44 protein-coding genes and 5 pseudogenes (2 of these 49 cut by a window edge) are annotated in these 57,671 nt (G+C 41.3%); 15 read left to right on the top strand and 34 right to left on the bottom strand.

The features are described from left to right. The 6 genes from NSS70_RS11475 to NSS70_RS11500 all read right to left on the bottom strand — a co-directional run. Positions 1-2,216: the 5' portion of a hypothetical protein gene (locus tag NSS70_RS11475; protein ID WP_339196419.1), read on the bottom strand. Its footprint begins 2,197 nt before the window's first position; the window shows 2,216 of its 4,413 coding nt (coding positions 1-2,216); it begins with the start codon at positions 2,214-2,216; its stop codon lies beyond the left edge, outside the window. Continuing rightward, positions 2,200-2,946: a DUF6063 family protein gene (locus tag NSS70_RS11480; RefSeq protein ID WP_339196421.1), complete on the bottom strand. Its 747-nt coding sequence runs from the start codon at positions 2,944-2,946 to the stop codon at positions 2,200-2,202. Before NSS70_RS11480 ends, NSS70_RS11475 begins: the two co-directional genes overlap by 17 nt. Then, the gene (locus NSS70_RS11485; protein ID WP_340881616.1) at positions 2,943-4,448 is read right to left on the bottom strand and encodes a replicative DNA helicase; all 1,506 of its coding nucleotides are present in this window, start codon (positions 4,446-4,448) and stop codon (positions 2,943-2,945) included. The genes NSS70_RS11480 and NSS70_RS11485 overlap by 4 nt, the downstream gene beginning before the upstream one ends. Then, positions 4,430-5,446, bottom strand: a complete 1,017-nt coding sequence (locus tag NSS70_RS11490) for a Wadjet anti-phage system protein JetD domain-containing protein (RefSeq protein ID WP_340881618.1) — start codon at positions 5,444-5,446, stop codon at positions 4,430-4,432. The genes NSS70_RS11485 and NSS70_RS11490 overlap by 19 nt, the downstream gene beginning before the upstream one ends. A gap of 555 nt (positions 5,447-6,001) precedes the next feature. Beyond that, the gene (locus NSS70_RS11495) at positions 6,002-6,298 is read right to left on the bottom strand and encodes a nucleotidyltransferase domain-containing protein (protein WP_003397908.1); all 297 of its coding nucleotides are present in this window, start codon (positions 6,296-6,298) and stop codon (positions 6,002-6,004) included. Continuing rightward, positions 6,285-6,740, bottom strand: a complete 456-nt coding sequence (locus NSS70_RS11500) for an HI0074 family nucleotidyltransferase substrate-binding subunit (protein WP_094245930.1) — start codon at positions 6,738-6,740, stop codon at positions 6,285-6,287. Before NSS70_RS11500 ends, NSS70_RS11495 begins: the two co-directional genes overlap by 14 nt. Positions 6,741-7,628: 888 nt before the next feature. Between NSS70_RS11500 and NSS70_RS11505 the strand changes: the two are divergent. From NSS70_RS11505 to NSS70_RS11515, 3 genes and pseudogenes are all read left to right on the top strand, one after another. Further along, positions 7,629-8,990, top strand: a pseudogene (locus NSS70_RS11505) (IS4 family transposase). 117 nt (positions 8,991-9,107) lie between these two features. Beyond that, positions 9,108-10,749 (top strand): annotated as a pseudogene (locus NSS70_RS11510) (DUF262 domain-containing protein). Between the two features lie 711 nt (positions 10,750-11,460). Continuing rightward, positions 11,461-12,642: an IS701 family transposase gene (locus tag NSS70_RS11515; protein WP_063388773.1), complete on the top strand. Its 1,182-nt coding sequence runs from the start codon at positions 11,461-11,463 to the stop codon at positions 12,640-12,642. Between the two features lie 309 nt (positions 12,643-12,951). Here NSS70_RS11515 and NSS70_RS11520 read toward each other — a convergent pair whose 3' ends face one another. The 4 genes from NSS70_RS11520 to NSS70_RS11535 form a co-directional block, all read right to left on the bottom strand. Next, a complete protein-coding gene (locus tag NSS70_RS11520; RefSeq protein WP_063388730.1) occupies positions 12,952-13,206 on the bottom strand; it encodes a hypothetical protein in 255 nt (84 codons plus the stop codon). A gap of 1,633 nt (positions 13,207-14,839) precedes the next feature. Beyond that, positions 14,840-16,189 carry a GntP family permease gene (locus NSS70_RS11525; protein WP_130157838.1) on the bottom strand — a complete coding sequence of 450 codons (1,350 nt, stop codon included), beginning with the start codon at positions 16,187-16,189 and terminating at the stop codon, positions 14,840-14,842. A gap of 49 nt (positions 16,190-16,238) precedes the next feature. Continuing rightward, positions 16,239-17,783 (bottom strand): gluconokinase, encoded by a 1,545-nt coding sequence (gene gntK, locus NSS70_RS11530; protein WP_340881620.1) that lies wholly within the window; start codon positions 17,781-17,783, stop codon positions 16,239-16,241. A gap of 15 nt (positions 17,784-17,798) precedes the next feature. After that, positions 17,799-18,815 carry a LacI family DNA-binding transcriptional regulator gene (locus NSS70_RS11535; protein WP_339196436.1) on the bottom strand — a complete coding sequence of 339 codons (1,017 nt, stop codon included), beginning with the start codon at positions 18,813-18,815 and terminating at the stop codon, positions 17,799-17,801. Positions 18,816-19,455: 640 nt separating this feature from the next. Between NSS70_RS11535 and NSS70_RS11540 the strand changes: the two genes are divergently transcribed. The 8 genes from NSS70_RS11540 to NSS70_RS11575 all read left to right on the top strand — a co-directional run bounded on the left by NSS70_RS11540 (position 19,456) and on the right by NSS70_RS11575 (position 26,559). Then, positions 19,456-20,502, top strand: coding sequence for an energy-coupling factor ABC transporter permease (locus NSS70_RS11540; RefSeq protein ID WP_339196438.1), 1,047 nt, complete (start codon positions 19,456-19,458; stop codon positions 20,500-20,502). A 60-nt stretch (positions 20,503-20,562) separates the two neighbouring features. After that, complete coding sequence (gene cbiQ, locus NSS70_RS11545; RefSeq protein ID WP_339196440.1) at positions 20,563-21,369, top strand: cobalt ECF transporter T component CbiQ; 807 nt, start codon at positions 20,563-20,565, stop codon at positions 21,367-21,369. Between the two features lie 4 nt (positions 21,370-21,373). Further along, positions 21,374-22,204 (top strand): energy-coupling factor ABC transporter ATP-binding protein, encoded by an 831-nt coding sequence (locus NSS70_RS11550; RefSeq protein WP_339196442.1) that lies wholly within the window; start codon positions 21,374-21,376, stop codon positions 22,202-22,204. An 808-nt stretch (positions 22,205-23,012) separates the two neighbouring features. Then, positions 23,013-23,198, top strand: coding sequence for a hypothetical protein (locus NSS70_RS11555; protein ID WP_339196444.1), 186 nt, complete (start codon positions 23,013-23,015; stop codon positions 23,196-23,198). 277 nt (positions 23,199-23,475) lie between these two features. Beyond that, positions 23,476-24,492 (top strand): FtsX-like permease family protein, encoded by a 1,017-nt coding sequence (locus NSS70_RS11560; RefSeq protein WP_327848659.1) that lies wholly within the window; start codon positions 23,476-23,478, stop codon positions 24,490-24,492. Beyond that, on the top strand, positions 24,485-25,570 hold the full coding sequence (locus NSS70_RS11565) for a hypothetical protein (RefSeq protein WP_339192903.1): 1,086 nt from the start codon (positions 24,485-24,487) through the stop codon (positions 25,568-25,570). Before NSS70_RS11560 ends, NSS70_RS11565 begins: the two co-directional genes overlap by 8 nt. Before the next feature lie 2 nt (positions 25,571-25,572). Then, entirely contained in the window at positions 25,573-26,268 is a 696-nt protein-coding gene (locus NSS70_RS11570) for an ABC transporter ATP-binding protein (RefSeq protein ID WP_340881627.1), read from the top strand. A 120-nt stretch (positions 26,269-26,388) separates the two neighbouring features. Next, positions 26,389-26,559, top strand: a complete 171-nt coding sequence (locus tag NSS70_RS11575; protein ID WP_340881628.1) for a hypothetical protein — start codon at positions 26,389-26,391, stop codon at positions 26,557-26,559. A gap of 1,297 nt (positions 26,560-27,856) precedes the next feature. Here the strand turns inward: NSS70_RS11575 and NSS70_RS11580 are convergent. The 8 genes and pseudogenes from NSS70_RS11580 to NSS70_RS11615 form a co-directional block, all read right to left on the bottom strand. Then, complete coding sequence (locus NSS70_RS11580; RefSeq protein ID WP_340882521.1) at positions 27,857-28,555, bottom strand: response regulator; 699 nt, start codon at positions 28,553-28,555, stop codon at positions 27,857-27,859. Next, on the bottom strand, positions 28,555-30,144 hold the full coding sequence (locus NSS70_RS11585) for an ATP-binding protein (protein WP_094245974.1): 1,590 nt from the start codon (positions 30,142-30,144) through the stop codon (positions 28,555-28,557). Before NSS70_RS11585 ends, NSS70_RS11580 begins: the two co-directional genes overlap by 1 nt. Before the next feature lie 65 nt (positions 30,145-30,209). Beyond that, positions 30,210-31,736 carry a tripartite tricarboxylate transporter permease gene (locus NSS70_RS11590; protein ID WP_063388192.1) on the bottom strand — a complete coding sequence of 509 codons (1,527 nt, stop codon included), beginning with the start codon at positions 31,734-31,736 and terminating at the stop codon, positions 30,210-30,212. Positions 31,737-31,751: 15 nt separating this feature from the next. Continuing rightward, positions 31,752-32,207, bottom strand: coding sequence for a tripartite tricarboxylate transporter TctB family protein (locus NSS70_RS11595; protein ID WP_063388193.1), 456 nt, complete (start codon positions 32,205-32,207; stop codon positions 31,752-31,754). 54 nt (positions 32,208-32,261) lie between these two features. Then, positions 32,262-33,230, bottom strand: coding sequence for a Bug family tripartite tricarboxylate transporter substrate binding protein (locus tag NSS70_RS11600; protein ID WP_445290599.1), 969 nt, complete (start codon positions 33,228-33,230; stop codon positions 32,262-32,264). Between the two features lie 1,538 nt (positions 33,231-34,768). After that, positions 34,769-35,127, bottom strand: a pseudogene (locus NSS70_RS11605) (IS3 family transposase); the annotation flags it as partial. Positions 35,128-35,292: 165 nt separating this feature from the next. After that, positions 35,293-36,627 carry a type I glutamate--ammonia ligase gene (gene glnA, locus NSS70_RS11610; RefSeq protein ID WP_063386744.1) on the bottom strand — a complete coding sequence of 445 codons (1,335 nt, stop codon included), beginning with the start codon at positions 36,625-36,627 and terminating at the stop codon, positions 35,293-35,295. Positions 36,628-36,675: 48 nt separating this feature from the next. Beyond that, positions 36,676-37,083 carry a MerR family transcriptional regulator gene (locus NSS70_RS11615; RefSeq protein WP_063386743.1) on the bottom strand — a complete coding sequence of 136 codons (408 nt, stop codon included), beginning with the start codon at positions 37,081-37,083 and terminating at the stop codon, positions 36,676-36,678. A 97-nt stretch (positions 37,084-37,180) separates the two neighbouring features. Between NSS70_RS11615 and NSS70_RS11620 the strand changes: the two are divergent. After that, a pseudogene (locus NSS70_RS11620) lies at positions 37,181-37,285 on the top strand (helix-turn-helix domain-containing protein); the annotation flags it as partial. Positions 37,286-37,292: 7 nt separating this feature from the next. Here the strand turns inward: NSS70_RS11620 and NSS70_RS11625 are convergent. The 10 genes from NSS70_RS11625 to miaB all read right to left on the bottom strand — a co-directional run bounded on the left by NSS70_RS11625 (position 37,293) and on the right by miaB (position 51,232). Then, positions 37,293-38,561: a methionine gamma-lyase family protein gene (locus NSS70_RS11625; RefSeq protein ID WP_063386742.1), complete on the bottom strand. Its 1,269-nt coding sequence runs from the start codon at positions 38,559-38,561 to the stop codon at positions 37,293-37,295. Positions 38,562-38,575: 14 nt separating this feature from the next. Next, the gene (gene hflX, locus NSS70_RS11630) at positions 38,576-39,823 is read right to left on the bottom strand and encodes a GTPase HflX (protein WP_340881634.1); all 1,248 of its coding nucleotides are present in this window, start codon (positions 39,821-39,823) and stop codon (positions 38,576-38,578) included. Positions 39,824-40,614: 791 nt separating this feature from the next. Beyond that, positions 40,615-41,529 carry a stage V sporulation protein K gene (spoVK, locus tag NSS70_RS11635; protein WP_340882523.1) on the bottom strand — a complete coding sequence of 305 codons (915 nt, stop codon included), beginning with the start codon at positions 41,527-41,529 and terminating at the stop codon, positions 40,615-40,617. 418 nt (positions 41,530-41,947) lie between these two features. Continuing rightward, complete coding sequence (hfq, locus tag NSS70_RS11640; protein ID WP_066246428.1) at positions 41,948-42,175, bottom strand: RNA chaperone Hfq; 228 nt, start codon at positions 42,173-42,175, stop codon at positions 41,948-41,950. 31 nt (positions 42,176-42,206) lie between these two features. After that, positions 42,207-43,163, bottom strand: coding sequence for a tRNA (adenosine(37)-N6)-dimethylallyltransferase MiaA (gene miaA / locus NSS70_RS11645; protein ID WP_340881636.1), 957 nt, complete (start codon positions 43,161-43,163; stop codon positions 42,207-42,209). A 226-nt stretch (positions 43,164-43,389) separates the two neighbouring features. Further along, on the bottom strand, positions 43,390-45,288 hold the full coding sequence (gene mutL, locus NSS70_RS11650; RefSeq protein ID WP_340881638.1) for a DNA mismatch repair endonuclease MutL: 1,899 nt from the start codon (positions 45,286-45,288) through the stop codon (positions 43,390-43,392). Positions 45,289-45,297: 9 nt separating this feature from the next. Next, the gene (gene mutS, locus NSS70_RS11655) at positions 45,298-47,916 is read right to left on the bottom strand and encodes a DNA mismatch repair protein MutS (protein ID WP_311066214.1); all 2,619 of its coding nucleotides are present in this window, start codon (positions 47,914-47,916) and stop codon (positions 45,298-45,300) included. Positions 47,917-48,477: 561 nt separating this feature from the next. Continuing rightward, positions 48,478-49,032, bottom strand: a complete 555-nt coding sequence (cotE, locus tag NSS70_RS11660; protein ID WP_063386736.1) for an outer spore coat protein CotE — start codon at positions 49,030-49,032, stop codon at positions 48,478-48,480. Between the two features lie 242 nt (positions 49,033-49,274). After that, on the bottom strand, positions 49,275-49,700 hold the full coding sequence (locus NSS70_RS11665) for a RicAFT regulatory complex protein RicA family protein (RefSeq protein WP_063386735.1): 426 nt from the start codon (positions 49,698-49,700) through the stop codon (positions 49,275-49,277). Next, positions 49,700-51,232, bottom strand: coding sequence for a tRNA (N6-isopentenyl adenosine(37)-C2)-methylthiotransferase MiaB (gene miaB / locus NSS70_RS11670; RefSeq protein WP_094246007.1), 1,533 nt, complete (start codon positions 51,230-51,232; stop codon positions 49,700-49,702). Before miaB ends, NSS70_RS11665 begins: the two co-directional genes overlap by 1 nt. Before the next feature lie 433 nt (positions 51,233-51,665). Between miaB and NSS70_RS11675 the strand changes: the two genes are divergently transcribed. Then, entirely contained in the window at positions 51,666-51,839 is a 174-nt protein-coding gene (locus NSS70_RS11675) for a hypothetical protein (RefSeq protein ID WP_340881640.1), read from the top strand. A gap of 90 nt (positions 51,840-51,929) precedes the next feature. Here the strand turns inward: NSS70_RS11675 and NSS70_RS11680 are convergent, their stop codons facing one another. The 6 genes and pseudogenes from NSS70_RS11680 to NSS70_RS11705 all read right to left on the bottom strand — a co-directional run bounded on the left by NSS70_RS11680 (position 51,930) and on the right by NSS70_RS11705 (position 56,934). Next, a complete protein-coding gene (locus tag NSS70_RS11680) occupies positions 51,930-52,781 on the bottom strand; it encodes a Cof-type HAD-IIB family hydrolase (RefSeq protein ID WP_340881642.1) in 852 nt (283 codons plus the stop codon). Positions 52,782-52,801: 20 nt separating this feature from the next. Then, positions 52,802-53,084 (bottom strand): annotated as a pseudogene (locus NSS70_RS11685) (nucleotidyltransferase family protein). After that, a complete protein-coding gene (locus NSS70_RS11690; RefSeq protein ID WP_340881644.1) occupies positions 53,068-53,460 on the bottom strand; it encodes an HI0074 family nucleotidyltransferase substrate-binding subunit in 393 nt (130 codons plus the stop codon). Before NSS70_RS11690 ends, NSS70_RS11685 begins: the two are co-directional and overlap by 17 nt. 121 nt (positions 53,461-53,581) lie before the next feature. Then, complete coding sequence (locus NSS70_RS11695) at positions 53,582-55,150, bottom strand: plasmid pRiA4b ORF-3 family protein (protein WP_340881646.1); 1,569 nt, start codon at positions 55,148-55,150, stop codon at positions 53,582-53,584. Positions 55,151-55,563: 413 nt separating this feature from the next. Further along, complete coding sequence (locus tag NSS70_RS11700; protein WP_340881647.1) at positions 55,564-56,001, bottom strand: DUF4275 family protein; 438 nt, start codon at positions 55,999-56,001, stop codon at positions 55,564-55,566. Positions 56,002-56,010: 9 nt separating this feature from the next. Further along, on the bottom strand, positions 56,011-56,934 hold the full coding sequence (locus tag NSS70_RS11705; protein WP_340881648.1) for a tetratricopeptide repeat protein: 924 nt from the start codon (positions 56,932-56,934) through the stop codon (positions 56,011-56,013). Between the two features lie 87 nt (positions 56,935-57,021). Here NSS70_RS11705 and NSS70_RS11710 point away from each other — a divergent pair, with 87 nt between their 5' ends. Further along, the gene (locus NSS70_RS11710) at positions 57,022-57,468 is read left to right on the top strand and encodes a hypothetical protein (RefSeq protein ID WP_340881650.1); all 447 of its coding nucleotides are present in this window, start codon (positions 57,022-57,024) and stop codon (positions 57,466-57,468) included. 41 nt (positions 57,469-57,509) lie between these two features. Further along, positions 57,510-57,671: the 5' portion of a M20/M25/M40 family metallo-hydrolase gene (locus tag NSS70_RS11715; RefSeq protein WP_340881651.1), read on the top strand. It continues 669 nt past the right edge of the window; the window shows 162 of its 831 coding nt (coding positions 1-162); the start codon lies at positions 57,510-57,512; its stop codon lies beyond the right edge, outside the window.

Raw genomic sequence — 57,671 nt, forward strand, 5'->3', positions numbered from 1 at the left:
TTGATTCGTTCTTTCCATGCGCGGAACAACTCTGGATCGCTCGCTTCCTCCCAATAGCGCGGCGCGATCCATTCGTATGAAAACGCTTCGTCTTCGATGCGCGCCGCTTCGTCCGCTGCAAACACGACAATCGGCAGCTGCAAGCGGTCATTTAAGTACTGCACTTTTTGCGAGAGCCGCTCCTTCGATTTTGCTGTTGTAATCAACGTCATCGGCCAGAGCGGAAACACCCGTTTCTTCGCGCGGTCTTCTTCCTCAAGCGACTGTAAGTATTCGACGCCCGTCTCTACGTAATCAAATTGGTTTTTCCACGAGGCGAGCTGCTGCGCTAAAAACGGATCGGCGAAAAAGATGTCTTGTGCGCCGTACGCATCCGCGAGCCGCGAAACGATGCGTTCACGCACTAAGAGCGCCTCCCGCTCTTTCGTTCTCTTCTCGATTTCTTCGAGGAGTCTCATTCCGATCGTCGCTTCATGGGAGTAGACGCTATCAAGTGCGACCCATTGCGGACGGAGCGATGCGAGCTTCTTGATGAGCGCTTGCTCCTCGTTTTCGAACGCTTTGAGTCGTTGCGCCAGTGCCTCGCATTCCGCACGCTTTGCCGCCCATTCTTGCTGGAGCACTTCTTTTTTCGCTTCCGCTTCTTGTTCCGCTTGGCTGAATTGCTTCACATCTTGGCGCAAGCGGACAATTTCTTCATCAAGCCACCGTTCGCGCTCAAGCCATTTCTCCCTTTCTACTTCTACCGATTGTTGGGACGGGTTTGCTAAAATGTGCTGTTTAATTTGCTCCATGTCCCTCTCTCTCGCCTCGATGCGGCTTTGAACGGCAGCGCGCTCTTCGCGGGTGTTCTGCTTTTTCTGATCAAGCGCTTCTTTTTCCTTCGTCCATTGTTCAATCTGCATCTGAATCGGATTCAGCTCATAGTGAAGGCTTTGTTGTTCTTTGTCAATCGTCTCAAGCTTCTCGATGAAGCAGCCGAGCAGCAAGCGGCGCGCTCTTTCCAATTCCTCTTCGCAGTTCGCAAGTTCCTCAGCGTCCTTCAGCTTGGCCAACTCCCGTTCGATGTATGCAAGCGCCTCTTCATGCTGTTTTCGCCGCTCTTTTCGCTCCGCCAGCTGCAGCGAATAATAATCTCGTTTGTGCCGGGCAAACGCCTCTTCCTTTTCTTTCTGCCGCGCGAGGGCGAGTTCAAATTCGCGTTGAAGCTTTTGCCATCGCGCTTCTTCGACTAAAATGTCATATGACGCACGCTTTTTGTTGTGCGCTGCGTAGTTCAGTTTCCAATACTCAAGCTTGTCCGCGATGTCTTTCTGCTCGTCAAGACACGCTTGCTTTTGCTTCAACGTTTCGAGCCATACTCCTTTGGCGCGCTGCTTCGCTTTTAAATACGCGAGTTCTTCACGATGGAGTTGTTCGTACGTTTCGACGTATCTCTCCAACTCCCGCTGAATGAGCTTGTTTTCTTCGATCGTCTCTTTCAGCTTTTTGTAATGCTTGAAGCTTGAGTGCTGTTTTTCAAACATATCGGCGAACAGCTTCTCGTCATGGCCGACGATGGCGCTTTCGACAATCGGAATGAGCAGGCGATCAAACAGCTGGTTCGTGCTTTTGCATTCGTCGAAAAACGCTTCAACGCCGCCTTCCGAACTATTAATCTTCACCACGCTTTCCCATTCGCTTGAAATAATATGATATTGCTCTTCGATAAACGCCTTGTATTCTTTAATCGTCGAAAACGTGCGCGCCAAGAACGATTTCTCTTTCATATGACTATAGTAGTCTTGCATTTCCCCGCGTTCCGCCGGGCGCTTTCCATCTTTCCCTTCACGCACGAACGGAAGACCTTCGATGCCATGCGGGTCGTTCGCGTTGTATTCATAGACGTAGCGGAGTGAATCGAGTCCGTTGTTCGTCATGAACAGCGAGACCGTGGTCACGACATACCGTCTCGGTTCGTCGTTCAACATCCATTCGATCGCAATATGGGCTGGGGCGTTTTCGAGCTGCAGCGTGTTTTTAATTTTCCGGTCTGCCACATCGACATGAGGCAAAATCGCTTGCAGCACCGTTTGAATAAACACCGTTTTTCCTCCGCCATTTTCAAGCAAAATCGCCCCATTATGCCCGTCAAAGCGGAAGATTTCATCGTTGTACCGTTTGCGCCCTTCTTCATACACAACATTCGTGAGCCGAATTTTACTGATCGCTGGCATCGTCCTTCTCCCTTTCAAATCCGTAAATAAATTCAAAAATCCCGCGGTTGTATTCGACTTCCATGAAAAAGCGTTGAACAATTGTTTTTGCTTTTTCCGTCAACGCGACTTCATGGTTGCCGATATCGACAATAAGATCTTGGTCGATTAAAAAGCGCCGCGTCGTGTCGATGAAGCTTAAACGGCTGATCGTATTGCCGCTTTGCTTTTTCGCTGTTTCTTTAATATCGTCCATCGCATCCCATTTTTCAATAATGAGTCTCCAATTGTACGAAAACTCTTGTTCTAAATGTTTCAATTCATCCGGATTGTGCTGTTTCAATTGATCGATACGCTCTTGGACAAGGTGCACCCATTCATCCATGCCTAAAAATTGCCGCGTTGGTTCTTGACTTTGATACGTATCGTAAAAGCTGCCAAACAAAACGAGCACCGTAAAATAAAGCAAGTACAAATCGCCGTTCGTGGCACCTGAGCGAAGATAATGGCGCTTAATCCAGTCGTTGCTGACATGGAACGGAGACAGCTTCGTGCGCGGCACGAGAAACATTTGCTCGCTCGTCAAAATGATCACGCAATCGACTTCGCGACTGAATATATCCAATAGCCCGCGTATATCATCGTCGCTTTTATAAAGCTGCACCGCCTGCTCGCCTGCGACGCCATGGCTCGCTAGCACCGTATACAATTGAAACGCTTGAATGACTTTTTGCTCTGGATAATTTCTCATTGTTCCCTCACCGTTATCATCATGTCTTGAATTGAAAAACGTTCAAATTTTCGAATAATACGATCCCCTTCTTGGACATCCAGCACATTTCCGCCAAGCAAAACGAGCGCATCCCCTAAAAGTGTGTTTCCTTCCTCCCCTTTCATATCGCCGTGTTGAACCGGGGAGTGTTGATGCATAATGAGCCAAAAATCGTAAAAATAACGCTGCTCATACAAACGCGACTGTCCGATGTCGTCCAAGTAACTGAAAAACTCTGAAAGCGTTTGGGCGCGCCCAAGCTGGTACGCCTCTAAAAACAGCTGCATCAATTCTTTATATTTTGCCATAAGCCATGTGCGATACGGATCGTCGCACACCGCATCGTCCGCTTCGATAAAGCGCAGCCCAACTTTTTCTTCCCTCTCTTCCGTAATGTTTTGCTCCGCAAAAATCGCAAGCGGCGACCAAAATTGATTTTCTTCGACTTTTAAAAACGGGTGGAGCAATCCTTTCATCGCTTCGAGGGGGAGCGGGGTGGAAACGATGTATGACACGATGTCTTGGTCGAAATTGAACGAATGAAGACCCGTATAATAAAGCGACTCCTGCGCCGTGACGAGCGTTGTATTTTTTAACGAAAGAGCCTTGTCGAGCAAAGCAGAATGCGCATAATGCACCGACTCTAATTCCCGGGCGATTTTTAAGACAAGTTCATACGTCTTCGCTTCTTTTTGATGAACATCGCGCGCGTACAGGCGTTCCCTTGTTTCATTGACGAATTCGCGCAGTTCCTTGAACTCCTCATCCTCTCGCGAAAGCCGACTGTAGATGTCGTCGAGCAGCTGTTTATACCGTTCAAACGTCTCTTCGGAAATAATGCTGCGCTGAATTTCATGCTTCAGCCGAGTCATGCGTTCTTCCAATGTTTCGACGTCAATTCGCATTTCGTTGATTTGCTTGAGTGCCGCGGCAAATTCGCCTTTTTCCAACTGTTTCCGCAACATCAACTGGTTAATCGATAACTGGAATTCGCTATAAAACTCCTTCGTCGCAAAGACGAGCTCAAGCCCATCTTCATCGAGCGTGTAATATTGCGTATTCGTTTTCACATCGAAATCGTTCGCTTTTAAAAGGGAATATTCAATCGCGCTCTCTTCCCGTTTTTCCCAATCGTAAAACGAATAACTCCGTTTTTTCCCCGTCGTCGGGCGAAACGTTTGAATAATCGTCCGCGCCAAGTCTTCGTACATCTCGTCATCTAACACGTACACATTTTCCGTTAGCTTTTTTAAAAAAGACGCGAGCTGTTTTACCCCAGTTTTATACTGCCGCATCAGCTTTTGCTCAAAGAAAAACAAAAGCGCCAATAGCCCGAGCCCTTTCATATCAATCGGCTGCCCATTGAGGTCAGTTGAACGCTTCCGCTCAAGATCAAAAAGCGGATCAAACAGCGCAAGCCTTCTGATACGCTCGCGATAGCCGTCCGTCACCCCTGCCAATTCTAGCTTGTCCACTGCCATTCCCTCCAAATTTGTTGCAGTTCCCTCGTTTTCAACATTTCTTGCGGATAGTACTGGCCGGAAGCCAACAGCTCTTGAAGCTGCTTTTTTTCATCCGCTGAAAAATAAGCGAGAAACGCGTCAAGCGCGTCCGCCCGCACCATCTGATAGTCCTTGCCGCTGGCCGGATCTTTCTGCAAACATGCCCGATAAAACGGAAGCGCCGGCGAAACGGGCTGCTTTTTCGCAAGCGAATGCCAAATCGCAATACCTTCGCGGTCAATGTCGCCAAAGTAATAAAAACGATGGTCCGCTTTCACCGGATATTGCAGCGAAAATTGTTCGATGCTGCTAATTATGGCTTTGCCTTCCCCGTAAATCAGCGTCGAAAATGCGGTGTCTGGAAGCGCGGGAAGCAGCGCTTGATACGTCGTTTTATTTTCAACAATGAGGTGGAACTGGACCACTTCCGCTATTTTTGCCGGATGGACGGCTAACATTAACGGTTCGGACACGGGGATGATGCGAAGGCGGTCAAAAAGACCGATTCGCTCAAGCAGCTTTTTCCCGTCGCCTTCGGTGATCCATTTCTCATCGCCGACCAACTCCATGCTGCGCTCCGGTGCGGGAACGGGTTCGCTCGGTAACGAATGCGTCTTTAAATATTCGTCAATTTTTAAAATGAACGGCACATCGTTGTTCCAAACGGACGGATCTATGCCGTAATAGGCATCGAGCTGAATCGCCGGATGAAGCCGATTTTGATAGCGCTGCAGCTCATGATGATAGTCTTCTATAAATCTGCTTTTATAAATGCGATATTGAAAAGCGAGAGACGGTGTTCTCGTTGTCCGCCCTTTCGACTTCACCATGTCAAGCACCCGCTCCGCCTCCAGACGCAAAATTATTTCGGAAAACTCATCATACGTACGTACAAAAGGCTGAATGAGCTGTTCCAGCTCCCCTAACGAAATCGTCCGCTTCGGAAAAACGGCTAGCAATCTTTCAATTGGTTCCAATCTCGCTCCACTCCTACAAACTGGATTTTCTCTTATTATATAAGAAAACAAGAGAAGAGGGTATGAATGATTGTTCCCAAACTTGAGGGGGATTGCAAAACAAGGGAAGATGATGAAACACCGGGCTAAGCTGCTTTCACTTTTAAGCTAAAAAACTTGAGGAGAATTTTTCATTAAACTATAGTTTTACGCAAAGTTTGAGGCAGGAAATAAAGATGAATAAATGAACTGATTTAACAACATAGCAACCTCATGCGGACGCTCCTCAGCATACTTCACTAATCATACAAAACTTCCAGAGGAAGGATTCTCTTTCTGCAGCTTTTTTACAATATTGACAAACAATGCCTGTCACTGTTCGCCAAGAACGTCTTTCAAAACTGTTTGCGTTCATCATCCATTATGGGAAGGAGTAGTTGATTTTCATGTATGGGTGGGGAGTAAAATTTACTCATGGATGTTTTTTGCGGAAAAAGGGAGGGCACCCGAAAAGAGAACGCCTAGCGAACACTTTTGGGTCCCATCATGTTCGACAGATACTCTCGAACACTGAGCTCACGACAGAGGCTTTGCATAAATGACCTTTCCATCACGCATAATTTGCCGTTTTATTTCCTCATTCAGCGAGTCAAAAAACAGCACATCACACGAATAAATGCCGACAATCTCGTCAATGTCGTCCATTATTTTCCCCTTTTTATTTCCGGTATAATCAAGACACAAATCAATATCAGAATTATAGCGTGCCGTGTTTTTTGCGCGTGATCCAAACAAAATAACTTTTTGAATCTCTTTGTCACCTTCAAAATACGTAAGCAACCGCTCAAATACATTTTTATTAATTCCATACATCGCTATCAATCACTTCTTCTTTTATTTTTTGAAGCAACGCTTCGATTTGGTGAACATATTCATTTACGATTTTATTTTTTATTCGCTCATAATCTTCTTCGTTATACACATGGGCAGTTGCGTTTCGCGAACTCAGTATATCGTTCCATACATCAATATTTTCAATCCATCCTTCCTTAAAAGCTTGACGATAACATGCCCGCGGACTGTTTAGTTCAAGCCCGGATGACTTAAAAATTTTTGATAAAAGCTTCCAAAGTTGATCTTCTAAAATCTCATATTTTTTCACAATCGAATCTCTATACACTTCTTTCATCAATTCGTCTTCATTTGTTATTTGTTGCGATGCTGAAATCACATTTTTTAAGTGCAACAATAAACGAAATGCATATTGATACGACAACATGATCGATTCTTTGTATTTGTCAAACAAATCGTCCATTCCCAATCTACCGCCTTTCTCTTACATAATAACACAAAAAGGCTAAAACTATGTATGGCTTCTTCTGATGACTTTCAAACAAACAAGACATAAGTTCAACAACTTGATATGGTTGCTAATATAATGAATACATCTTCCATGGACATACTCAAATTCCAAAATGTATAAATTTAAAACATTCGACAAAATAGATTTTCACTCTTGTAATAATGATGCATTTTTTGCGTCATGAGTATCAATCTCGAAAACATAATTAAGAAAAAAAGCCTCCTCCTAGCCTTTAAAGCATTTTTTCAAAAAGTTGAAATTGACATATATTTCATCCTCGAAAAATTCACTGAGCATGTTGAGATACGTAGCTTGGTAAAAAATGACGCGAATATGAATTTTCATTCTTTGCGACTTCTTTGTTTTTCTCCTACTTATACTTACTCATTCGGCATCGTTCAAAAAAATCCTACTTTTTCGGAATCAAAGATTACGAAATGTGGAGTGAACGGTTTTTTAGAGTACATTGAACATCGTCTGGAAGAAGTTCTACAACGCTTAAGACGTTTCTTGAGAAGTCGAAATATTGAATTACAGTTACATTTATATATAACAGAAATGCTCTTTTTTCATTGTTTATTTGACAGGGTTAATTGTAGGGAGTTTTTATCTGGATTCAAAAGCTCTTCAATATATTTTAGAACACTTTTACACAAAATAAATTACTCAACTTTCGCAGTGAAAAATTTATGAATAATCCTTGATTTGATAGGTTTCTTTGGGTATCTCATATTCACTTGACACTGAAAAAATTCGTCTAAAAAACAAAAAGACACCTCTTTCTTTTGGTAAACTATTGGTGACCAAACCAAAAACCAAAGAAAGAAAGGTGTCACCATTATGATAACGAAAAAAGAGTATTTTGCGCAATTACCAAAAGAAATAAAAGACGGATTTTCTGAATGACAAATTGGTAATCATTTAAGAAAAGCAGGAATTATCAAGGCTTGTGGTTATTCTTGTTTATCGATTTTTCAACTATTATTTCTTCTTGTTTTTCAATACAGAAACTGGTACCACGCCTTACAAAGCAAAAAGGCTGCCGATTTACCAGGAAAAGATACCATTTATCGTTTTTTGAACTCGTCTACGTATAACTGGAGAACCTTTTTACTATCTCTGAGCTCCGAAGTGATTCGTCGTGTGAAACAAACGATTTCGAAGCGCCGTGTTACCGTGTTGATTGTAGACGATTCGATTTATTCTCGTAACCGTAGTAAATCGGTTGAGCTTCTAGCTAAAGTATTCGATCATTCCACTCGTCAGTTTGTCAATGGTTTTCAACTATTAACGCTCGGATGGTCCGATGGCTTTACATTTGTACCTATCGATTTCGCTCTTTTGAGTTCAGCGAACCAAAAGAATCGCTTGAACGAAATCCATTCGTCCATTGATAAACGAACCACAGGCTACAAACGACGGCTCGAGGCATTGGAAGCAAAACCAAACATGGTGTTGAAATTAGTAGAACATGCATTGGATAAAGGAATTTTCGCTGATTATGTGCTCATGGATACATGGTTTACTCATGCCCCGTTGGTGGAGAAGATTCACTCCAAAGGCCTTTTTGTCATTAGTATGGTCAAACAGCTGAAACAACGGTATCTTTTCAACGGAGAACGTTTAACCTTGGAACAACTGTATCGAAAAGCGAAACGAGACATTGGCAAAAAAGAAACACTCGGCTCGATTCACGCAACCCTTCATACGGGTTTACCAGTGAAAATCGTGTTTGTGCGGAATCGAAACAACCAAAGTGAATGGCTGGCCATTTTGAGTACAGATACCACGCTGTCTAATGAAGAAATCGTTCGAATCTATGGGATGCGTTGGGACATCGAAATCTTTTTTAAATTCAGTAAATCGTTTTTACATTTAGCCAAAGAGTTTCAAGGTCGTTCCTATGACATGATGATTAGCCATACTACCATTGTCTTCACTCGGTATATCTTGTTTGCTTGGCAACTTCGGAAAGAAGAGGATCCGAAGACCATGGGCAACTTATTCTTGTTTCTATGTGACGAAGTAAAGGAGATGGACTTTAAAACGGCTTTACTACAATTGATTTCTCTTTTCCAAACTTTGGCTGAAGCTAAGGTTTATTTGAGTATGGACATTTTTCAGTGTCAACTGTCCAATTGGATTACTTCTTTACCTCGTTATATCAAGGACTGTCTCCATATTTCTGTGTGCGAAAGTTGAGTTACAATATATAGAAGAAAAAATATTAATTGATTCAAACAATTAGATAGCAATTTCTTAAAAGTTTATGAAAGAGAGGATGAAAAATAGATGCACACCACCCTGAACGCTCAGGAAATGCCGTTACATAAAGTGTTTAGTGATGATTTTTTATTTACCATTCCTTCTGTTCAAAGACCTTACTCTTGGACTACCGATCAAGCGGGAGAGTTATTAGATGATTTACTTGAGTTCATTGAACATCATGGAATCACTGAAAAAAATATTGAGCAAATTCCGGAACCTTATTTTCTTGGAAGCATTGTCCTTGTAAAAGGGGAGAAACCAGAGGCAGAAGTATTGGATGGGCAGCAGCGTTTAACGACTTTAACTATCTTATTATCTGCCCTGCGCAGTTATTTACCAGAAGAATATGCGAATGAAATTGACGAACTTATTGTTCAGCGCGGTAGTCGAATTCGTAAAATTGAAGATACATATCGTCTTCGTTTACGTAAGAAAGACAATGACTTTTTTAAAAAATACATTCAAGAGCGCGATGGAATTACAAAACTAACAAAACAAACCCCTGTAAAAACAGACAGTCAAGCATTAATTAGGGATAACGCGCTATATTATTTAGAGCGTTTTAACGACCTTGATGAATCTACTTTAACAACGTTACCAAGTGTCATTGCTACGCTATGCTATATGGTTATTGTGTCTACACCGAATTTTGACTCTGCCTTTCGTATCTTTACTGTTTTAAACGACCGTGGACTAGATTTAATGGTTACTGATATTTTAAAAGCTAAAATTATCGGTAAAATTCCTGAAAGCGAGCAAGAAATCTACACAGAAAAATGGGAAGATATTGAAAGTGCGCTGGGCCGAGAGCAGTTTAATGAATTATTTTCACACATCCGTATGATTTTGCAAAAAAGAAAAGGCATGGGAAACCTTAAAGATGAATACGATAGTATTTTAGAAAACATGTCTGGAAAAACATTTATCGATGAAATATTGATACCATACAGCGACATTTATATACAAATAAGAAATTATAAAACATCGTTTGTTAATGATGAAGAAACCGTCAAGATTTTAGAATTTCTAAATCGAATTGATAATATAGACTGGATACCTGTAGCTATGTACTATATGCATCATTATAATAACAACATTCCAGCTTTCTTAAAACGTCTTGAAAGATTTGCAGCAGTTCATATGATTTTACGGAAAAATTTTAACTGGCGACAATCAAAATATTCGACTATTTTACGAGAATTAGAACAAGGCAAAGACCCTTTTTCGAAAGCGAGTACGTTAAATCTTACTGACGATGAAAAGAAAGAAGTAATTGAAGCGTTGAATGGGGATGTATACAAAAAATTAAAAGATGCTGCTAAACGGTATGTACTTTTACGTTTAGATGCATTGTTATCTAAGGGACAGCCTTATTATGATTACAATACCATTACGATTGAACATGTACTGCCACAAACTCCTCCTAAGGAAAGCGAGTGGACAAAGAATTTCCCAAACATTGAACAGTATGTGCATAAATTAGGTAATTTAGTTTTACATAAAGAAAAATTCACGTGCCAAAAACTTTGATTTTGAGCGTAAAAAATCTACCTATTTTCAATCTAAAGATGGAGTCAGTACATTTGCTTTGACAACCCAAGTGATCCAAGAAAAAGAATGGACACCAAAAGTACTTGAAAGACGACAAAAGTTTCTTTTAGATTTGCTGATAAAAGAATGGGAACTTCGTTAAAAATTACTTCCATGTTAAGATAAAAACCCCAGAAAATGTTGTTAAATAAGCATTTCGTTTTAAATGGTTGATTGGTTATTTTCATTTTAACGAAGGAGTTATATTTTATCAATCCTTTAATTTGTGCGGGCTCAATGGAGATTTGAAAGAGTCGTCGATCCCCCAGGTTTTTTGCACGATTGGAGGTCGACGACAAATTTCATTATGTTTTGAAACATAACGTTTGTTTGCAGATCGTCAATTCAATTTTGTTTAAATCCGTGTTTTTTTCAGAATGCTTTTTACTGCTGCTTCTGTATCATAGACAATATTCCACCAGCTTTTTCTCGATCTCTTCTTTCTTTGGAACAATTTCATCTATTGATTTTGTAATATGGTGATTGCCTTTGAATCTCAAATTGATTATACACCAGATGTAAATTTATACAAGAATTGATTGTTAAATCCAAAAATTATATGAACAATATATTTCTCAAGCATTTTTTGGGTCAACTCGTCCGCTCCGGCGCATACATAGCCGGCAGCGTTAACTTCTTTACGGTTTAAACATAATCTTTTTCACCAAGTTCAGCTTTGCAACGTTTATTATCAACTGTAGATGAGCAAATTCACTAACATAAATTTACATCCGAACAAAAAAGGAGACATGAACCCGATTCCTTGATTAGAATAGATGTGTCACCAAACCATTCTCAAGGAGGTTCATGTCTCATGAATAGACTACCACATCACCAAGGAATCGACAAGTTTTTCGCAATGTTGGGGCTGGCCCTTTATTTCTCTAAGCCGGTCATGAAGCATCTCGTTCATATTATCGATGCGCTGACAACGAAAGGATTTGTGGGAACCTTGACCGATCTGCATCATGAGAGCTTTCATCCCAACCATCGAACGACACTGAGCCATTTTTTCACGAAAAGCCCTTGGGATGAAGAAATCTTGCTTCGCAAACTCCAGCAGTGGATGCTTCGTCATGTGGAACGAACGGCCAAGCGAAAGAATCACCCCATTTTTGTTTCGATCGATGATACGATCTGCCGAAAAACGAAGCCTTCGTCACAGGCGAAACACGCTATTGAAGGGTGTAATTGGCATTATTCTCACGCGGACAAAAAGTCGATTTGGGGACACTCTCTCGTCTGGCTCATGGTTCATACGATGACGCAAGCCTTTCCCTTTGCGTTTCGCCTCTACGACAAGGCGGATGGGAAAAGCAAGGGTCAATGGGCCATCGAGATGCTTTCTTCTTTGGATGTGCACGGTTCTGTTTATGTGCTGATGGATTCTTGGTACCCATCGAAAACACTCGTGGAAGCCTGCCTGAAAAAAGGATTCCACGTCATTGCGATGCTCAAGACGAATCGGGTTCTTTATCCAAAAGGCATCGCCATCCAAGCCAAACAGTTTGCCCGCTATATCGAACCGAACGACACCCATCTCGTCACGGTGGGAGAAGAGCGTTATCGCGTGTATCGCTACGAGGGAGCGCTGAAAGGTCTCGATGATGCCGTTGTGTTGTTGGCTTGGAAAGCCGATCAGCCGATGACACCTGAACATCTTCACTGCGTCTTGAGCACCGACCGGGAGCTAAGCGATGAAGAGATCTTGCGCTACTATGCCCAGCGTTGGTCGATCGAATGCTTTTTTCGACAAGCGAAAGACCAGCTGAAGCTCGATGGGTACCGCGTTCGTCAACGTCGGGCGGTGAAACGGTATTGGATCTTGGTGCAACTCGCTTATGTGTACAGTATGGTCGAATCCAACAGCGATTTCTCTACCGGGCTTGACTTCCTTCGAAAGAAGAAAGGACATAGCCTCGTGGAGTTTATTTACGATGCAGCGAAACAAGATATTCCCATTGATGTCGTTAAAAAACAGCTTCATGTGGCATAAGGGGTACTCCGTTTGTCTCTTTTTACATGGTAATTATTGTAATGAAAATTGCTCAACTACAGTTATCAACAAAAAAGCGTCTAGATGTTCGACGCTTCCTGCCCAGATTTCGTACTTTTTAACTTCGCATTGACAACAACCCTTCATGCATTGTGATGGTGTTGACCGAAAAACGAACCATCTGGTTGTTACCATTTCCGGCCAAACCGCTTGTTCCTCTAGCTGATTCAAGTACGCTTATGCAGCTGTCAAGAAAGGAAACACTTTATACTTTTCCAACCAGCTATCGCCCCGGATTTATGTCTGCCATTATTTCTCCGTTGTCTTTTCAAGAGCATATTTGATTGCAGCGACGGATCCGATCCCATACAAGGCATATTTTAATCCGTTTACTAAAACCTCAAACGAGAAAGCGCTGGCTTCAAAAATAGAGAAAGCAACGCCAAGTACAACTGCGACAATCGGAATGTAGCGATTCGAAAGATTGGTTGCTTGACGGATTGCGTACAGCAAAACGGCTAATGCCACATATGCAGTGAACTCAATTGATAGAATAGCTTCCATTTGAACATCTCCTTTCTAATTGTCATTGCTCCAACATTAGTGTATTCAAGACCTAGTGCAAGAGAAACAGCAGAAGCATAGCAATTCAACAAATTAGTTACTTGTCTACCGCACGATTTTTTCCGTCACCGAACACTTACTTCAATGCAGCAAAAATAATAGCTACGACTCCTCCGATCACTTACACAATAATTGCGCTTGTGATCGTTAGCCGTAGCCATTTTGTATCGTCCTTAATAGCTCGAATGTCATTAAATTTTTGTAGTCGCCTTGTGGTCAAGAAGGCAGAGTTTTACGTCCGGCTTCTTTTCGTCCAATAATGATCGCCAAAACAATTGACATAGAACCGTAATTAAATTACATTCTTATCCTTTGAATTTCAAATGTCGATATTTAAAACTCAATCGTTTGCTCGATTCTCATTAAAAATTTTCAAAAGAAAAAATGAACTTACTAATAAAACAGGTATTCCTATCAAGATGTATAAAAAATTTTTCGGCAGAATCATATCGTATACATACAAAAAAAGAGTTGTCCAAACAAACAGGACTATATATTTTAATATTTTTCAACTCCGCATTCATTTATCCATCGCTGCTTAACATAAAATCTCTATGAAACTGTCATTTACTGCAAAATTTACATTGTATTAAAATCGATGGATAAACATGAAAAAGGTCGTGTAGTATGAATGAAAGCATTTTTATTTAGAAATCTCACAACATATTGATTGGTATCAGTACTGATAACGATCTGTCTTATCCCTAGATTCTGGATGTAAATATTTCCTATATTTTCATCTGCTGGCTTCTATGTATCTTTCATTGTTTTGTTGTATGGGGTATCCGCATCAATCCTCTCTGAAATTTTAAGTAAAAGTATTATGAAAAAAGAAAATCGACTATTAGTCAAAGCAATTATATACTGTCTTTCTATATCTATATTTGCATTACAGTCAAAGTAAAGCGAAACACGTTAGAGAGTTCAGAAACTTTCTATATCTATATTTGCATTACAGTCTCCTCCTGAATTACTGATTTATGCAGTTATTCGTGCAGTGTTCTATTATTCTGTGGACGAGTTTGTTCGAAAATATAATAGCAATAAACAATAGCCCAAGGATTTTTCTTTTTTGAACCTAAATAAAAATGCTCTATCAAATACAACTTCTAAATTTTATGTCGTTGGGCGAACTTTTAACGAATGTTCCGTTCTTCTAATTTCGCATATTCACCTGCTTTTTACATTTAGATGAACAAAAAACACATAGTTTTGACGGCATCTCCTTTTTTATACGATTCAGCGAGCGATTAGTCTCACGCTTTTAGAAGTCCTTACGCAATTTCCTGCTGGGTTAGTTTGATGATCACCAAAAATAAATGTGTGATTCTTTAAGGCTTGTAATTGCGATTGAAGAATATATTCATTTTTTACCATTACAGTCGTTTCCGAGAAAAAATAACGGCCTTTCCCCGGTTGAGTATCGAGAAAAGGCCGCAGCTTCATATACTCTTTTTCTAATATCTGCTTGACAGAGTTATGTGCAAGTGACTATTACAGCATTGTTGTTCGATCTCAGTCGGAAATGCCCACTTGACAGGGTTTTGCGGAAGCGCCTGGCATTTTTTATATCTTACACTAATAAATCCAGCAACGCAATCAGCGCAAAAGCGACGACAGAAATAATTGTCTCCATTGCGGTCCATGTCATCAACGTTTCTTTGACGGTCATGCCGAAATACTCTTTGATCATCCAGAAGCCGGAGTCGTTGACGTGCGATAAAATGAGTGATCCCGCTCCTGTCGCTAATACAAGCAATTCAGCGTTCGTGCCAGGAATGCTGGCGGCAATTGGGGCAACGATGCCTGCCGCTGTCATCATCGATACCGTCGCAGAACCTGTCGCAATCCGAATGAGCGCGGCAATTCCCCAACCTAACAGCAGCGGAGACATTTGCGAATGTGTAGCCCAGTCTGCGATTTGGTCGCCAATGCCAGAATCAAGCAACACCTTATTGAACGCCCCGCCAGCGCCGATGACAAGCAAAATATTGGCGACAGGACCAAGGCAGTCATTGGCAAATTTTAATACTTTATCGCGATTGAATCCTCGAGCGTAGCCAAGGCTAAAGAACGAATAAATCGTCGCGATCAAAAGCGCGATGATCGGATCCCCGATAAAGCGCAGCACTTTCGATGCTTCCGACGCTTGATCCAGCGTAACATTAGCTATGGAAGCAACCAGCATTAAAATAACCGGAAGCAGAATCGTAAATAACGTGTTGCCAAAGCCAGGGAGGTCTTTCTTTTCTTTATGCTGTACAAGCTGCTCGGCGATTTCACCAGGCACTTGTTTATACATGCGCGACCCGATCCATTTTCCAAACAACGGGCCGGCGATAATGGCTGTCGGCAGCCCGACAATAAGCGAATAAAGAATTGTTGTCCCGACATCGGCTTTAAAAATGCCGACGGCAGCCATCGCAGCCGGATGCGGCGGAACAAGTCCATGCACGACAGATAATCCGGCAACTAGCGGAATACCAATTGTCACAAGCGAAATTCCTGTTTCCATTGCAATGGTAAACACAAGCGGAATTAATAGCACGAATCCTACTTGGAAAAATACTGGGATCCCCACTAAAAATGCGACGACCATCATTGCCCAATGGACGCGTTTTTGGCCAAAACGGTCAATCAATGTTTTCGCAATGCGTTCAGCGCCTCCGGACTCCGCCATCATTTTTCCAAGCATCGTTCCAAGCGCCAATACGATCGCCAAAAAGCCAAGCGTATTGCCAAGACCTGCTTTAATCGAATCAATAATTCCCGGCGTTTCCGGCGACGGTGCGATCAGCGGCATTCCCATTGCCAGCCCTACACCAACGGATGTCAAAATCAAAGCGACAAACGGATGCATTTTCGCAACCGTGATGAGCAGCAATAACACAACAATCGCAGCAATAACAATCGCGATTCCCATTTCCATTCCTCCTATTTTCTGTTTGATGTGAACTAAACCGATTTAGTAGCTATCCATTTCTACGCTGGAAAGAAGCAATCACATCAAACTCATCCTTTATGCGATCATATAATCGTGTATATATATCAAATAGTTCGGAATAAATAAGCGTATTTTCTTCATTTGGCACATGGCGTGATAAAATATGAATCCACGTTTTCACCGTATCAAGCGATGGAATATCGCCAAGCGCATACAATGCCAATGCTGCAGCGCCTAACGCAGACGCCTCGTGCGTTTCCGGTACTAACAGCTCTTTTCCCATCATATCGGCAAGCATTTGCCGCCAAAACGGAGATTTCGCAAAACCGCCAGATACGCGGATTTCCGACAGCGGCCCTGTGACATCGCGAATCGCCAGAGCGACAGAAAAGACGCTCATACATACCCCTTCCATCACCGCGCGAATAAAATGCTCCCGCTTATGACGGAGGCTGATGCCGAAAAAAGTCCCTCTTGCGTTCGCGTTCCAGTACGGTGCACGTTCGCCAGACAAAAACGGAAGAAACACCAATCCTTCTGAACCTGCTGGAACTCTTTCAGCGTACTTTGTCAGCAGTTCATATGGATCAATGCCGAGCCTTTTCGCCACTTCGCGCTCTGGGCTGCCAAATTCGTCACGAAGCCAACGCAGCAAAATACCGCCATTGTTCGTCGGCCCGCCAACGACCCAATGATTTGGTGTAAGCGCATAACAAAACGTCCGCCCTTTTTCATCTGTTTTTTGAATTGGGGAAATCGTCCGCACCGCGCCGCTTGTTCCAATCGTAATCGCCGCCTCCCCGGGCAAAATCGCTCCGACGCCGACATTAGCGAGCACCCCGTCACTAGCTCCGACAACGACAGGGACGTTCGGATCCAAGCCCATTTGCTCAGCCCATTCTTTCCTCATCCCCTGCAATATGTGCGTCGTTGGCACCAAGCTCGATAACTGCGCTCTTGTCATTCCGAGAAGTTTAAGAACATCCTCATCCCAATCAAGCGTATCTAAGCGGAACAGACCCGTTGCTGAAGCGATCGAATAGTCGACAACATATTGGCCATATAATTGATACAGCACATATTCTTTCATCGATACAAATTTGTGCGTCTGACGGAATAAATCAGGCTGTTCCTCTTTCAGCCAAAGCAATTTCGGAAGCGGGGACATCGGATGAATCGGGGTTCCAGTCCGTTTGTAAATGCTTATGCCGCTTAATTCATCCAAAAGCCGCTCCGCTTGTTCGACACTGCGGTTATCGGCCCAAATAATGCAGCGGGTAAGCGGGCGTCCTGATACATCAAGCGCCATTAATGAATGCATCGCCGCGCTGAATCCGATCGCCTTCACTTGGCTAGAAGGAATTTTTAACTTAGAAATAACAGCGTTTACAGTTTTCACAACAGCTGCGAAAATCTCCTCCGGATCCTGCTCCGCCCAGCCTGGATGCTGCTGTATTATTGGATAATCAATTGCGTGGGAGGCTAGCGTCCGCCCCTGTTCGCCAAACGCCACCGCTTTTGTGCTCGTCGTTCCGATATCGACACCAATTACAACTGGTTGTTTTGCTTCCATGTTTGCTCCCTCTTTCTATGATGTTTTTTCTTTTACCGATCCTCGTTCGATAAACGTAGGCGAAAAACGAAAAACTTGCGGTTGATGCTCGCTTTTTTTGGCGATTTGCAAAAAAAGCCGTTCTGCCGCTTTTTTCCCCATGGCAAACGTCGGCTGCGAGATCGTCGTCAACGTCGGCGTATAAACATGGGCAAACGGCACATCGTCAATGCTGATAATCGCCAATTCGTCAGGAGTATTAATATGATTTCCTTTAATAAAATACAAAACTTCCATCAATGTTAAATCATTGATCGTAAACAATGCTTCCGGCAAGCGGCCGGATTCATACAACCTTGTCAATTCTTTTTGAATACGCGGGATCTCCGTTGTGATAAAATAATCGTCAACAACTGGAAGTCCCTTTTTTACTAACGCTTGCCGAAATCCTTCAATGCGCTCCATCCTCGGAACGATATGGGAAACAAGCGGCGGAGTGACAATTCCGATGTGTTCGTAACCACGCTCAGCAAAATATTCGACCGCCAATTCAGCAGCCTTTTGATTATCAAGCAGAACTGCGTCCGCTTTGACCTCCGGAACCATCCGATCGACAAACACAAGCGGAAACCGTTCTTCAAGTAATTTTTGATATATATCAGCGTTTTTTCCTGTTGGAAAAATAATCAAACCATCGACTTGTTTTGCCCGCAGCATCTCAATATATTTCTTTTCTTTCTCCGGATCATCATCGGAATTAGAGACGATAACATGGAAACCCCGCTCTTGGCACTCTTCCTCAATCGCATGCAGCACTTGCGTCGTAAGCATATGCATAATGTTGAAGACGACCACTCCGATTGTCATCGTTGTTTTCTGTTTTAAGCTGCGGGCGATAAAATTCGGTTGATATCCCAATTCCTTAATCGCCATGGCAATTCGTTTTCTCGTTTCCTCGCTCATATATTCATAGCGTTTATTTAAATATTGCGACACTGTGCTTTTCGAGACATCCGCCAACTTTGCGACGTCAGCCATCGTAACTTTTTTCAAAGGGATCCCTCTTTCATTACTAAATCGATTTAGTATTTATAAGCGTTTTCATAAACCGGTTTAGTAAAATTATAAAACAAAATGAAATCGTTTTACAATTAATTTGTTAAAAATTTTTCTTTAAAAATCAACATATCTGGCTGCCAAACGTTGTAAATAAATCGATATTTTTGTGAACCAGTTAAATGCGGACAAATCCAATTTTAAAAAAACTGCCCGTTTATATGGATAGATTCATTAATCGCCGATAAGAAAAAATCTTAGCAAAACATTGACGGAATTTCCGGCTGTGCGCAACAGCGATCATAAAGATGTAATTTTCGACATCTATGACCCGGCACAAAAAATCTGCGATACTAGTTGCCCCTTTACGATAAGCCGAAAACAACATGAGGTACCAGTAAAAATCCATCTCCTCCCCCGTTTCAAATCCAGAAACCGGATAGTGAGAAATGGCTGGATAGCAAAAGATTGTAATTGCTGGACAAAAACAAATCGCGTTCAACAAAGCTGAACATTTCTGACCATTGAAAGTCGTGTAACTTAACATTCTCTTGACCATTCTTGTCAAACCGTGATACGCTCGACTTACAAATTATTTTAAAAATTCTAAAAATAATGTTACAAAGGGGTGAATATGATGCACATGGCGGATGCCTTGATTTCACCAGCTGTTGGTGGAACCATGCTGGCAACCACTGCTGGAGTTGCAGCTTATTCAATCAAAAAGCTCCAGAATGAGCTGGATGAAAAGAAAATTCCTTTAATGGGAGTGATGGGAGCATTTGTTTTTGCAGCACAAATGATTAATTTTTCAATACCAGGCACTGGTTCAAGCGGACACCTCGGAGGAGGAATGCTGCTGGCAATATTATTAGGTCCTTATGCGGGATTTTTAACGATGGCTTCGATTTTGTTGATACAGGCATTGTTCTTTGGTGACGGCGGATTGCTTGCTTATGGCTGCAACGTATTTAACCTTGGTTTTTATACGTGCTTTATAGCGTATCCATTCATATATAAGTGGATTACACGTAAAGGGGTTACTTCCAAAAGGATTTTTGCTGGTTCGATGGCTTCAGCACTGGTTGCTCTCCAATTGGGTGCTTTTAGCGTTGTCCTTGAGACTCTTTTATCGGGAAAAACCGAATTGCCCTTTGTGAAATTCGTATTGTTAATGCAGCCGATACACCTTGCGATCGGGATAGTTGAAGGGCTGGTAACCGCAGCAATCATTACCTTCGTATGGAGAGCTAGACCTGACATTTTGGACAAAGCAGCAAACGGGAAAGCCTTTGGTAATATTTCAATGAAGAAAGTATTGACAGGCTTTTCAATCGCTGTAGTTGTGGTTGGCGGTTTGTTTTCTTGGTTTGCATCCGCTAATCCTGACGGACTGGAATGGTCTATCGAAAAAACAGCAGGTACAGAAGAATTGGAAGCTCCTGACGGCATTCATGAAACACTCTCTGAAATTCAAAGCAAAACAGCATTATTGCCTGATTATGATTTTAAAGCAAGTGAAAATGAAAAAACAGCTGGACAAGCTGAAAATGCGTGGCCTGCTGTTAATGCTGGGACAAGCGTTTCGGGTATAGTAGGAGGAGCATTGACTCTTGCATTAGCCGTATTTACAGGGTGGGTCATCATGTTGATTAAAAGGAAAAAAATAAAAACGACCGCTTGATTATTTTATGGTGGGGCCCTCCCTTTAGTTTATTAAAATATATAATAGGAATGGATGTAAATGTCGAACATGATAAATTCGCTGTCTAATATGAGGCTTCTGGATGATCTGGCGCGAAAAGAGACCTTTATACACAAAATTCATCCGCTAATAAAGCTGTTAACCACAGTCGTCTATTTGACTGTGGTTGTATCATTTGAAAGGTATGAAATAATTGGTCTTTTGCCTTTTATTTTTTATCCTATACTAATTTTTGCTTTTGCAGAGCTACCAGTTGCACCAATTTTAAAAATGATATTGCTTATTGAACCTTTCATTATCGGAATTGGAATATTAAATCCATTGTTTGATCAATCTAAAGTGCTGTTTGGTGGAATTGCCATTTCAAAAGGTTGGGTTACTTTTTTATCCATTTTAATAAAATGCAGTTTAACAGTGACAGCCAGCATTTTACTCATTGCAACCACAGGGATGGATCGGTTTGCCGCAGCTTTGCGGATGGTCAAAATCCCTAAGATTTTTGTCTTACAGCTTCTATTAACATATCGATATATATCGGTGTTGATCGAAGAGGTTTCCAGGATGATAAGGGCGTATTCACTTAGGGCGCCAGGACAAAAGGGATTAAAGTGGAGCGCTTGGGGTTCTTTTGCCGGACAAATATTGCTCAGGACTTTTGAAAGAGCAGAGCTGGTATATCAAGCAATGAATTTAAGAGGCTTTACAGGAGAGTATTATACAGGAGATATTGCAAAACTTAGCTTTAAAGATCTTGCCTATTTTGCCGGATGGAGTCTATTTTTTATTATTGCAAGAATTTACAACATACCTGTATTGATAGGGTCATTGTTTACAGGAGTGATTTGATAGGATGAGTCATCATAAAATTGAAGTGAGGAATCTGCATTTTTCGTATCCGGATGGACATGAAGCAATTAAAAATATGTCTTTTTCCATTTATCATGGTGAATCAGTCGGAATCATTGGTGCAAATGGTGCTGGGAAGTCTACGCTGCTAATGCTGTTGATGGGAGTTTATTTTCCGGATGGCGGAGAAGTGCTGGTAGGAGATGTGCGTGTAACCAAAAAGACATTACCGATGATTCGCCAAAGATTGGGAATGGTTTTTCAGGACCCTGACGACCAATTGTTCATGACTACTGTTTATGAAGACGTTGCCTTTGGACCACGAAATTATAAGCTGGAAGAGGAAGACGTGGAGAGACGGGTGATGCAGGCGCTGGAGAAGGTTGGAATACCTCATTTGAAAGACAGGGCCCCCTATAAACTATCAGGAGGAGAAAAGCGCTCTGCCGCAATTGCATCCGTTTTATCCATGCAACCTGATGTATTGATCATGGATGAGCCAACTTCTGGCCTGGACCCAAAATCAAGACGGAGAGTAATTGATTTGTTAAAAAGCTTTGAACATACAAAAATAATTACCAGCCACGACTTGGACATGGTACTTGAAACCTGTAAAAGGATTATTGTGATAAAAAAAGGAGAAATAGCTGCAGATGGAACCGCAGTGGACATTTTATCCAATGAAGATCTGCTGAATAGCTGTGGCTTGGAATTACCTCTTTCACTTCAAAAATGTCCTGTTTGCGGAACTTCAAAAGGTAAATTCGGATATATCCATGAGAAAATTGTAGTCGACAAAGAAGCCAAAAAAGAATTGCGATTGACCAGAGAATGAGATTGCTTTTGAATTTTGAAGAAGCTCAAATAAATTCAACTATTTCGAAGCAGTTGACCTTATGAAATAAGCACTGCCTAATCTGACGAGAACCATAAAATATTCTCTCGTTTATTTTGATGTTCCATGCCCCCCGCTCCGGCATCACTTTCACAAAAAACATCGGCTGGCTCATTGATGTTCCGAACTTAACTTATATCCGTTTCCCCGAGTCTCCTAGTGGGAACAGATAAATGAATTTATTATCGAATAAAGCATAATCTGAGGATACTCTATAGAACCTTACACAAAATTCTTGACGGTACCTTTAAAAGGAAGAGTTTCTATTTCTATATAATTATTCTTACAACCTTTTTATTTTAGAATGAGTGTATTGAACAATTCTATTTGATATGCAACATACACTTTACTGAGGGATAAATCCTATTAAGTTAAAAATGCCTTGTGGCTCTATGGTTGTGGAAATATATGCTTTACGTCATACGAAATGTGACAGGAACCATAAAATTTCCGTTTGGAAGTTTTATGGTTCTTTTTATTTTAATGGAATTTTATATACTTGTCGAAGCAAAAAATAAAGTGTGATGTCCCCTTTATGCGATCCTATTGTAGTAAAAACAAAGACATGTTTGGATTATCCAATCCTTCATAAATTTTACTCCACCATTTTTACCTATATATTTTCGTGCAAAAATACTAAACCTTAATTGATGCTAGTAATATTGTTTCATTTTGTCAAAATAGAGAGGATATTATTGTAAATTGTTGAAAAGATTACTGTGAAAAACTTGGAAAGGGGGGATAAAAAATGAATAGTAGTCTTGGAGTTTCTCGCTATGTGCGAAATGTATTTGTCTTAATCATTGCGGGGCTTTTAATTACCTTATGTCTCTCTTTTACTCAAACACAAGCAGCCGGTCAGAACTATGCTAAAGCATGGGAAACACTAATGGGGGCAAAATGGAATGGCTATGTCCAAATCAAAGCCTCGTAAAATGATAATGGCAAACACGCGAAACAGGGATATCACCGGTTTACTCGTCAGGCGGGACCTTCTCTTGATACAGGACGTCTTTACACTTCAAAAGCAAGTTCGAAAAGTGATACAAGAGTTCATTCCCGCCAAGACTCTGTTTGGGACTCACCACTTTGGGGTGACAAATATGTAACTCGCTATAACTATAACTTTATTTACTTCTAAAATTATAACCTAATTAAGTTTTACTTTCTAGAATTTGGATCAAAGCACGTAAATTGAGGAGGGCGTTGACATGAATACAAATAAATGGTTTCTATTAAATTTAAGACTTGCACTTAGTAGCGTCCTTCTCAGCATGCTAACATCTTTCATGGTGCAAGCATTTCAATGGACGCTTGAAAGCCGCCAAGAAATCACATTCGGCTTAACAGGAGAAATAACTGTCTTGACCATGATTAATGGTCCACAAGAGGTTACAAAAACTGAAGCATCTTCTGCACAAAGTATGTTAATTGACTATATTGATAAACAGTCACTATCTCTTGTTTATTCTTCGTTAGGCGATGGTCGACCTGAAATCATTGTTTACGACCCACATGGATCCCTGCCTTGGTTTCCAAAAGATTCAGATGAAAGTACGGACTTAACAACTTCTCATGCCTATCTTTTCCGAGGTACATACACTGAAAAACAGTGGTCGAATTCTGGTACAGCATCTCTTTTACCAAAGGAAGTTGAAATTTCCGGAGTGATTGATTCGCCATCTGCAACAGATGATTATCAATATGCACGTACGATTAATCTAGATCCACTACCTCCTGGAAATTACACGATAAATACTTCGGATCCGGATCAAGTAAAACATATATTAAACTTGTTCTATCAGATGGGGTTTGTCCCTCAGGTAAGTAAGGAAATCCCATTATTTACATATTTCATTAATAATCCATTTGTTGTAATCACTGTCATTTTTCTAGTTATGGGTCTTTTATGTGTTGTTTTGGACTGGTTTTTATACAATCAAGAACGTGCTCGAGAGTTTGGCATTCGAAGACGTTATGGAGCCTTGCCCACTACCCTCGTGCGAGAAAATCTATTATTTGGGATAGCTGGTCTTCTAATAGGGAGTGCTATAGGTGGAATTATGTCAAAACTTCTAATAGCAGAAGTTAGCCATACTGATATCCCATTATTCAATTTACAAACATTCGCTAGTATTGCTATCTCATTCATTATTGTCATCTTGACATGGTCTTTGATACTTTATGTGGTTATAAAGACAAACAAGGAGGTAAATGTTGATGCGTGAGTTGTGGGCAGGGGTTATTATGGCTTGCCGACGTTGGCAGGCCATGTTAGGAATTTCATTGATGATTACCGCAGCCTGCGTTGTTTTTGCACTGGCCTTAGAGGATGTTGTATCCCAGGTTGCTGTATTAAAAGGAGGCCAGCAATTACGGGAACAGCACGCTGTCACTTTTACCCCTTACTATCCATCCGATGGTGAACCGAGTCAAGTAGGGACGGATACTATACAATTTGTGATAGACCAAATCAACGATCAAAAGGGCTATACTGCAATCATTAATAACATGGGACTTGATGATCCTGAATTTGCAGATGGACATCTTACACTAATACTGTTCGGTGATGTTATTTCAGATTTATTTCCTGAGCTTCAGCTGTGCGAATCCGTACCATGTGCTATGCAAGGGTCAAAACTTGCTGGTGAAAATATGGACTCTGTAAATATAGCAGGAGAAAACATACCAGTAGTCGGCACACTTCCTGCAGGAGCTACTTTTTTTGATCCTTCGGCGGCAGGTTTACCCTTAGACAACCGCATCGTGATTAGAGCACCAACTAACCTTCTTCCACTACTCAGTCCTATTGAGCAAGAAGAAGCTATAGCTCGAACGGTCTTGCTTGATCCGGAAGCTAAAGCGGTAGGTACGTTTGTTAAGATGAGTGCAAATAGTGACTTGTTTCTTATTCCCCATGACATAGCTGTGGATCAACCTCAACGATTTCGTGAAATAATGGGACGTTCCGCTATATATATTGTAGGTATGTTAAGTTTTCTGTTACTAGTTTTTATTGCTTTCGTGTCCTCTGCACGTTTGACGATTCGTCAAGAGCATCGGGCTTTTAAAATCAGGGTTATGTATGGAGCAACGCCTTTTCATATTAGTCTTCGCATTGGGGGATTTTTGGCAGCGGTGGTGCTGATCCCACCGATTACGATACTTACACTGCTCTTATGTTACTTACATCTTGCGGGTGCACCATCACCAAATGTACCGTTATGGGTTATGTTAGGAATCTTAGTGACATTTTTTATATTATGGTTATGGTCCATGCGCAGCACAAAAAAGATAGGAGGCTGAAAATGAAACCAATCCTTGAAGCTCGAAACATTTCGAAGGTTTATGGTAGGGATCGCACACAAGTAACGGCTCTTGAAAAAGTTTCTTTACGACTGAATGCTGGTGAATGTGTTATTTTGATGGGGGCGTCAGGTAGCGGTAAATCTACATTATTAAATATATTAGGATTAATTAGTAAGCCAACGCAGGGCCATATCATCATTCAAGGAAGAGAAGTATCAGAACGCGATCGTAATAGGGCTCGTCTACGAAATGAGTATTTTGGATATATCCATCAGGATTACGCAATAATTGAGAATGAAACTGTTGAAAGTAATGTGATGATACCATTGCAATATGCAAGACCCTTACCAGGACGTAAGGAGAGAAAAAATAGAGTATTAGAGGCATTAGAGAAAGTCGGCCTGGATTGGGCATTAAAGAAGAAACCATCAGAACTTTCTGGAGGTGAACGACAGCGAGTTGCTATTGCTCGTGCTCTGGTGAACAATCCTGATGTGATACTCGCCGATGAGCCGACAGCAGCCCTTGATAGCGAGACAGCGCAAACAGTAATGTCTCATATTCTTTCTTTCAAAGAAAAAGGTGCTGCAGTGCTTGTTGCGACCCATGATGATAAGGTGGCTAAGCTAGGGGATCGAATTCTACGAATTAATGACGGTCAACTCATAACAAGTAAGGGGATGTCCAAAAAATGACTAATTTTCACTTTTTGGCAGCCTCTTTCTTTTAATTCATGCTTAAAAATACAAAAAAATCACCCTTTCTAGTAAAAGGTAAGTGACCAAACAAACATTTTAGAAAAAGGGCGATTTTTTATGAGTAATCAAAAGACTACTATAATGAATGATACCATGCAATTGTCATTTTTTCCAGAAATACATGATAAAGAACCTTCAAAACAACAAAGAGACATTACTCCTACATTTAAAGAATACAACAATAAGCAAGTTATCGTTATTTATGATATTGAGGTATTCCCATACTGACATCAAAAGCAATGACGCTTTGCATATACATTCCTCCTGATTTTTATGTAGAAGTCTTCACTTCACCTTATCGATTCCCTTTTCTTATACACGATCTCAAGGAACCAACATACTGAAACTGATTCTTATAAGGGCAGTGAAGTAGGCCAGTTTTTTCATTACGAACTCAAGGTTCTGGGGCTGTCACGACCTATTCTCCACTTCTACTATAAAAAAATAGTAGCACAGACCATGGCCATGGTCTGTGCTACTAATCTTAGTATGTTTTTTTGGTTAAAATTTTTCTTCATAGTTAAGATAAAAACCCAGTGGGTTCAAAGGTTTATCCTATGTCATTGACAAGTTTCAATTCCTTATAGTTAAGATAAAAACGCTAAGAAGAAATACAAAGAAGTTGTAGAAGCAGCGTTTCAATTCCTTATAGTTAAGATAAAAACGAAAATTCTCGCATTGCAGGTGGAGCTTGGGGAACTTTGGTTTCAATTCCTTATAGTCAAGATAAAAACAACGGCAGTTTTTGAAGGGGGCAAAAGAAAATGTGGTTTCAATTCCTTATAGTCAAGATAAAAACCCCAAAAATCAATGTTATATAAGTATTTAGTTTAAAATGATTTATGAGTTATTTTCATTTTAGCGAAGGAGTTACATTTTATCAATCCTTTGATTTGCGTGGGCTCATTGGAGATTAGAAAGAGCCGTCGATCCCCCAGGATTTTTGCATGATTGGGGGTCGACGACAATTTTCATTTAAAACAGGCTTTCCACGTTTGCAGGCCAACAATCAAATCCGTGTTTTATCTGAAATATTTTACCTGATCCATCTGTTTTAATAGAGCAAACGGCCGAACTAGAAGTTCATGCCGTTTGTTATTTCCATTGAATGGTTAGAGAGATAGACCATCATCGTCACGGTCTCTGAACTAAACAGTATTGAAATCAATACGCTTAAGCGGCATCATCCGGTAGTGTCCATATTCCACGGATAAAACGCTGTGTTCTGGGTTTATCCTTCTCACTCATTTGCGGTGAGAGTGAGACCATCTTCAACGCATAAAACGCCGTGTTTCTGGAGCAAGGATACGGCCTACCGATGAATAACGATTAAGTAATCACTCCACTCCACCAAGATGCAATACAAACATAATCATAGCGACAATCGCCGCGCCGGCGAAAGAAGAAGGCCTCTGAAAACCATAAAAAACAGCAACGATGGGAACCGCCAATACCTGCAAGCAAAATATCGGTAAAATGACATCAAGCAAAATCAGAATAAAAACATCTAAGCTTGTCTTCCTCCCTATCGTTTTAACTTGTAAATTCTCTCCGGCCTTCCAACAGAGCCGTACAAAATGTCAGCTGTCACTTGAGAAATGGAAACAAGATATTCTAAATATCTTCTTGATGTCGTTCGGCTCGCGCCAATAAGTTTCCCTACTTCTTCCGCTGTAATGCCGTCTCGATATTGCTTCACTACCGCCAGCACTTTCTCCAATGTCAATCGGTGAATTCCTTTTGGCAGTTCCCCTTCTGCGTCTCCAAAGGTACGTTCCCGTCGAATTAATTGATCGATTTCCTCCTGTCCAATCAATTCTTTTTCCTTCATCAGTTCATGCACTTTATAAAAATATTCTTTGTATTTCACCAATGTTTCGGTAAAACGGTCGAGCATAATCGGCTTGATAATATAGTCAAACACTCCGCCATGCATCGCTTGCTTTAATGTATCAATTTCTCTGGCAGCTGTAATCATAATAATATCGATATTCGCAAAATGCTCGCGAATCCATTTTAAAAATTGAATCCCATTCATATCAGGAAAATAAATGTCCAGCAGCACTAAATCGGGTTGCAGCACTTCTATCAGTTCTTTCCCTTCCTGTTCATTTGTGGCAATCCCGACCACTTTATATCCTTCTACTTTTTCAACAAAGCGGCGGTTAATTTCGGCAATACGTTTATCATCTTCGACAATGAGCACTTGAATAGTGTATTCCATCATAATTCCTCCCGTTGCTTCGGAATGATAACGGTAAAAACGGTTCCTTTTTCTCGCTCTGATTGATAAGTAATGTGCCCTCCAAGCACCTTTAACGAATTTTTTACTAAATCCAGACCGTATCCTCTCTGTGCTTTCCCCTTGGTGGAAAATCCCCGTTCAAATATTTGTTCAGCAATCTCTTCCTGAATACCCGTTCCGTTATCTTCCACTTCAATGATTAGATCGTCGCCAAGATCGGTTAAAAAGACGTTGACCCGCTTTTGGTCACGCCCATTATGCAATGCCGCCTCCATGGCATTATCAATAATATTGCCGATAATCGTAACAAGATGATCGCGGTCCAATTGTTTCGGAATATCTTTAAAGCTGCTTTGCCGATCAATATCAAATTGAATTTTCAGCTCATTAGCTCGGTTAAATTTTCCGATTAACAGCCCTCCAACAATCGGGTCAGGTACTTCTTTCATCACAAAACGAACGATATCCTGCTGCATGTTTGTTTCTTTTGTAATGAGTTCCAACGCTTCTTCATAAGATTCCAGCTGAATCAATCCAGAGATAAGATATAATTTATTGGAAAATTCATGTGTCTGCGCCCGCAGTGCTTCTGCATAGCTTTTTAGCTGGGAAAGCTCTTTTGTCAATCGGTACAGTTCCGACTTATTGCGAAATGTCGATACCGCCCCAATGACGTTTTCTTTTTTATCAACAATCGGAATGCGATTAGTAATGATCGTTTCTTCACCTAATATCATTTCGTCATCATATTCTGCTTCACCTGTTCGAATTACTTCTAACAGCCTAGAATGAGGAATAATATGTAAAATATATTTTCCTAGCACATCTTGTTCTCTCTCATAGCCTAACAGCGTCATCGCCGTTTTATTGACCATTGTAATGATTCCATTCTGATTCACAGCAATAATTCCTTCGCGAATCGCTTCTAAAATCGCCTGCTTTTCTTGGTATAATAGCCCGATTTCTTTCGGTTCCAATCCATGAATCGATTTTTTTACCGTTTTGGCAATAACAACCGCTCCAATAATCCCTAGCAATAGTGCAAGGATAGAAAATAAAAAAATGTTTGAGGTATATGACCAAACGATATCCTCAATATCTTCCAGCAAAAAGCCTACCGATACAATGCCCACCACATTTCCCCGCTCATTGAAAATCGGTGCTTTTCCGCGTATCGCCGGACCGAGCGAACCAACCGCTTCAGAAATAATCGCTTTTCCTTTAAGCACCTCGTGATTATCTCCCCCGACCATCTTCTTCCCAATTCGATCTGGGAGCGGATGGGCGTAACGAATTCCTTGTCTGTTTCCCACGACAACGTACTCTGCGCCTGTTTTTCGACGAATCATTTCTGCAAACGGCTGAATTTGTTGATGAGGGTTCGGCTGTTTAAAAGCGTCCCGAATGTGCGGCGTAGCGGCCACCGTTTCTGCTACATTCAGCGCCCGCATTCCGATTTGTTCTTTCAGTGTTGCCGCAAGCATGTACTGAAACAAAAAGGAAAGAAAAATAATAACAAATAAAAGCAATGAACAAATAATGATCACCAGTCGCGTTTGCAGCTTCATTTTTCTCTCTCCTTGACTAAAAATAGAGAAAGACTATCCGCCAAAAGGCAATAGTCTTTCCCTTATTACATATCTTCATTTACAATAATCGACTTCCCTTTTAATTTCATGATAAATGGCACAACAATCCATAAAAACGCTATGATCAGCAGTACAAGTGAGATTGGTTTTTCAAAAAACACCATAAAATCGCCATTCGACGCTGTAAGTGCTCTTCGCATGTTATTTTCGATCATCGGACCAAGTACCAGCCCTAATACAAGCGGAGCGAGGGGAAAGTCATGTTGTGCCAGCAAATAGCCTAAAAGGCCAAACCCAATGAGTAAAAACACATCAAATATTGTGACTTGCACCGCATAAACACCGAAAACCGAAATCGCAACAATAAGCGGCAGCAAATATTTAGTCGGGGTTTCAATAATTTTAGCAAATATTTTGACAAGAGGCATGTTTAAAATAAGCAGCATCACATTGCCGATAAACATGCTGGCAATAAGCCCCCATGCAACATCTGGATGTTCGTCGAAAAGAAGAGGACCCGGCTGGACGTTATACATAATTAACGCACCCATTAAAATCGCCGTCGTCCCAGAGCCAGGGATTCCGAGCGTCAACAGCGGAATCATCGCCCCTCCTGAAGCGGCATTGTTCGCTGATTCCGGCGCCGCCACGCCGGCAATCGTTCCCTTTCCGAATTTTTCAGGCGTTTTGCTTAATTTCTTTTCCATGATATATGAGAAAAACGAGGCGAGCGTCGCCCCTGCTCCCGGCAATACGCCGACGAAAAAGCCTAGCAGCGATCCGCGCGCAATCGGACCCACGCTTTCTTTTGCTTCTGCTTTCGACGGAAGGATGCGGCCGATTTTTGCGATTTCGCCGTCATTTTTCTCCTTATGAAGAATGGCTTTGAATACTTCTCCTAAGGCAAACAAACCGACCGCTACCGTTAAAAATTCCAAGCCCCCGTATAGAAACGAAATGTTATACGTAAACCGTGCCACACCTGATACATTATCAAGACCAATGGTCGAAAGCAATAAGCCGAAAACGGTCATCATCCACGCTTTTGTCATCGAGTTTCCCGCCAGTCCACTGACAGCAGCCAATCCAAGAAGCATTAAGGAAAAATATTCCGCTGGGCCGAATTTCAACGCTACATTGGAAAGCGGCTCTGCCAACAGCACAAGGGCAATTAAGGAAACGAGCCCGGCGACAAATGAACCGATCGCCGCAATCGCTAAAGCTGCCCCCGCCCTTCCCTGCTTTGCCATTTGATAACCGTCCAATGTCGTTACAACAGAGGAAGATTCTCCAGGCGTATTTAATAAAATCGATGTTGTCGAACCGCCGTACATCGCTCCGTAATAAACACCAGCAAGCAAAATAATTGAGCTTGTCGCCGCTTGAGCTGGGTCAAGACCGGACGTCATTGAAGCGGTTACCGGGATGAGCAGCGCTACCCCGCTCATCGGCCCAATTCCTGGCAGCACTCCTACCGCCGTTCCGATCAGCACTCCAAGAAAGGCGAAAAACAGATTGTGCGGCTGCAATGCGGTCTGAAAGCCATCAATTAAAAATGTCAATGCATCCATACTTTTCTACCTCCTTTACTGCAACCAAATTGGCCAGCTAGGCAACGTTCCTTGCAACAGCTTGACGTATAGCCCGTATACCCCTAGAGAAAAACAAGCGGCAAACAACACCGATTTCCACAGCCCACCTTTTTCCATTGCCTGAAATCCAATAACAAGAAAGACAAAAGTGGTAATCACATAGCCGACTGTTTCTAATAAAGCGGCATAGAAAACGGCGGCAAGTAAAATGATGAAAAACTTTTTATATTGCAGCGGCAGCTTTTCGCTTTCTGAGTGCGCATATTTTGCTGTTTCGAAGAGCAGTTTAATGCTTAATAACACAAGAATAAGTCCTAGCAAAAATGGAAACACGTTTGGTCCGACGGCACTCCCATACGCACTTTTCGAGATTCGCAGACTTTCCACCATAAACAAAGCTCCAACAGCCAAAAAGGTGATGGCAGCAATGCGATCAAACGTTTTACTCACTCACATCCCTCCATTCTTGTTATAAAGATGGGGAAGAATTCTCTCCCCGTCCACTTACTTATGCATTCCGAGCGATTTTAACATGTCGCTAATAAGCTGTTCTTGTTCTTGTAAAAATTGTGTAAATTCTTTGGAACCTTTGTACTCAGGCTCCCAGCCTTGTTTTGTTAACTCCTCTTTCCATTTTTCATGCTCAGACAATTTTTTGAATGTATTTTCCCAAAACTTTTTCGCATCGTCAGACATTTGTTTTGGACCAAAGACGCCGCGCCAAATTGTAAATTCCGCATCAATGCCAAGCTCTTTTAACGTCGGTACGTCCTTCAAAACACCGTCAAGACGTTCCGGCGCTGAGACAGCAAGCACCCGCACTTTTCCTGCTTTTACATATTCCCCGACAGAAGAAGCATCGGTTGCAATGACATCGGTATTTCCGCCAAGCAGCGCTGCAATTGCTTCCCCTCCGCCATCGTATGACACGTATTTCACTATTTTCGGATCAATACCGGATTTATAAATAGGAAGAATCGCAACCAAATGATCCATAGATCCTGGTGCAGATCCGCCGGCAACCGTCACCGATTTCGGATTTTGCTTAATCGCATCCAATAATTGAGACATCGACTGAAATTTCGAATCCGCTCTGACCACGATCGCTCCAAAATCTTTGGTTAGTTGGGCAAGCGGTGTTGTATCTTTATAACCATATGGACTGTTCCCTTCCGCTTTTAAGTTGTTAATAATGATCGGCGGGGAGTTGACAAACAGCTTATAATCATTGTTTTTATCTTGTGTCGCATATTCTGCCATAAACACGGTTCCTCCACCGCCCGGTTTATTCTCTACCGTCATCGTTTGCTTCACCAGATTTGTTTCATCCAATATTTTCGTAATCGCTCTTGCTGTTAAATCCCAGCCGCCCCCAGCACCTGAAGGAGCGACAAACATAATCGGTTTTGTTGGATAATTTTCTTGTTTGTTAGATGATTTTGTCGTCGCAGTACTTCCGCAAGCCGCCAGCATCACCGCGACAATCCCCATCACTAGAAAGAACCACCACTTTTTCATTTCAACAGTACCCCCTCGTTTTTTTGACAGCGTTTACATTTTCAAAGGTATTATAGCAGCAATTTTCTGAATAATGTTTTTTTGCAAATAAAAATAATTATGTGCATTTTGTTCATGAAAATAGAAAAAAACCTGTCCCCGACTGATGTGGCAAAGAACAGGTTAAATTACAAAAGGATGGCCTTCTTCTCAAATAGAGCCTCGTCTACTCTGGATTTTGAATAGTTTGTTGTAAGGTGAAGGTTTACTTGTCGTTTTATAAGTAACAGAAATAACGGAGCAATTCCTTCGGTTAAACCGCATAATATTACACGGCTGATCCGATCAAATGATTATTCGTCCCAAGTTTGCGGATTGGAGAACGCAACCCGGACGACTTCGTCGGAAATGAAACATTTAAGCGTTGAAGGATTTTTGAATATGGATTCATATGCGCTCTACAGTTTTTTTTCGTCTAGCATTCGATTGGCTGCAGTTTAACTTCTTTCTTCCCGATTGGTACGATCCGGACGAGCTTCCTCGTCTTTCATGGTGTTCCATTCTTTCGCTTTCTTTTACTTTTTACTTACGAATTTCATAGTTTTGAAGCTATCACTTTTGAATACATTTTTTATAAGATTGGCCGTTATCTTTCACAAGTCTGTGCATAATTTCCTGCTGGATTGTAGAGATGATCGCTATAAAAATAGATATGTGATTTCTTTTTCTTGAAAAAGTATAGCTTGTATATCATGAAAATACTTCAATTCTGAAAGATGGATAAAATGTTCCTGTCTACTTGACATGGGTCACTTCACATTGGCCGTGCTTTTTTGGTTAAAATTTTTCTTCATAGTTAAGATAAAAACAAAGAGATTCGCATTCCTGATGCGTTCAGGAGAGCAACGTTTCAATTCCTCATAGTTAAGATAAAAACCTTCTCCCCAGACTTCTTCCGTTCCTGGAATTGGATTGTTTCAATTCCTCATAGTTAAGATAAAAACTCTCATCTCGTCAGATATTTTCGAAAGAACTTCTTGTTTCAATTCCTCATAGTTAAGATAAAAACGGTGTCACACCAGTAATATCAAGTGATTCGCATATATGTTTCAATTCCTCATAGTTAAGATAAAAACCCCCAAAAAACGTTGTTAAATAAGCATTTCATTTTTAATGCTTGACTGGTTATTTTTATTTTAGCGAAAAGTGGAATTTTTATCAAATCTTTGATTTGCATGGGCTCAATGAAGATTTGAAAGAGTCGTCGACCCCCCGGGGATTTTTGCACGATTGGGGGTCGACGACTCTTTTTTATTTCCGTTTAAAACAGATTTCAAAGTTTGCCTGCCGACAATGAAATCCATGTTGTATCAACCATTTTACATGACCCATCTGTTTTAATAAAGTAAACATCCGGCTCATTCCCTTCTCATTCAATTGAAGGAAGAGTGAGACCATATTTAACATTTCATTCAGGAAAATTGGTTTAGGTCTATTCGATCGGTTCCTACGATCTAAAATAAGAACATGATCTGAAAAATGATTGGTGATTTTTTCTGTTTGAGGTGTTTCTCTTTGTACTCCAGCGGGCTTAAATACCCAAGTGTTCCATGAATTCTAATATATTAAACCAATGAACATAATCATCTAATTTCAGTTTCAATCGGTCTAAATTTCCGAAATATTTTTTAACAAATTCTGTTTTGATAATTTTAAAGGTTGCTTCAGCTACTGCGTTGTCATAGGGACAACCCTTCATGCTTAACGACCGATTAATCTAAAAAATATCTAGAGCTTCATCAATTGTCTTGTTCTTGAATTCATTGCCTCTGTCTGTGTGGAATAATTGAATTTGCCGTAAATCTGCTTTCACGGTTGATCAAGATTCGATGCGTAAATATGAAGAATACACCTCATCATCAATTATGGAGTAATTTTTTTCAATTTTTGTGGGTGCTTTTTATTGAAAGTTAGATTTATTGTTTTCACCCACAAATATAAAACCCCTCCAACGCTTGAGCGTCAAGGGGTTTCGGGATTAATATTGAGTGATGTATTGTTCGCGCTCCCATGGGTGCACTTGTGTGCGGAACATATCCCATTCGATCTCTTTTGCTTCGACGAAATGTTCGAATAAATGGGATCCTAAAGCACTGACAATGACTTCGTTTTGTTTTAAGTTTTCAAGTGCCTCATATAATGTTGCTGGAAGGTCGACAATGCCGTTTTCGATGCGTTCTTCTTTTGTCATCACATAAATGTTGCGATCTACTGGTTTTGGCGGAGTTAATTTGTTTTTAATGCCATCGAGACCAGCTTTCAAAAGTACAGCCATGGCAAGGTATGGGTTTGCAGATGGGTCAACGCTGCGCACTTCAATACGAGTGCTCATGCCGCGAGATGCAGGAATCCGGATTAACGGGCTTCTGTTGCGGCCGGACCATGCAACATAGCAAGGAGCTTCGTAGCCAGGCACTAAACGTTTGTAAGAGTTGACAGTTGGGTTTGTCACAGCTGTAAAGCTTGTTGCATGTTTGATGACACCTGCAATGAATTGTAAAGCTGTTTCGCTTAATCCATCTTCTGTATTTGGATCGTAGAATGCATTTTCACCATTGCGGAATAAAGAAAGGTTGCAGTGCATACCTGAACCGTTGACGCCGAACAATGGTTTTGGCATGAATGTTGCGTGCAAGCCGTGTTTACGGGCAATGGTTTTCACAACAAGCTTAAATGTTTGAATGTCATCACAAGCTTTGATGGCATCTGCATATTTAAAGTCAATTTCATGCTGACCAGGTGCTACTTCGTGGTGGGAAGCTTCGATTTCAAATCCCATTTCCTCAAGCTCCAACACAATGTCGCGGCGGCAGTTCTCGCCTAAATCAGTCGGCGCAAGGTCAAAATATCCGCCATTATCATTCAATTCTAATGTTGGTTCACCCTTTTCATCCAGTTTGAATAAGAAAAATTCCGGCTCAGCACCTAAATTAAATGCTGTAAATCCGAGCTCTTCCATTTCCTTCAGCACTCGTTTTAAGTTGTTGCGCGGATCTCCTTCAAAAGGCGTTCCATCAGGATTATAAATATCGCAAATTAAGCGGGCAACTTTCCCTTTTTCCGCTGTCCATGGGAAAATGACAAACGTATCTAAATCAGGATACAGATACATATCAGATTCCTCAATGCGGACAAATCCTTCAATAGATGATCCGTCAAACATCATTTTGTTATCCAACGCTTTTTCTAATTGGGAAACAGGGATTTCAACGTTTTTAATCGTTCCCAAAATGTCAGTGAACTGCAGGCGGATAAATTTTACGTTTTCTTCTTGGACTAAACGAATAATATCTTCTTTTGTGTACTTTGGCATATTATTTCTCCTCTCATATATAAAAAATAAATTTATATAGCGATATTATCAATGAAAGAACCGTGAAAGGTCTCCTTGTCTTAATGTTGCACGGTTCATTCTTCCAGCATGGAGAAGTTCTTCCTTTAATAGTTTGCGAAGTTCGGCATCAGATAAATCTGATTTTTCTTTTGCCAATGAGGATCTTTCGAAAGTTTGTCTTTCTTGTTCGTTTTCTTTATACGCAAATATTTGCTTAATACCTGCCATATTGACACCCTGCTCAATCAACGATTTAATTTCAAGCAATCTATCGACATCATTGAAGGAAAATAACCGGCGATTGCCTTCCGTTCTCGCAGGGGAAATAAGACCATGTTCTTCATAATATCTTATTTGTCTGGCAGATAGTTCCGTCAGCTGTTTTACGATGCTGATTGGAAACAACGGCATGGAACGGCGGTCTTGATCATTCATGCTCTTTTAGCCCCTCCTTCCTTTTGCTTATCTACATTATAGATGAATGTAAGATATCATGTCAATATAATGTCACAAAATTTAACATGGTTTTTTACAAGGAAAACTTTATCGTTTGACTGCCCATTTAACGAATCGAGAATTGGCAAATATGATCGGAACTACCCTAGAAACCGTAAGCAGAACGCTGAACCAGATGAAATGTTTTTTTATAGTTCGACTAATCGTTTTTCTATTAATTCATTAACGGCATGGAAAATAGCGATTTTGACATGTTCAAACGTCAAGCCTCCCTGCACATATGCCACATATGGAGGACGAATCGGTCCATCCGCTGAAAGCTCGATGCTGGAACCTTGGACAAAAGTCCCGGCCGCCATGATGACTTGATCGCTATAACCCGGCATTTCATTTGGAACCGGTGTTACATGCGAGTTTATGGGCGATGCAGATTGAATCGCTTGGCAAAACGCAATCATCATATCTGCATTATCAAACTGAACGGACTGAACTAGATCTGATCTTTTCTCATTCCAGCTAGGATTGACTCGCAACCCGATTTCTTCCAGCATTGCAGCGGTAAAAATCGCTCCTTTTAGCGCTTGTCCAACAACATGCGGAGCGAGAAAAATACCTTGAAACATCTCATGAAGACTGTAAAGCATTGCACCGGCTTCCCTTCCGATACCTGGCGAAGTGAGCCGGTACGCGCAAGCTTCCACGAGCTCTTCTTTTCCAACGATGTATCCTCCCGTTTTCACAAGCCCTCCTCCAGGATTTTTTATAAGAGAGCCTGCAATAAGATCAGCACCTGCATGTCCCGGCTCCTGATCTTCGGTAAACTCACCGTAGCAATTATCGACAAAAACAACAATTTTTTCATTGATTGATTTGATGAAAGAAACCATTTCCTTAATTTCCTGAATGGAAAATGACGGTCTGACATCATATCCTCTAGAACGCTGAATTCCGATCATTTTTGTTTTATCACTGATTGCCGCTTTTACTCGGTCAAAATCAACTCGTCCTTCAGGAGTCAGATCAATTGTTTGATAAGAAATGCCAAATTCTTTTAAAGAGCCTGTCCCCTTTCCGCGGATACCGACAATTTCTTCAAGCGTATCATACGGCTTTCCGGTAATATAGATGAGTTCATCGCCGGGCCTTAATACGCCGAAGAGAGCCGTTGAAATGGCGTGTGTACCAGAAATGATTTGCGGCCGGACAAGTCCTTTTTCACATCCAAAAATATCAGCATAAACATCTTCCAATGTATCCCTGCCGATATCATCATATCCGTATCCTGTTGAGGGAATAAAGTGGGAATCGCTCACCCGATGCTTTTGAAAGCTTCTGAGCACGCGAAGCTGATTTACTTCCACTACTTTGTCAATTTCTTCGTGAAATGGTTTTATTTTTTTTTCTACTTTTTGAGCTATGTCCATAATTTTTTTTCCATGTGTAAAATATTGAAACATCTGTAAAACCCTTTCTACTTATTCTTCATAATTTGATCATATACTGGATGGTCGCGAAACACTAGACCAGAAACGATATAGTGCTGATTTTGTTCGTCAAATTGCAAGGTTGAAACGAGCGTATTTGCTTTTAACAACGATAGACGTTTCCCATCACCTGTTGGAACGGAGACAACGTAAGGATGCATTTTTTTCTTTAATTTTTCTTCAATAGCTGTTTTTAACCGTTCTATATCTTCGTCACAAAAAGCAGAAATGACAATATAGTCTTCCTTTAAAGAAGGAAAGAAATGCTCTAGTTGTTGATCTTTTTTATTGTACACTGTTAAAACAGGCAATCCGTCCGTTCCTAATTCTTTTAATAATTCATTCACAGTGTTTTCATGCTGAATATAGTCAGGATGAGAGCTGTCGACGATATGTAAAAGCAAATCTGCTTCCTTTATTTCTTCTAACGTAGAACGAAAAGCAGCGATAAGGCTTGTTGGCAGCTGCTGGATAAAGCCGACAGTATCAGTCATGAGCACCTTCATGCCGGATGGGAGAAACATTTTCCTTGTCATAGGATCCAATGTGGCAAACACCATATCCTCCTGAAATGAATCAGCAGCTGTCAGCTTATTGAACAGCGTTGACTTTCCTGCGTTGGTATAGCCAACAAGAGCGATTTGAGTTTGATGATTTCTCTTTCTTTGCGAACGATAACGCTCGCGATGGGAAACAATATAGGACAGCTGTTGTTTTATATCGTGAATGCGATTTCGGATGTGCCTTTGATCCGTTTCAAGCTTCGTTTCTCCCGGACCTCTTGTCCCGATTCCTCCTCCTTGCCGAGATAGATTCAATCCATGTCCCGAAAGTCTCGGAAGCAAATATTCAAGCTGTGCCAGTTCAACTTGAAGTTTCCCTTCTCTTGACTTCGCCCTTTTTGAAAAAATGTCCAAAATTAGCTGAGTCCGATCGATCACTTTTACCTCTAACAGACGAGCTAAATTTCGCAGCTGGCTGGGCGACAGCTCATTATTGAAAATAACGGTATTTGCCTCTGTCGTTTCGATAAGCTGTTTAATCTCATCAACTTTTCCTTTTCCAATATATGTAGATGGTTCGGCCCTCAATCGATTTTGTGTGCAAACAGCTGCGACTTGGCCGCCCGCAGCAGCCGTGAGCGATTTCAGCTCTTCCATTAAATAAAAAAACTGTTCTTCATCGGTTTCCATGAACTTGACGCCAACGAGAATCACCTGTTCTTTCTCTTCCACTCGTCTTCTTCCTCCAATTATGCTGCAAATTTATAAGCTATGCGTTATGAATTAAACCTTCGATAAACGGTTCAATGGTAAGGTTATCAAATTTAAATCATCTTTAGTGCACTTTAAGACAAAAGAAACGTATTGAATTCAAAAGTAAGATGATCAAACTCAATTTATCTTCAGCACATTTCAAAACAAAACGTACTGAGTTCAAATCCAAATCATCTTCAGCACACTTCAACACTAGAAACGTTTCTAAGTTCAAAATTAGGATACAAACTCCAATCATCCTTAGCGTACTTCAAGACAATAACGTACTCTGTTCAAAGTTAGGATCATTTAGCACATTTCAACTTTAGAAACATTATTAAGTTCAAAGGTAGGATGATCAAACTCAATTCATCTTCAGCACATTTCAAAACAAAACGTACAGAGTTCAAATTCAAATCATCTTCAGCACACTTCAAGACTAGAAACGTTGCTAAGTTCAATGTTAGGACTCAACTAAATCATCTTCAGTATGCTTTAAAAACAGAAACGTATTGAGTCAAAATAAAGATTATCAAACTTAAATCATCAACGCACTTCAACGCTAGAAAAATTTATTGAGTCAACGTTAAGAGTATCAAATTCTAATCGTTTCAGCCAATTAAATGGCTGCCGTCATTCTTTTCTAAACTATGTGAGAAAAATAAACGAATTTGTGTAAATTATGTGCAGCAATGAAACAGGAGCTTTCTTCAAAGCCCATTTAAATAAAGATTCTTTTCAATAATCAAGCAAAGCAGCCTAGGGGCTGCTTATACGTTTAATATTAAATCTTCTTCTTTTACAAGAAGCAAATCTTCCTTGCCAAACTTATCAGAAAGCAGGAGCCTCATTGCCTGTGCCCGTATAGATTTTTCGATAATGTTGCGAACATATCTTCCATTTGAAAAGTTCGTTGGGTGAGTCGCATATTTCACTTTTAGCAAATGCTCTTTCAATTTGCATTCAGCTCCATGGCTAAATCGATACTCTTTGTCCTTCATCATTAATTTTGCTATTTCCATCAGCTCATCGACTGAATAGTCTGGGAAATCAACTACGATCGGAAAACGGGATTCGAGTCCGGGATTTAAAGATAAAAAACGATCCATTTCCCTTGGATATCCAGCTAAAATTAACACAAAATCATGCTGTCTGTCTTCCATATGTTTGACAAGGGTGTCAATTGCTTCTTTTCCGAAATCTTTTTCTCCTCCGCGGGCTAAACTGTATGCCTCATCAATAAAAAGAATTCCGCCAAGTGATTTTTTGATCAAATCGCGCGTTTTTTGTGCTGTATGGCCGATATATTCACCTACTAAATCAGCCCGCTCCGCTTCAATTAAGTGTCCTTTCGATAAAACATTCATTTGGAAAAAAAGCTTTCCGATCAATCGCGCGATCGTTGTTTTTCCCGTTCCGGGATTCCCTTTAAACAGCATATGAAGCGCTTGCCTTCCGGTTTTTAACCCCTGTTCTTCTCTTTTTTTATTCACAAAAATCCATGCATATATTTCCTTTAATAATCTTTTCACTTCTTCCATTCCAACTAATGCGCCCATCTCCTGTTCGATCTCTTTTAATACACTGTGTTCGACAGCCGCTTTGGAAATGGAAAGATCATATGTCGTGATTTTTTCCTTCTTACCTTCAAGTTCAGTTTTGCTTTGTCCTAAGACAATATTCATTTGGCCGTTATTTTTGAAGGTGACCGCTCGCTCCACAGGCTTCACCTCATTTTTATATTTATCTTCTAAATTACATCTACTTTGTTTAAAGGAACATGTCATGGAAAAAGGTTGTTATTATTAATATTTATGCTGAAAGCCAAGTAGTACAAACCTTCTTTTCATCTATGTCTTCATAAAAACTAAGCAGTATTTTTCTGAAGCCTGGGTGGCTTGCGGCCTGGACAAGTACAGATTCTAGGACAGGTCAGTTAAATATTAGCGAAGGGCAAAAATAACGACCATTCAAATTATCTGCGTTTAGACGATAATTAGGAAAACATGGATTGAAGATAGAAAAATACCTGACATATCGGAACCGCTGCCACGAAACCTTTCCTTCTCATGAAAAAACCGGAGATCATCTCCGGTTTTTTCGTCATGCTTCAATGTCAATTTGTACATTTCTTTGCGGTGCAAATGTTGAGATCGCATGCTTGTAAATGAGCTGCTGTTTTCCCTCTGATTCGATGAGGACCGTAAAATTATCAAATGCTTTTACTTGTCCTCTAATTTGGAAACCGTTTAATAAAAACACGGTCACGTAAGTGCCATCTTTTCGTAACTGATTTAACACTTGATCTTGAATGTTTATCGGTTGCTTCATCATTCGTCCTCCTCATATCCTCTATAATTTATTATTTCTTCTCAGAAAGAAGCTTTCCTGCTATATAATGAAAAATTTCACTAACTTTTTCTTCCATCGAGACAGGCGGAGTCATATCAAACCATTTGACATTCATTTTGTTTCGAAACCATGTTAGTTGCCTTTTCGCATATCTTCTTGTGTTTTTTTTCAACGTTTCAATTGCTTCTGCAAGAGAAGCCTTGCCATCAAAAAAATCGTATAATTCTTTATATCCAATCGCCTGCGCAGATTGTACACCGCGAACTCCAGAATCATACAGCGATTTTGCTTCTTCAATCAAACCTTCCTCAATCATTTCGTCAACTCTTTTATCAATGCGTTGATACAATACATCGCGGTCCATCGTAAGGCCGATAATGGCGGTATGATAGCGCTCATTTGCTTCATGCGTCTTTATATGCTCACTCATTTTTTTTCCTGTTTTATAGAAAATTTCTAAAGCACGGATGACTCTCCTAGCATTGTTTGGATGAATTCGTTCCGCACTGTCAGGGTCGATTTCCTGTAAACGCTCGTATAATGCTAAATTCCCATGCTCATGCAAAAAATTTTCCAGTTCTTTTCTTATTTCAGGGTCAGATTGAATATCGGAAAATTGGTAATCATCATATAGAACCGCTTGAATGTACAAGCCTGTTCCCCCAACAATCATCGGCATTTTTCCGCGCTTAGTTATCGAGGCAATTGCTTTTCTCGCAAGCTTTTGAAACTCGGCAACGGAGAATTCTTCCGAAGGATTCTTTAAGTCAATTAAATGATGGGGGATTCCTTCCATTTCATGCTCTTTTATCTTTGCTGTTCCGATATCCATTCCTTTATAAATCTGCATGGAATCGCCGCTGATAATTTCGCCGTTTAATTTTTTGGCTAATTCAATGCTTAGTTTCGTCTTTCCGACAGCAGTTGGGCCAATTAAAACAACAAGTCTATCCTTTTCTTCTTCCATATTGACCACACTTTCAAAAAATACTCACTGTTTCATCGTATCATGATTTTTAAGAAAACACCAATGTATTATACCCTTTTTCATCATAGAGTATACTCTTTTCAATTGATTTCATATTCTCTTTATACTGCTCTAATCCGAAAAAAACAACTCTTGTCCAATCATTGCTCTCATCTCCATTTACCTCATAACTTGACAACGATCTTTTACATGCTGCAGAAAACTATTACATAACCCTCTTAAACATTTTTTCGAGCTCATAGGTGGAAAAATGAATGATGATCGGCCGGCCATGAGGGCAAGTAAATGGATCTGACGCTTTTCTTAGCGATTCTAGCAACGCGAATATTTCTTCATTGTTTAAATATTGATTCGCTTTAATTGATCCTTTGCAGCTCATCATGATGGCTGCATCTTCTCTAAGCTTGTGGATATCCGTCTTTTTTTCATCAAGCACCTGCTGGATCAGCTCTTCAATAATTTCTTTTTCTTCACCTTGCGGAAACCATGTTGGATGAGATCGAATGATATAGGTGTTCGGTCCAAAATTCTCCAAAAACACTCCGACCTTTGCCAGCTCTTCTTTATGCTCTTCGATCACCATGACTTCATCAGAGGAAAAGCTCAGTGTAAGGGGAACAAGCATTTCCTGCACTTCGCTCGCCACTTCCCCAACTTTTTCGCGAAAATATTCATATTTGATTCTTTCTTGGGCAGCATGCTGATCGATTATATATAATCCTTTTTCATTTTGCGCCAAAATGTATGTGCCGTGCATCTGTCCAATTGGATACATTGGAGGAACTCGGCTTTCATCCAACCTATTATTGTCCGAATCCTTCTCTTTATGTTCTTCGTTGTTATTTGGCAAATGCTCTTGTACTTCAGCTTCTCCATTGACAACTGGAGGTTCAGCTATTTTTTTAGAGGAAAAGGATTGTTGCTGCTCTTCATCCGCTCCTCTATGATCAATCGCATACAAATCATCTTCGTTCCATTGATTGTCAGCCGTTTTTGGTTGAAACGTCCATTCTGGATCCTGTTTTTCCTCTTTGATCAGATGTTCAAATTGGATCTCCTGCTGCACGTTTACCGGGTGCTCTTTTTTCTTTTTGACTGTATCAGAGGTTGGGATAAGCTCTTTTTTCTTAAATGCATCCTGGATGCCTTTTGCGATGACTTCAAATAATTCCGCTTCTTTGCTGATTCTGACCTCCAGTTTGGCAGGATGAACATTTACGTCCACTAAGATCGGATCCATTTCAATATGAAGATAGACGACCGGAAAACGCCCTATAGGCAGGAGCGTATGGTACCCTTCTTCCACCGCCTTCGTAATGGAATGATTTTTAATAAATCTCCCGTTGATCATCGTAGAAATATAGTTTTTGGATGCTCTTGTCACTTCCGGCAACGATAAATAGCCGCGTATGTCAAAATCAAGCGAACGGAAATGGACTGGAAACATTTTTTTCGCAATGGGAACCCCGTAAATCGCTGCAAGAACTTGCCTTACATCTCCTTTTCCGTTCGTATATAGAAGCCGCCGGCCGTTATGCGTAAATTTAAACGATATGTTTGGATAGCTCAGCGCAAGGCGATTGACTATGTCGGTTATTCTACCAAGCTCCGTATTCAAGCTTTTCATATACTTCAATCGCGCCGGCGTATTGAAAAACAGGTTCGTGACCGTAATGTCCGTTCCTTTTCGACTTGATGCTGTCTCTTTTGCTGTTACCTTCCCGCCGATTAAAGTAATTTTCGTCCCGGGTTTATCCCCAGTGCTAGTTTTCATTTCCAGATGAGAAACGGCGGCAATCGAAGGCAGCGCTTCGCCCCGGAAGCCGAGAGTTCGGATGCGGAATAAATCCGCTTCATCTTTAATTTTGCTTGTTGCATGCCGCTTAAACGCCTTTTCGCAATCATCTGGCTCCATTCCGTCCCCATTGTCCACGACGCGAATTTTGCTCAAACCGCCTTCTTCCGCCTCAATTTCTATCACTGTGCTGTTTGCATCAATCGCATTTTCGACTAGTTCTTTCACAACAGAAGCCGGCCGCTCCACGACTTCCCCAGCGGCAATTTTGTTGGATAAACTAGCATCCATAAGGATGATTTTTCCCATCATCATCACCTATTTCAATTTCTTTTGGATGTCATACAGTGTGTTTAATGCTTCAAGAGGCGTCATATCCAATAGATCTAAGGAAGAAATGATGGAGAGCACCTCTTTTTCCTTTGATGAAAGCTTTTTCCCTGCCGGCTCTTTTTTCTTCTCTGCTATTTCATCGCCGAATAAAGAAAGCTGGCTTGGCTCCGCAGAATACTCGATGCTCCGTTCCACCGAATGCTCGATGACGGATGGTGTATGTTTCTCTTTCTGATTGTCTCCTTCCAGTTTGCTCAATATTTCTTTTGCCCTTTGGATAAGAATTTCAGGAAGCTCCGCAAGCTCAGCAACATGAATTCCGTAGCTTTGATCAGCCGCCCCTTCATCCACTTTATGGAGAAAAACAACCTTTCCGTTTTCCTCTATTGCCTTAACATGGACGTTCTGCACATTTTGCAATTCATCTCCGAGCACGGTTAATTCGTGATAATGGGTCGAGAACAATGTTTTGGCTCCGATGTGGTCGTGAATGTATTCGATTATCGCTTGAGCAAGCGCCATGCCGTCATATGTCGATGTCCCGCGCCCGATTTCATCAAATAAGATCAAGCTTTGATTCGTGGCATGTACAATCGCATTTTTGGCTTCCAGCATTTCCACCATAAACGTACTTTGCCCTGATACTAAATCGTCCGCCGCTCCAATTCTAGTAAAAATTTGGTCAAAGATCGGCAGAACCGCTTCGCTGGCAGGGACAAAGCAGCCGATTTGCGCCAAAACAGCCGTTAAAGCAATTTGCCGCATGTACGTACTTTTTCCTGACATGTTTGGACCGGTAATTAAAAGAATGTTCCTTCCTTCTTTCATCCAGCAATCATTCGGAACATAGTTTTCGGATTCCATCACTTTTTCTACGACTGGATGACGACCATCTTTAATGTAAAGCTCGGAGTCGGAAAAGGACGGTTTCGTATAATGTCGTTCTTCGCTGATTACAGCAAAGCATTGCAGGCAGTCAAGCTCGGCAATCTTTTTAGCCAAGAGCTGCAATCTAGGAATATATTGCTTTACTTCGTCGCGAATTTGCACGAACAATTCATACTCAAGATCAACGATTTTTTCTTCCGCTTCTAAAATCAACGCTTCTTTCTCTTTCAGCTCTGGTGTCACATAACGTTCGGCATTGGCCAGCGTCTGTTTCCGTTCATATCTTCCTTCATCCAAAAGATGAAGATTCGCTTTCGTTACTTCAATATAATATCCAAACACTTTGTTGTAGCCGATTTTAAGCGATTTAATTCCTGTCAGCTCTCTTTCTCTCTTTTCCAGCTCTGCTATCCACGTTTTTCCGTTTCTCGCTGCATCTCTGTAGCGATCCAATTCTTCGTTAAATCCGTCCTTAATGATGTTCCCCTCTTTGACTGAAATCGGCGGGTTTTCGATGATCGCTTTTTGAAGCAACTCCTTCAAGCTTTCACAAGGATCAATTTCTTTTTTTATTTGCTCCGAATCAGCAATTCCTAACGAAGCAACGATTGAGCGGATCTCAGGAATTTTTTCAAGCGACTTTTTCAATTGAATCAGATCTCTTGCGTTTGCATTTCCGAACGCAATTTTTCCTGACAGTCTTTCTAAGTCGTATACTTCCTTCAGCAATTCCCTTAGTTCTTCTCTTTCGATATAGCGGTCGATCAACATTCCAACGATATTTTGCCGCTTTTCAATTTCTTTTTTGTCAATAAGCGGACGGTCAATCCATTGCTTCAGCAGACGCGCGCCCATAGCTGTTTTCGTCTCATCTAACAGCCAAAGAAGAGAGCCTTTTTTTCCTTTCGACCGAATCGTCTCGGTCAGCTCCAAATTTCTTTTCGAGTACATATCAATTTTTAAATATTGATTTAATTGATAAAACTCCACCTTTTGCAAATGCTCAAGCGTCCGTTTTTGCGTCCGTTCTAAATAGTTGTATAGCCTTGCAAACGTTATTTTCAGCCGCTGATCTTGCAAATGTCCTGCAATGCTGTCTAATTTTTCAAGATAAGCTGCGTCTTTTTCAATCGAAAATGTCACAGGCTGTCTTTCTAATATCATTTTTTTTAGTTTCTCAGGAAAATCATCTGCCACTACAATCTCTTTCACTTGGCGGGAATAAAGCTCTCCCAAGCAGTCCTCCATTGTGGAGAGAAGGGTGACATATGATTCCCCTGTCGTAATATCTGTCAAAGCTAAGCCGAAAAGCGCTTCAAAGACCGTAACGGAAGCAATATATTGGTTGTCTTTCTCGCCTAGCCCTTTTCCTTCCATTAATGTCCCTGGTGTAATGAGCTGAACGACTTCCCGCTTCACAACACCTTTTGCTTGTTTCGGATCTTCTGTTTGTTCACAAATCGCCACCTTATAGCCCTTTTCAATGAGCTGTTCGATGTAGCTTGAGGCTGAGTGATACGGCACCCCGCACATTGGGATTCTTTCCTCGCCCCCGCCATCACGGCTTGTTAACGTAATTTCCAATTCTTGAGAAGCCTTGATGGCATCCTCAAAAAACATTTCATAAAAATCGCCTAAACGAAAAAATAAAAAGGCATCCTGATAGTCTGCCTTGATGTTTAAATATTGCTGTATCATTGGCGTGTATTGTGCCATGTTCATCCCCCGACTGTATGTAAAAGTTAACATCTTTTATTATAGCACAAACTCTTTATTCCGAAAAAAACTTATTCGCTCAAATAACCTATGACAAAACAATAAAACTAAAAAGCACATACATGATTATTCGCAAATTTGTTTATTGCGTCAACCTTTGACATAAATGTTCATGATTAATGGCGGATTTGTTTATTCCTTTAAACTTTTGACATAAAAAATTAAGAAACAGGTGCGTGATTATCGCAAATTAGTTTATTCCGCCAAACCTTTGACATAAAAAACAGGAAGCAAGGGCACGATTATTCGTAGATTGTTTATTCCGTCAAACATTTGCCGAAAAAACAAGGAACCCAGCGAGCGATTATCGCAAAATTAGTTTTTCCCGTCAAATCTTTGACATAAAAAACAGGAAGCAAGGGCACGATTATTCGCAGATTATTTATTCCGTCAAACATTTGACTAAAAAACAAGGAAACCAGTGCGCGATTATCGCAAATTAGTTTTTTCCATCAAATCTTTGACATAAAAAAACTAGGAAGCAGCCCTCCTAGTTTTTCATTATTCTTCTGGTTCACCTTCTAAAAGCTCTGGCGTTAAATCTTCTATTTCATCCTCTAAATCCTCTTCCCAATCATCCCATTCCTCATCGGATTCAGACAAGTTGTTAGGATGGACGGAGACAACCACTTTCGTTTCTCCGATGACCTCTGCTAAAAATTCTCTTTCTACTTGAACCACAATGTTTTCGCCGTTTGGAGAAATGGTGACTTCCAGACAATTCGGCTGCTGCAAAACACGGGCAACCACTTCGTTCTCGTCATCTAAATAGTTGTCATCTTTATATCGTAATTTTAACACATCTGTATACTTGACACGCTCTGTAACTACTTCTGTTTTCGTATTTTCATCAAATGAATACCAAACGTTAATATCATATGTTCCCTCGATTTCAACTGTTTTCCCCCGTTTTTGCGCATCATATTTATGGTTAATAATCCAACCACCCAAAATACTTGCTGGTTTCTTCTCAGGACTAATCGTATGTGTTGCTTGAGTAAACTTTCGACCTTTTGCTACTACCGCTTTCGTTATGATTTCCCTATATTCTGCCATTTGCCAAACCCTCCTCAAAACGATCGTAAAAAGATTTTCGCTAGGACAAGCTCGATATTTTCATAAATCCTTCTAGTTCATTCTATGCATGAGCCAGAAAATATGTACCAAAAATTAAAAAAGACGCTGACGCGTCTTTAAACAAAATGAGGGAGGGTTGGCCGAAATTGTAGAAATACCGATTGTTCATAAGCTCAAACGGTTTTTATTTTTTCAAAAATAGCCTGAAAACCTTAATACGATTAATGGCAAGATCCATGTTTATTCCGAATTTGGGCGCCTGTTTCACCCGTTAACAGATTGCCTCCAGTTGAGCGAATAATTTCATTTGTCACATGGTTTGAAATTGTATTCGCTACTAATTGAAGAAGATCGTTAACTTCAATTTGCGATTCTTTAAATTGCTGGACGATCGGAATTTGATCTAATTCTTCATACAGGCTGTCAATTTTCTCCTCCACTTGTTTGAGAGCTTCATGCTTTCCGAAATGCTGAAAATTGACGGCTTGTTTTTGCAGGCTTTTAATGCTGGCAATCATTTCCCGAACTTTTTGATTTTCGTTAATTTGTTCTTCCGCTTTTTTAAAGAAGTCAACTTGCTCTGTTTCGGCTATCATTTGCGCCAGTTCTTTTGCCTTTTCTAAAATATCGTCTTTCGTATACGCCATTACAATGTCACCCCAATTTGCTCTTCCACCATTTCTCCATCAAGAGTCCAGGTTTTGGCTTTTGTAATTTTTACTTTTACAAGCTGACCAATCGCCGATTTCGGACCTTTAAAGTTAACTAGTTTATTTTTTCTCGTATACCCTGCCAAAATGTCAGGATTGTTTTTGCTCTCGCCTTCAACTAATACCTCAACGACTTTGCCTTCATATTCTTTCATTTTTTGGGCGGAAATTTCGTTGACTAATGCATTTAATCGCTGCAGCCGCTCTTTTTTCACTTCCATCGGGACATTATCTTTCATTTTAGCAGCAGGCGTTCCTTCCCGAGGCGAATAAATGAACGTATAGGCACTGTCAAAGCCGACTTCGCGATAGAGGGAGAGTGTTTCTTCAAACTGCTCATCCGTCTCATTTGGAAAGCCGACAATGATATCAGTCGTTAACGAAACGTTTGGAATCGCCTTTTTAATTTTTTGCACTAATTCTAAATACTGTTCGCGCGTATATTTGCGTGCCATCAATTTCAATATTTCCGAGCTGCCTGACTGCACCGGAAGATGGATATGATCGACAAGGTTGCCACCTTTGGCCAAAACTTCAATTAAACGGTCGTCAAAATCTTTCGGGTGACTTGTGGTAAAACGAATTCTGGCGATATCGATTTTTCGAAGCTCGTCCATTAAATCGCCTAGGCCGTATTTGATATCGTCAAAATCTTTCCCGTAGGCATTTACGTTTTGACCAAGTAACGTGATTTCTTTATACCCTTGCGCTGCAAGGTGGCGAACTTCTTGAATAATATCCTCCGGTCTGCGGCTCCGTTCTTTGCCTCGAGTGTACGGAACAATGCAATACGTGCAAAATTTGTCGCAGCCGTACATAATATTGACCCAAGCTTTAATATTTCCTTTCCGGACTTTCGGAAGGTTTTCAATCACATCGCCTTCTTTTGACCAAACCTCCACGACCATTTCCTTCGACATGTACGCTTCATTCAACAAATGCGGAAGGCGGTGAATGTTGTGTGTTCCAAAAATTAAATCAACATATTGGTACTGCTTTAAAATTTTGTTGACAACAGATTCTTCTTGGGACATGCAGCCGCAAACACCTAAGATAAGATCCGGCTTTTCCATTTTGAGCGGCTTCAAATGCCCAATTTCCCCAAATACTTTGTTTTCAGCGTTTTCCCTGATCGCACATGTGTTTAACAAAATAACATCAGCATCTTCTGTGCTGTCAGTCGGCTTATATCCGAGCTGCATAAAAATACCGGCCATCACTTCCGTATCATGTTCATTCATTTGACATCCGTATGTGCGAATATAAAACTTTCTGCCTTCTCCCATTCCTTTTAAATGTTCAGGAATGACAAAATCTTTATGGTATTTCACTTCTTCTTTTCCGCGCTTTTTCGCATCTTTTAAAGAAGGCGGAATGTAAACACGCTCGAAATACTTACTGTAATCCTTCTCGGATTTTTTGTCCGAAGGATTCACAAACGTGGTTGCTAATCGTTGTTTTTCATTCATGGCGCATTACTCCTTCATGTTTAAAAGTGTACACTGTTTTATAGTATATCGTGTTAAGTAGCAGAACACAATATTGCACCATTATTTTATAATAAAGACACTTTTTTTAAAAATTTTCGATACAAGATTTCTAGAAATAAGCTAAAAGTAGATTTCTTCCTTTAACAATTGAAGTCAAAAAAAGAGAGAGGGGAACCCCTCATACCCGTCAGGTTAGCGGTATAAAATTTTTTAGGATGATACGCATGTTCGAAAAATCAATCAAAGGATGAAGAGAAAACCAAATGCTGGGCATGGGGGTGTCTAATAAGTCGTTTTTACGGATTATTGACGCCCCCATTAATGTGTTAGAAACGTTGATATATCGGTGTTTATGATTTTTTGTTTTCAATGGGGATTTGACTTTCTGGACAGCCCCTTGGCATTTATATCCATGACCCACACTACCATATCCCCAATTTCTTTAAAAGATCCGATACCGTTTCCTCTCCTTTCCTTCGGTCTTTCCTCGCGTGTTTCCTTAACTGAGACAGGAGAGATGGAAGGGCGGTTTCCATCGCTTGGGGATGCAAAAGAAACCGATGCCAATACGATTGGAGGATATTAAGCGCTTTCCATTCACTGATCTCGATTCCCTCCCGTTGATGCCAATACCTTCGGGCTTGGAACAGAAGAGTCTGCGTGACTAAAATGGCAATCAATGTCCCATTTTGTCGATCAGTTCTTCCAACACGATCGCCACGCCGTCTTCCTCGTGTGAGGCGGTGACTATGTCGCTGACTTCTTTTAATTCCGGTGCGGCGTTTTCCATCGCGACGCGGTATCCGGCGACGGCGAACATCGATAAATCGTTATGGCTGTCACCGAAAACAACCGTATCTTTCAGATCGATGCCATAATGGGCGGCCAGTTTTACAAGCGCCTGTCCTTTCGTCGCCTGTTCATGGTTAATCTCAATGTTGTTCGGATGCGAAGAGGTGACGGTAATACCGGAAATGCCGGCAAACTGGGCGGCCGCTTCTTGTAAACGTTCTTGATCGAGAGAAAAAATGAGCACCTTATAAAACACGGTTTGCCGATCCTTCCAGATGGCGCGGATGTCATCGACATACGTCACGCGCGCCTGCTGGAACTGCTTTTCGACGATGTGCTTTAATTCAGGCGCGATATCGCTTGCCTTTTCTGCCATCGCCTCAAGGTGGGCGCGGTTATGGAGCCCGACGTAGACAGCATCTCCCGTATAAATTTCGCAATATAAATCGGGCTGCGCGCGCACCCATTCGAGCGCCGGAATCAACTTTTCCTTGTCAAGCGGCACATCGCCAAGCACCGTCCCATCTTCTAATGTCATCACCGCGCCATTTAAACTCATAATCGGGCAAACAAGCCCGCATCCCGAAGCTGCGCGCGCGTCTTTATACGCCCTGCCCGTCACGATCACCACGATATGGCCTTGCTTTTGCGCTGTCACAATGGCCTCTTTATTTCTTCTACTTACCTGTCCATTCGAATTGAGCAGCGTCCCGTCCATATCCAATGCGATTAACACTATTGCATCCCTCTTTCTCATTATGTACGTTTGTAAATCACTACTCCATCGCGGTCAATTTGCCGTTTTATTTAATAAATCGGCAAACAGTACATCATAGGAATAAATTCCGACAATGTCATCGATATCTTGAACAATTTTTCCTTTCTGTTCTCCTTCATAATCAATACACAAATCAATATCCGAATTATAACGCGCCGTATCCCTGGCCCTTGAACCAAATAAAATCACTTTCCGAATGCCACGTTCGCGTTGAAAGTAGTCCAATAATTTTCGATATACATCTTCATGAATTCCATACATCGCAATCAATCACTTCTTTTTTTATATTTTCAAGCAGCTTTTCGATTTCCCCCACATATTGTGCTATTATCTTGTTTTTAATTTTTTCATAATCATCCTCATTATAGACATGAACCGTCGCATTACGCGAACTTACAATGTCGTTCCACGTATCAATATTTTCAATCCATCCTTCTTTGAATGCTTGCCTGTAACAAGCACGCGGATTGCTTAATTCGAGTCCCCAAGACTTAAAAACCTTCGATAATAATTTCCACAATTGATCCTCTAAAATTTCGTACTTTTTGACAATCGAATCACGGTACACTTCTTTGGTGATGTCATCTGGATTTTTGATTTGCTGGAAGACATGGATAATATTTTTTAAATGCGTCAATAATCGGTACACATACTGATACGACAATATATTAATGGATTCTTTATATTTGTCATCCAAAATATAATAATGGATTCTTTATATTTGTCATCCAAATCTAGACTCCTCCTTGAATCTCATCCTAAAACATTTCAAAAGTTCTGCGGACATGTTCGGACGCAGGAGTCCGCGGCACTTCCATCGTCCGGATCGGCAGTTTGCGCAGAACAGGAGCAAGCATTTGCTTCGTTTCTTTTTTCATGCGGATTTCCCGCGGTATTTTCCCGAGCCGCAGAAGCATGTCCAAAAAGCTTTTTTGCACGCGCATCGCCACATTCTCGATCGGAAGCAAATCGTTATGGATGATGAATCCAGTGTTCACGTCCACCGCCAGTACAAATGTCGGAAAATACGGGCGCTCTCCGCGCTTGTCTTGAACCGGTCTATTGATATATCCCGCGTCAAATTCGATGCTGCCATAGTATACTTGCCCAATATTTTTCACCATTTTAATCAATTTCGGATCGACAAGCAGTTCATACGTCGGCGATTTTTCCTCGACTTCCAGCTCGGCAAGCGGAATGAGGTCATCGCGCCAAACGACATTCCCATCCTTCTTTTCACCGATGCGGGCAAACATCTTTTCATCCTGCGGAAACACTGAAAGCGAAAGTTCTCCTTCCCTGACGCGCCGCGCGACATCCAGCGCCTGATCAAGCGCCACTGTCGCCAACTTCGCCTCCTCTTCAGAAATCGTCCACGGATAGTACCCTGGGTCAAAGCTGCGAAACTGCGGCCACTGCTTTTTGCCGCGGAATGTCATGCCTAGGGAGCGGAGGAGCTCATAGTCTTCCTTGCTTAATTCATTTCGGTCAGCAAAGGAAATGAGCACCGCCCGCTGTGTATAAACAGGATCTTGTTCGGGATATGGCTGTTTGAATAAATGCTGCAGGCTTTTGTATCCTTGCTCCCCGATATATACGACCATGCCATGCTCCTGGCCAAGCGCGCCAATGACGGAACAATACAAGCGCTCGTTTGTTTCTGGATCGATGACAAGAAAAATTTCATCATCATCCATCCATTGCCACGGCGCTAATCGGTTAAACGCCACCGCTTTTTCCAACAGCACCCGCCATACGTCTTCTTTAGTTGCTTGCGCTTCCTTCACTGTTTTTCTCTGCATTTTCTTTCGCACTGTCTTGCTGGCTTTTTTGTGCAGCGGAGCCAGCTTGGCATTGACCATCGCTGTCAATTTCTTTGTTTCGATTGCCTCTTGATTCCACTCTTCGCCCATGCTGTCTTCTTCAGGCGCAACACGCATCGCTTTAAGGCAAATAGGATAGACGAGATCTGGCTGCGGCTCCACTATTTTTTCAAGCACGATCTCATGTTCCCAATAATCACCGAAGTCATAAATATACAAGCAGCGGTCTCCCTCCTGCACGAGCCAATCGAAAAGCCGCTCCTTATGCTCTTCATAGTCCGCATTGCTCCATCTATCACCGACATCATTGCCGATTTCGATGCGCAATTTCGCCGTTCCGCGCGTCTTGGTGATGTAAAACGTATGCAAATGCCGGTCTTCCCAATCAAACGCTTTTTGCAGCACGCGATGAAGTTCGGCGAACGTCATATCGCCTGGCACCAATAACCGCCGCCATACCGGCGGGCGAATATCTTTTAACTGCACTTTTAGTTGATAGATCACACGATTTTCCTCCATATCATCAAGAAATTTTCCTTTTCTCATTCTACCATTTACTTATCACTATTGTTAAGAAGATGGCAAAATGGTACAAAATACGATTGCAAGAAATGATCAACGCAGTAGATCTTTTCGCCACACAATTCGCACCCAAATGCGGAACTAAACGAGTGAACGAACGGTTTAACCGGCTGGAAACAAAATAAAGCCAGCTTGCGCATTGAGCTAACGGAAACTCCACTCTGGCAAAACCGCCCGACACGAGTAATAAATCTGCGATTTACTATAATCCTTTTTATCACTCTCTTACCAATCTCCTATTAAAAAACACTCGTCTTGAATCTCCCTGTCCGCGCTACACTTTAGCGATGGAAGATTCCTGTTCTGCCATCTCTATTATCTGCCATTTGCTCGATTTATTCGTTGAAGCGGAAGCCTTCTTGGCTATATTTTCGATAAAAATACGGCCCGCACCACTCTTCATGCGTCTGCACGTACGTCCATGTAAACTGCGGATCGACGACATACACATCGTGCTCCCGCCGCAAATCTTCCGCCCGCAAATTTTCAGCGTTTACAAGCATATACGCTTCTTCTGTTTCTTGATAAAACAAATAACAGACGAACCGATTCTCCTCATGAAACGCTTGCATCGCCGCTTTTCCTTCAAGACAAGGCAGTTTTTCGTAGCTGAATACATGCCACAAAAACTGCTCAAAATAAATCGACTGTTTTTCCTGTGGACTAATGGCATCCGTAAATGCCTTTTCCCAACGCTTGCGAAAGGCTTCTCCTTCCCCTATTAACTCTTCCACAACGATACCTCTATTTTCTAATATTTTTCGTATATTCATCCAATCCCCCTACTCCCAAGGAAACATATCGCTCGCGCGGCAAAAAATCCGATACGAAACGCCTTGTTTTCGGCTCCGCCCCACTTTGTTTCCCATTCTGGTCGTTTCAATGATATCATCCCAAAACGAAATGCGTGCGCGCAGTCGCTCAAATATCTTTCGAATCGCAGCATCCGTAACGTCTCTGCCGAAAAACGTTTGAAACAACGTTTTTCGGATATCTTCCCCAGTCATTGGCCGTTCGCTATGAAGAATCATCGCAAGCACATAAAACGACTGGTATTCTAGTTTTACAAACTCGCCTCCGAAACGAACGACAAAGCCGTCTTGTTCGCTGATGCAAAGCATCACCTCATGTGGCGAAAGTAGCTCCTGCTCGGAAAAATAGGTTTCCTCCGTTACAATTTCGTCGCTTTCTGGTGTAATGATACGATAAAGCGCGCGATGAAAATCTTCAATGCGATGGAGAAAAATCGCTTGGCGATAGCGCTCGACCGTTTCTTCATCATATGGCCTTGCTTCCATCTTTTCTATCTGCTTTAACGCGTTCGCCGCGAGAAAAATACCGCAATTGACAAGGAACATAAGGCTTAACATCTCTTGCGTGTCATTGAGAGATTCCTCCATCGATCCCGAAAGCGCCTGATGAAAATGATACGCCGCTTCGGCATATCTTCCTTCGTTATAGTAAATATGCGCTAACCGATAATTCGCAACGGGATGGTTCGGTTTTCGCCTTAACGCCTTTTGCAAATACATTTTCGCCTGCTTTGGATCAGGGTTGCTCGACATTTTGAAATACTCGCCAAAACGAACATACAGATGAATCAACTCGTTTTCGATTTCTTCCCGCCGTTTTCGATCTTTTTCTTTTTTCCACTCCGCAAGCAAGCGGCGCTCTTCTTGATGCGGAAAAAACTCGTATTCTTCCATCTCCGTACTCTCCCTCCTTTGTGACAGGGTGTCACAGACCGATTTGTATAGTTGTATTGTAACGAATTTGAAAAGGAGATGGATAATATGGAAAAATGGACAAAATTGATGATTCGTCACGGATTTCATCCGGAGGATATGGAAACAGGAATTACATCACAATGGCTTGCGCAAACATTCGCAACGCTCATCCAACAACGCCAGCACCTTGACACCATTTCCGAAACGGACTGGATGGAAGCTCTCCAACAAACCGCCAAGCAAATTGTTTTTTACAACGATGACATTCCAGGAAGAGAAACGCTGGTCGACCCAACGAAAAACGAACTTCCTCTCATTCAAATCGATCCGTACGTCCGCGGCATCGTCCGCTGGCTGAACAGATGCATATTTACACCACCTACAGCTGCGACGGAGAGGGAGTTCGCCCGGCAACGATTTATTTTCTCGAAGACTTATCCGCCCAGCAGCTCGCCATCATCCGGGCTTGCACTCCGCCACACGTTCGAATTAGAGCGGAAAAAAGAAAAGTAACATTATTTTATCAGCGCGGACACATCGATGACCTTCTGACGATGGCTGAACGGTTATACAATGTCTGGCGAAATCCAGAGCTGCTAATGACGTATCGCTTAGAAACATTCAAACATCGCCTATACTCCCGTCTTTCCATAAACGGAAAAAGCGGCAGAGAAGCGATGATTCGGCAAATGCTCTATCGAAAGCTCCAACAAAAA

Source organism: Aeribacillus sp. FSL K6-2848 (assembly GCF_038004325.1).
GTDB lineage: Bacteria > Bacillota > Bacilli > Bacillales > Aeribacillaceae > Aeribacillus > Aeribacillus composti.

What these genes read in the sequence shown, in the direction of transcription:
- NSS70_RS11480 (WP_339196421.1), bottom strand. Translation starts at nt 2,946, where the DNA reads ATGAGAAATTATCCAGAGCAAAAAGTCATTCAAGCGTTTCAATTGTAT.
- NSS70_RS11485 (WP_340881616.1), bottom strand. Translation starts at nt 4,448, where the DNA reads ATGGCAGTGGACAAGCTAGAATTGGCAGGGGTGACGGACGGCTATCGC.
- NSS70_RS11495 (WP_003397908.1), bottom strand. Translation starts at nt 6,298, where the DNA reads ATGTATGGAATTAATAAAAATGTATTTGAGCGGTTGCTTACGTATTTT.
- NSS70_RS11500 (WP_094245930.1), bottom strand. Translation starts at nt 6,740, where the DNA reads ATGGACGATTTGTTTGACAAATACAAAGAATCGATCATGTTGTCGTAT.
- NSS70_RS11515 (WP_063388773.1), top strand. Translation starts at nt 11,461, where the DNA reads ATGAATAGACTACCACATCACCAAGGAATCGACAAGTTTTTCGCAATG.
- NSS70_RS11520 (WP_063388730.1), bottom strand. Translation starts at nt 13,206, where the DNA reads ATGGAAGCTATTCTATCAATTGAGTTCACTGCATATGTGGCATTAGCC.
- NSS70_RS11525 (WP_130157838.1), bottom strand. Translation starts at nt 16,189, where the DNA reads ATGGGAATCGCGATTGTTATTGCTGCGATTGTTGTGTTATTGCTGCTC.
- gntK (WP_340881620.1), bottom strand. Translation starts at nt 17,783, where the DNA reads ATGGAAGCAAAACAACCAGTTGTAATTGGTGTCGATATCGGAACGACG.
- NSS70_RS11540 (WP_339196438.1), top strand. Translation starts at nt 19,456, where the DNA reads ATGCACATGGCGGATGCCTTGATTTCACCAGCTGTTGGTGGAACCATG.
- cbiQ (WP_339196440.1), top strand. Translation starts at nt 20,563, where the DNA reads ATGTCGAACATGATAAATTCGCTGTCTAATATGAGGCTTCTGGATGAT.
- NSS70_RS11550 (WP_339196442.1), top strand. Translation starts at nt 21,374, where the DNA reads ATGAGTCATCATAAAATTGAAGTGAGGAATCTGCATTTTTCGTATCCG.
- NSS70_RS11555 (WP_339196444.1), top strand. Translation starts at nt 23,013, where the DNA reads ATGAATAGTAGTCTTGGAGTTTCTCGCTATGTGCGAAATGTATTTGTC.
- NSS70_RS11560 (WP_327848659.1), top strand. Translation starts at nt 23,476, where the DNA reads ATGAATACAAATAAATGGTTTCTATTAAATTTAAGACTTGCACTTAGT.
- NSS70_RS11565 (WP_339192903.1), top strand. Translation starts at nt 24,485, where the DNA reads ATGCGTGAGTTGTGGGCAGGGGTTATTATGGCTTGCCGACGTTGGCAG.
- NSS70_RS11570 (WP_340881627.1), top strand. Translation starts at nt 25,573, where the DNA reads ATGAAACCAATCCTTGAAGCTCGAAACATTTCGAAGGTTTATGGTAGG.
- NSS70_RS11575 (WP_340881628.1), top strand. Translation starts at nt 26,389, where the DNA reads ATGAGTAATCAAAAGACTACTATAATGAATGATACCATGCAATTGTCA.
- NSS70_RS11580 (WP_340882521.1), bottom strand. Translation starts at nt 28,555, where the DNA reads ATGGAATACACTATTCAAGTGCTCATTGTCGAAGATGATAAACGTATT.
- NSS70_RS11585 (WP_094245974.1), bottom strand. Translation starts at nt 30,144, where the DNA reads ATGAAGCTGCAAACGCGACTGGTGATCATTATTTGTTCATTGCTTTTA.
- NSS70_RS11590 (WP_063388192.1), bottom strand. Translation starts at nt 31,736, where the DNA reads ATGGATGCATTGACATTTTTAATTGATGGCTTTCAGACCGCATTGCAG.
- NSS70_RS11600 (WP_445290599.1), bottom strand. Translation starts at nt 33,230, where the DNA reads ATGCTGGCGGCTTGCGGAAGTACTGCGACGACAAAATCATCTAACAAA.
- glnA (WP_063386744.1), bottom strand. Translation starts at nt 36,627, where the DNA reads ATGCCAAAGTACACAAAAGAAGATATTATTCGTTTAGTCCAAGAAGAA.
- NSS70_RS11615 (WP_063386743.1), bottom strand. Translation starts at nt 37,083, where the DNA reads ATGAATGATCAAGACCGCCGTTCCATGCCGTTGTTTCCAATCAGCATC.
- NSS70_RS11625 (WP_063386742.1), bottom strand. Translation starts at nt 38,561, where the DNA reads ATGTTTCAATATTTTACACATGGAAAAAAAATTATGGACATAGCTCAA.
- spoVK (WP_340882523.1), bottom strand. Translation starts at nt 41,529, where the DNA reads ATGAATATTGTCTTAGGACAAAGCAAAACTGAACTTGAAGGTAAGAAG.
- hfq (WP_066246428.1), bottom strand. Translation starts at nt 42,175, where the DNA reads ATGAAGCAACCGATAAACATTCAAGATCAAGTGTTAAATCAGTTACGA.
- miaA (WP_340881636.1), bottom strand. Translation starts at nt 43,163, where the DNA reads ATGGAAGAAGAAAAGGATAGACTTGTTGTTTTAATTGGCCCAACTGCT.
- mutL (WP_340881638.1), bottom strand. Translation starts at nt 45,288, where the DNA reads ATGGGAAAAATCATCCTTATGGATGCTAGTTTATCCAACAAAATTGCC.
- mutS (WP_311066214.1), bottom strand. Translation starts at nt 47,916, where the DNA reads ATGGCACAATACACGCCAATGATACAGCAATATTTAAACATCAAGGCA.
- cotE (WP_063386736.1), bottom strand. Translation starts at nt 49,032, where the DNA reads ATGGCAGAATATAGGGAAATCATAACGAAAGCGGTAGTAGCAAAAGGT.
- NSS70_RS11665 (WP_063386735.1), bottom strand. Translation starts at nt 49,700, where the DNA reads ATGGCGTATACGAAAGACGATATTTTAGAAAAGGCAAAAGAACTGGCG.
- miaB (WP_094246007.1), bottom strand. Translation starts at nt 51,232, where the DNA reads ATGAATGAAAAACAACGATTAGCAACCACGTTTGTGAATCCTTCGGAC.
- NSS70_RS11675 (WP_340881640.1), top strand. Translation starts at nt 51,666, where the DNA reads ATGACCCACACTACCATATCCCCAATTTCTTTAAAAGATCCGATACCG.
- NSS70_RS11700 (WP_340881647.1), bottom strand. Translation starts at nt 56,001, where the DNA reads ATGAATATACGAAAAATATTAGAAAATAGAGGTATCGTTGTGGAAGAG.
- NSS70_RS11705 (WP_340881648.1), bottom strand. Translation starts at nt 56,934, where the DNA reads ATGGAAGAATACGAGTTTTTTCCGCATCAAGAAGAGCGCCGCTTGCTT.
- NSS70_RS11710 (WP_340881650.1), top strand. Translation starts at nt 57,022, where the DNA reads ATGGAAAAATGGACAAAATTGATGATTCGTCACGGATTTCATCCGGAG.